Below are 56,071 nucleotides of genomic sequence, written 5' to 3' on the forward strand. Positions count from 1 at the left end.
GCGGGTAGCGGCGGCCGGACTCGGCGGTCAGGCCGACGGTTTCGAGGAGCTCGGCCGCGCGGGCGCGTGCCTTGCGGCGGCCGTGGCCCAGCAGCAGCGGGACCGTGGCGATGTTGTCGAGCACCGTGCGGTGCGGGAAGAGGCCCGACTGCTGGATGACGTACCCGATGGAGCGGCGCAGTTCGGCCGCGTCCTGCTCGGTGACGTCCTTGCCGCCGACCCGGATGGTGCCGGAGGTCGGTTCGACCATCCGGTTGACCATCCGCAGGGTGGTCGTCTTGCCGCAACCGGAGGATCCGACAAGGACGGTCACGCCGCCTTCCGGCATTTCCAGGGTGAGGTCGTGGACAGCTGTCGTGCCGTTGGGGAAACGCTTGTGGACCGCGTCGAACTGGATCATGAGTTGTCCCTTGCCCGGGCTGTATAACGTCATGCAGAGTTGTTCCTGGATGAATAGGTTGTCAACGCCTTGGTGTTAATCCGAGGTAACGGAGACCGAAGAGCAAGATCAGCTGTCCGATTTAGTGAGGGTTTGGGCTTTATGTCGTCTCGGATCGTGGACATGCCGCGCACTACGGGCTCCGCTCTCGTCGTCCTCGACGGGATCGGGCTCGGCGTCGCCGACGTCGTACGGCTCGCCGACGGGGCCGCGCGGCCGGTTCCCGGGAGCGAGGCGATGCGGCGCGTCGAGGGGTCCTGGGACGCCGCCCGGCTGATCGCCGCGACCGGCCGTGTCTACGGCCGCTCCACCGGAGTCGGCGCCAACCGGAACGAGGACGTGCCCACCGGCGCCGCCGCCGAGCACGGCCTGCGCCTGCTGCGCAGCCACGCCGGGGCCATCGGCGAGGAACTCCCCGCCAGGGAGGTTCGCGCGATGCTCGCGGTCCGTGCCAACCAACTGCTGGCCGGAGGCGCGGGCCTCAGGCCCACCGTCGTCACGGCCCTGTGCGAGGCGCTGGAGAGCGCCGCCCACCCGGTGGTGAACGAGTTCGGCTCGGTCGGCACCGGCGACATCGCCGCGCTGGCGCAGGCGGCGCTGGCGCTCGCGGGGGAGCATCCCTGGCGCGGGGCCGGTGCGCCCGAGCCGCAGCCGCTCGACAACAACGACGCGCTGGCCTTCATCAGCAGCAACGCCCTCACCCTCGGCCAGTCCGCCCTCGCCCTGCACGAACTGCGCGGCCTGCTGGAGGCCACCCAGGTCGTCGGCGCCCTCTCCCTGCTCGCCGTCGACGGCTCCCACGAGGCCTACGCCGCCCCCGTGCACGCCGCCCGCCCACACCGCGGCTCCAGCGAAGTCGCCCGCCGCATGCGGGAGTTGATCGGCGCGGCCGACCGGCCCACCCCGCCGCTCGGCCGGATCCAGGACCCGTACGGTTTCCGCTGCCTGCCCCAGATCCACGGTCCGGCGCACGACGCCGCCGACGCCCTGGAAGAGGTCATCGCCATCGAGATCAACGCGGCCGCGGAGAACCCGCTGATCTGCCCCGAGGACCTGGCCGCCTACCACCACGGCGGCTTCTACCAGGCCCAGCTCGCCCTCGCCCTGGACCACTTCCGGCTGGCCCTGACCCAGGTGGCCCGGCTGTCGACGTCCCGCCTGTCCAGCCTGAACGAGCCCGTCTTCACCCGGCTGCGGCCCTTCCTCGCCGACCCCGAACCCGCCTCCTCCGGCGTGATGATCCTGGAGTACGCCGCCGGAGCCGCCCTCGGCGACCTGCGGTCCTTCTCCGCCCCCGCCTCCCTCGGCCACGCTGTACTCTCCCGAGGCGTCGAGGAACAGGCCAGCTTCGCCTCGCTCGCCGCACGCCAGACACTGCGTGTGTGCCGTGCGTACCGTCTCGTCGTCGGCTGCGAACTCGTCGCCGCCGTACGGGCGCTGCGCCAGCGCGGTCACGTGCCGGACCCGGATCTGCCGGTGGGCCGCGCGCTGGAACTCGCCGTGTCGGTACTCGACGAGGACCCGGCCGACCGCCCGCTCACGCACGACGTGACGGCGGCGGCCGCACTGCTCGACCGGTTCACGGAGATCTGGAGGGGGAGCGAGGCATGAGCGAGTCATGAGCGAGTCATGAGGACGAACGGGAACTCGGGTGTGGTGGGTGGGGGCTCGGGCGTGTCGGGTGGGGCTCGGGTGCGGCGGACGGGAGTGTGACCGTGGCGGAGAGGAACGGCGTTGTGGCGGACGGGGGTGGCGGTGTGGCGGAGAGGAACGGCGTTGTGGCGGACGGGGGTGGCGGTGTGGCGGAGAGGAACGGCGTTGTGGCGGACGGGGATGGCGGCGTGCCGGAAAGGAACGGCGCCGTGGCGGACGGGAGCGGTGGCGTGCCGGACAGTCCCGCCGCGCGGCTGCAGGCGCTGTTCGAGGGGCACCGGCTGACGCCGACCCAGCGGCGCATCGCGCACAGCATGGTGCGCCGCGCCGCCGACGTGCCGTTCCTGTCCAGCGTGGAACTGGCCGAGCTGGCCGGGGTCAGTCAGCCGTCCGTCACCCGCTTCGCGGTCGCGCTCGGGTTCGACGGCTACCCGGCCCTGCGCAGGCACCTGCGCGAGGTCGCGCCCGCCGAACCGGCCGGGGACACGGCCTCGTACAACGAATACCAGCAGGCCGTCGAGGCGGAGATCGAGAACCTGCGGCACCTGGCGGAGGTGCTGGCCGACCCGCGGCCGGTGCGGCGGGCGGGGCGGCTGCTCGCGGCCTCACGCCCTCTCCCGGTGCTCGGGCTGCGTGCCGCGGCCTCGCAGGCGTACGGCTTCGCGTACTTCGCGGCGAAGGTCCATCCGGACGTACGGCTGCTCAACGAGGGCGGCACGATGATCCACGACCGGATCGACGCCGCCGTACGGGCGGGCGCCTCAGCGCTGCTGTGCTTCGCGCTGCCCCGGCACCCGCGCGAGGTCGTGGACACGCTCGCCTACGCGAAGGAGGCCGGGCTGACGGTGGTCACCGTCGCGGACTCGGCCTTCGCGCCGGTCGCCAAGGTCTCCGACCTCCTGCTGCCCGCCGCCGTCGGCACCGGCCTCGCCTTCGACACCGCCTGCGCGCCGATGCTGCTGGGCCGGGTCCTGCTGGAGGCGATGTGCGACGACCTGCCCGACGCACAGGCCCGGCTGGAGGAGTTCGACGCGAGGGCGACGGCCCGGAGCCTGTTCGTCGAATGAGGTGGGTTCGTCGAGTGAGGCGCGGGTCGTCGAATGAGGTGGGTTCGTCGAATGAGGCGCGGGTCGTCGGGTGAGGCGGGTTCGTCGGGTGAGGCGTGGGTCGTCGGGTGAGGCGGGTTTATCGGGTGAGGTCACCCGGCCCGACAAGAGCCATCCGAAACGCCCTAGGGCCTGCGTTTCCGGGTCGCGGCGAACACGATGCCGATCCCCGTGGCTCCGTACAGGACGAACAGCGCGCCCTCGCGCCCCAGGCTCCGGCGCTTCACTTCCTGGGCGAACTTCAGTTGCTCGTACGTGCTCATGCCGGTCGAGCGGCCGGTGGCGGTGTCGTAGGAGAGCGCGCAGCGGTCGCCCTCGCGCATGTGCCCCGGGGAACTCTCGCCGTCCGCGTGCAACTGGAGCCCTGGGCAGTCAGGGACGCCGTAGGCCGCGCCGGCTCTCAACAGCGACAAGGCTCCCCACAGCAGCGGCAACAGGAACAGCACGAGTAACACGGGTCGGAATCTCATCGAGTCACCCTAGTGAGGGGCCCGACGGCTGGTCGCCCCCTCCCAATCAGCACAGCACAGCGATTTCAGGTGAAACGGCGGGGACCGTCAACGAGCGGCGACGTCAAGGGCCTTGGCCAGCAGGGCACGGGAGTGCGCCCGGGCCGCGGGGTCCGCGACGATGTCCTGGACCATCACCTCGTCGACGCCGGTGGCCTTGGTCATCTGCTCCAGCTGATCCCGTACGGTCTCCGGGCTGCCGGCGATCTGGCGGGGCCAGCGGCCGTCGGTGATGACGATGGGGGTGTCCTTCTGTTCCTGGCCGAGTTCCCGCTCGGCCTCCTCGACCGTGGGAACCTGGGCCGCGGTCCCTTGGCGGGCCAGGCGGGCCATCAGGGCGGTCCTGGACCAGTTCGGCCGCCGCGCCTCGGCGTCGGTGTCGGCGACCACGGTGCTGACGGAGAGGATGCCGCGTCCTCCTTGAGTGAGTTGCCGACTGCTAGGTGCGGTCGTCCGGCTCGCGGTATCCGTGGGCGACGAGCGCCCGCAGCCGGTCGACCGATTCCCCGGTGGTGCCGGTGCCCTTGATCCAGGCGAGCGAGCAGGCTGCGAGGAACAGGTCGTAGCCCGTCACCGACGGGCGTACGTACCCTGTGCGCTGTGCGGCTCGCACGTACTCGTCGGTCGTGGCGATGAGTTCGTCACAGGGGACGGTGAGCGGATTGTCCGGGTCCTGCGCCCGGGTTGCCGCCATGAGGGGTTCCGGCAGTCCGCTGTAGGCGCTGAGGTAGTCCTCCATCGCCCGCAGCCACTGCGTCAGCGCCGTGCCGGCGTCGTCGATGCCGGCGATGTCCGCCCGGCGGGTCACCAGTTCCTCGGTGCGGGACTGGAGTACGGCCGACAGCAGGGCCTCACGGGTGGGGAAGTGCCGGTACAGCGTTCCCGGCCCGACGCCCGCCTCCTTGGCGACCGCCTCCAGTGACGTGCCGACCCCGTCCCGAAGGAAGTGGCGCTGGGCCGCTTCCAGGAGGGCCGCGCGATTGCGCTGGACGTCGGCGCGGGGCTTGCGCCCCTGTTGCTCCCTGGCGTTCATACGCTCTCCCGCATCTCTTCCCGTAAGGTGGCCGATCGAAAACGGAGGCTATCTCCGAATTGCCTCAACGGTAAACCGGAGGCATCCTCCGGCCAAATCGGCACTCGACGCTGCGATCTTTGCGCGCGCTATTCGGCTCAATGAAGCTTTCCGATCACATCTGCTCCGTGATGCGGTCAAGGATGTGGCCCTGGCCAGGGTGCTCGGCAACGGGGCCACGGCCGGAACGTGGGGCGCCGCCCCGGCCGGCGTCATCGTCATCCTGGCCGTGCTGCTCGACAGCGCTTGCGCCGGCCGGTGCCGCTGCCGCGGGGATGGCGTGGTCGACGAGGACGGCTGCGATGGCGGCGGCGGTGGTGAACGCTTCGGTGTTGAGGACTCGGCTGCGGGCCGAGGCGCCGTCCAGGAGCAGCGCCAGTTGCTCGCCGAGCTGTTCGGGGTTGGTGGCGCCGGCCTCGCGGGCGGTATCGGTGAGCCGGGCGGCGAAGCCTTTTTTGTAGGTGCGGGCCTGTACGCGTGCCGGGTGGCCCGGGTCGGGAATTTCGACGGCCGCCGCGATGAATGGGCACAGGGGTGAGTGCACGTCGAACGCGGCGAGGAGTCGTTCGCGAGGTGTGAGGTCGGTGCGGTCGAACACTTCGGGCAGGATGTCGGGATCGAATCGCCGTAGGCATTCGGCGATCAGCTCGTCCTTGCCCGTGAAGTGCTGGTAAAGCGTGCGCTTGGACACCTCAGCCACCGCGCAGAGCTGGTCCATGCCGGTGCAGTTGATGCCTTGATCGCGGAACAGTTGTTGTGACGCGCTGAGGATGCGCTCTCGTGCCCCCCTGCCGCGGCGCAGGCCTCGCGGCCCCTTCTCCATCTCTGTCACACGCCCAGCGTAGCCCACTTGGGTACCGCTCGGTGTGCATAGCTTGCATCCCGCGCGACTGATCGATACGTTAAGTACCCGGCTCGGTGTACATAACATCGGCACGGCATGTGAATGGAGTGGTCGTGGGAAAGCTCGATGGCAAGGTTGCGGTGATCACAGGCGCGACAAGTGGGATGGCGCTGGCCGGTGCGAAGTTGTTCGTTGATGAAGGAGCTCACGTCTTCATCTCGGGCCGGCGGAAGGACGTGCTGGACGAAGCCGTCAAGCTGATCGGCCGGAACGTGACCGGCGTGCAGGGCGATGCGGCCGACCTCGATGATCTGGACCGTTTGTTCGAGACGGTCAAGCAGGAAAAGGGCACGGTCGACGTGTTGTGGGCAAGTGCGGGGACGGGCGAGCAGGGCAGGCTCGGCGAGATCACCGAGGAGCAGTTCGATGCCGCCTTCTCGCTGAACGCGCGCGGCACGCTGTTCACGGTCCAGAAGGCGCTGCCGCTGTTCAACGATGGAGGCTCGATCGTCATGACCGGGTCAAACGCGTCGCTCCGGGGCTACCCCGATTGGAGTGTGTACGCAGCGAGCAAGGCCGTGCTGCCCGCCTACGCACGGGTGTGGGTGTCCGAGTTGAGGGACAGGAGGATCCGGGTGAACGTGCTGACCCCCGGCCAGGTCGCCACGCCGATTCTGGAGGAGGTGATGGACGAGCAGATGAAGGCGCAGTTCGAATCCGTGATCCCGCGGCGAGAGATGGGCCGCCCTGAAGAGATCGCGTCGGTCGCGTTGTTCCTCGCCTCGGACGACTCGAGCTACGTCAATGGCATGGAGCTGGTCGTCGACGGCGGCACCACAGTGATCTGAGCGCGTCGCTGGTGGTCGTCAGCGCCGCGCCGCGCAGGCCGGGCGCCGGCCCGGCGGGCAGCACCGCCGTCGTCAGCGCCACCGTGCACGGGTTCACCTTCGGTTATGGGTGGGCCGCGGGCGCCTTCTGGGCGGGTGCCGTCCTCTGCGGTGCCCTGATCCGCGGCGGTACCCGGCTCCACCACGAGGCCGGCCGGCCCGAGCCCGTCGACCAGGTCGTCAGCGGGCCGATCTGACACCTGGGCGCCGGGGAACCTTCGACACCCCGGCCCAGCACTCCAGCACGCCAGCACGACCCCCACGACCAACTGATCCATACACAACAAGGGAACACACGTCATGACCACCATCAGCATCATCGGCTCAGGCAACATGGCCACCGCCATCGGCACCCGGGCGGCGAAGCACGGCCACACCATCGAGCTCATGAGCCGCAACACCGCCAAGGCTCAGGCGGTCGCCGACCAGATCGGCAACGGAGCCACCGTCGGCACGTTCGGCGCAAGGCCGGCGGGTGACATCGTCATCGTGGCCGTCCTGTACACCAGCGCGGTTGACGTGGTCGCGCACTACGGCGATGCGCTGGCCGGCAAGATCCTCGTCGACATCACCAACCCGTTCAACGCCGACGTAAGTGGACTCGTGACCACCGCGGGCAACTCGGTGTCCCAGCAGATCGCCGCCGCCGCCCCCGAGGGCGCACACGTCGTGAAGGCATTCAATTCGATCTTCCGCGGCGTCCTTGCTGAAGACAAGCCCCTGGACGTGTTCTTCGCCGGCGACAGCGCCGAGGCGAAGGCACGTGTCGCGGCGTTTCTGGAGAGCTTGGACATGCGGGCCCGCGACGCGGGAGGGCTCGAGATGGCCCACGTCCTTGAATGGGCCGGCATCCTCCTGGTGGGCCTGGCACGCAACGGCGCCGGCTTCGACATCGCCTTGGGCGCCGAGGTCCTCTGAAGATTCTCTCCAGGAGAGAACATGGCCACGGTGGTATTCAGCAACCGGCTCCAGCCGGCGGACGGTAAGCGCGACGCTCTGATCGGCCTCCCACGCGAGTTCGCCGACTCGTTGAAGGCCGACTGACCGGTTGCCGGTTGCCTGGCGACGGCGGTCTTTCGCCGTTCCGGGCTCAAAAGGCCAGATCTTCGCCGGAGGTTGAAAACGGGCACTCAGACTCGTCTCACATTCGCCCGCTAATCTGCGCGACCAGAAAAACGTGCTGGGACGACGAGGAGGCGGAACGTGGCACGCGGAGATGGCAGAGCTCAAGGTCTGGCTCGGGTGGCGGTCGTCGTACGGGCCGGAGCCGCGCCCCTGTGGTGGCTCGGAGTGTTCGCGGCGGGCGTCGGCGTACTGGTGCCGGGCATCACGGGACGGCGGATCGGGGTACTGGCGGGGGCCGCGCTGTTCATCATCGCGGTCGTCGTGGTGGCCTGCCGCGGGCGTAAGCGGTACGTCGCACTCTCGCGCGGCGTCGTCCGCGCCGGGAGGCACGACGTGCTCCAGGACCGCGCGGTGAGCGTGCGCAACTGGCGTCGGGGGCACCGCTGGTGGCTGCTGCTCGCCTTCGCCGCCGCGCTGGGCAGCGCGTTCGCCGTGCCCGCCGCCGGGGGCATGCTGCTCGCCGGATGCGGCACCGGGCTGCGGCTGAAGGCCGCCTGGCTCGGGCGCCGCGAGCGGGCCGAGGACGCGCTGCTGTGGGTGCGGGTGGACTGGCTCGCCGTGAACGGCGGGCGTCCGGCCGGCAAGACGGTCAAGGCCTACCGCAGCACGGGCATCGCGGCGGGCGACGCGGCCCCGGGAGGAGCGCGCCGCCGCACCGCGGCCCTGGTCTAGCCCGCATGCCTTGGGGCCGGCCGGTCCGGCACCGTTTGTCGTAGCGGGTCGGTGGCGGTCAGATCTCCAGGTCTTCTTCGATCCTCTTCAGCTGGTGGCGGGCCATCGCCAGGTTGGCCCGCTTGACGTCCAGGACCAGGTAGAGGAACAGGCCGTTGCCGCCGCGGCCGCTGATCAGGCGGATCAGGTGGTACTGGTCGGACAGCGTGATCAGGATGTCCTCGATCTGGCCCTTGAGCCCGAGGTGTTCCATGGTGCGCAGCTTGGAGCGGACCACGTCGGTGTTGCCGGCGGCGGCGACATTGAGGTCGAAGCTCTTGCTGCCGCCCAGCGTGCCCAGCGCCATACCGCTGGTGTAGTCGACGAGCGCGACGCCGGTGGCGCCCTCGATGGAGGCGAGGGCCTCTTTGAGCGCGGTTTCGGTGTTGGCCATGACGGTCTCCCTCGGTTCAGCTTTCGGTTGTGGTGCGTGTTGTAGTGCGTGGGTTGGTGGTCGTGGCGCGCGGGGTGCGCGCGGTTCTGGCCCGGGCCGGGCCGGCTTTCGCGGCCGACCGGGGCTGTTTCGCGGGGGCCTTGGCCGGGGCGGGCGCCCGGGCCTCGACGAGTTCGCCGATGCGGGCCCCGGCGCGGCGGCCCTCCAGGTGGAGCCGGCCGACGGGGACGCGGTCCGGGGCGAGCAGCGTCAGCACGGCCGCGGGGCCCGCCGCGTACGTGGCCACGTAGCCGTGTCCGCCGCGGACGAGCAGCTCGCGGAAGTCCCCGTGCCCGGCCGCCTCCGCCAGCTGTACGGCGAGATCGCGGGCGGTCGTGGTGAGCGCGGCCACGCTCTCCGGGTCGATGCCGGGGGTGTCCTGGGCGAGGACGAGCCCGTCGAGGCCGACCGCGAGGGCGCCGGTGAGCTGGGGAACGCGGGCTCTGAGCCGGCGTAACTCCTCCAGTACTTCCTCCAGTACTTCGGGGGCCGCTGCCATCAGGTCTCTCCTCTCGGCGCGGGTCCGCTGTCGGTCAAAGGGCCTCCAGTGCATCCCTGAGCCTTCTCAACAACGTGATGTGGGGATCGGCGAACTCGGGTGGGGGTGGGGGTGGCGGTACGGGTGTCAGTGCCGGTGTCAGTGCCGGCACCGGCACCGGTGCGTATGTGGGCGTGGGCGTGGGCGTGGGCACAAGCGCGGGCACGAGTGTGGGTGTGGGTGTGGGTGTGGGTGTGAGTACGGGCATTTGCGCGGGCTCGGGGGCCGGTGCCGGGGCCGGCGGGCGGGGTGCGACCACACCGGCGGCCGCCAGGCGCCGCAGGTCCACCAGGGTGTGGAACGCCGGGCGGCCCAGGTCCCGGGCGATGTCCGCTGCCGTACGGACGTCGTCCAGGTGCGCCAGGACCGCCCGTTGGCGGGCGGTGGGCGTAGGGGGCGCGGGGCGGCGGGCGCGGACGAGGGGTGCCTGGTCGGTGGCCGGGTCGGGCCAGATGCGGTGCAGCAGCTCGCGGCGGCGCAGGGTCTCACGCTCCAGGGCGGCCACCGGCACGGGACATGGACAGCCGGGCCCGTCCTCGGTGGCGTAGCGGAAGCGGCCCGGGGTGCTGCTGGGCGCGAGGACGAAGTAGGCCGCGTCGTACAGCGCGACGAGCCGGCACAGGTCCAGGGCGCCCGCGGTGAGGTGCCCGCCGTCGACCAGGAGGTGGCCGGCGCGGTGCCGGTCGCCGGCCTCGGTCAGGGCCCGCCGCCAGATGCCGGCGTCGACCGTGCCGCGGGCCGTCAGCAGGACGTCCAGGCCGGGCGCGGCCGGACTCTCGGCGTGCACAGCCCGGCCCTGGACGAGGTGCAGCGTGCCGCGCTCGCGGATCAGGACACCGGTGGCCCGCTCAGCGGCAAGCCGGGTCAGCATCGGCGAGACACCGCCCCAGCCCCGGTCCCGGGCCGCCACCTTGTCCCGCACCGGCAGCCGGGGCGGTGGCGTGGTCTGTACGGCGGTCATCCCAGCACCAGCCGACCGGCCATCTCGCCCAGCCGGATGCGGGCCAGCGCGAGATTGCCCTCGGCGCGGGCCAGCCACAAATACAGGCACACGCTGCTGTCGAAGGACGTCGGCACGAACCGCAGCACGTGGTAGCTGTCCCGGTTGCTGATGATGAGGTCTTCGAGCGGCGGGACGGCGTCGTCCTCGCCGACGGCGTCGTGCCTGCCGCCCCCGTCGTCCTCGTCGCCCGCTGTGCTTTCGCCGCCCTCCGCACCGGCCCGACCGAAGCTGCCGGACGAGCCGGAGCTGCCGGACGAGCCGGAGCTGCCGGACGGACCGGAGCTGTCGGACGGACCAGAGCTGTCGGCGCTCCCGGTGCGGCCGTTGCTCTCGGGTGCGAAGGCGTGTTGCTCGGCGGCCAGCCGGGCGAGTTCCGCGGTTTCCACCGCGGCCGTCTCGTGGTCGCCGCCCGGGGACTCCCCGACGATGCCCAGGGCCAGTCCGCTCGTCCAGTCGACCAGTGCGGCGCCCCGGGCACCGGGCAGTCGCATGGCTTCCAGCAGGCACTCGTCGATTCCGGGCACCGTGATTCCCCTCCCGCCTGGGGTTCGGCTCAGTGATGCCGAAGCTACGCAACGTGTGCGCGAGGGGTGAGTCTTCTGGCATTTTCCAGTGGAACATGCGACGAATGACTAAGGTGGGTCAACTGACCTGATGCACAAGCCAGTTGATCAACAGATCCACCGACGTACGTCAACGGCGGTCAGGTGCGCGCAGGGTGGTGAGCGCGTTGGCGTGCGCCCCTCCCGATTCGGCCACGATCTCCTCGACGGTCTGCGCCTCGCGCACGGTCGAGAAGACGGCCCCTGAGGCCCCGTCCGGGGCGAAGCCGTAGATGCCGGGCCGGGCCAGGGAGTTGTACGCGTAGTGGTGCGCGAAGTAGTACGCGCCCGTGTCCAGCGCCGCCGCGTAGTCGCCCTGCGCCAGCAGCGGCAGCGGACACGCCTGGGCGAGCAGGTCGCCCGCGAAGCACGCCGGCCCGGCGACGTCCTGCACCACCTCGGGCCCCTCCTTCGGCCGCCCCTCGCCGTCGTACGCGGCGATCCTCAGCGGCCACGCCTCCGGCGCGTACACCGTCCGCGTCGCCACCTGCACGCCCGCGTGGGTCACCGCCACCGGCCGGCCGCCCGCGCTCTTGGCGTACTCGACCCGCGCCACCACCGTCCCGTGCTTGGCCAGCAGCGACCGCCCGAACTCCGTCACCAGCCCGTACCGCCCGTCGAACAGCCCCGGCACCGCATCCTTCAGCGCCCGCGCGTACTGCGCGTACGTCGGCGTCGTCGCGTCCGAGGCGAAGTTCACCGGCAGCCCGCCGCCGATGTCGATGGTGTCGATCTGCGGCCGTCCGATCCGCTGGTTGATCTTCTCCGCCAGCCGGTACGTCTCCGCCACGCCCTCGGCCATCAGGGTGAGCGGGACGCCCTGCGACCCGGTGTGCGCGTGCAGCCGGGACAACCAAGGGCGCTCGGCGTACGCCCGTACCACCCACTCGCGCGCCCCCTCGTCCCGCAGCGCCACCCCGAACTTCGAGGTCGCCGTGGAGGTGGAGAGGGCTTCGATGGACCCCGCCCCGACCTGCGGGTTCACCCGGATGCCGAGGGGGGAACGGCTGGGTGCGGACCGCATCAGCCCGTCGACGCGGTCCAGCTCCTGCGGATTGTCGACGTTGATCGCGATCCCGAGGGCCAGGGCCTCCCGCAGTTCGGCGGGTGTTTTGGCCGGCGAGTCGAGGACCGTCCGCCCCGGCGGCAGCCCCGCCGCCCGCGCCAGCGCCAGCTCGCCCGGGCTCGCCACCTCCGCGCCGATCCCTTCCTCGTGCAGCAGCCGCAGCACCGGCACCAACGGGGTCGCCTTCACCGCGAAGGCGTGCAGCACGGGCGTGCCGGGCGCGGTGACCTTGTCAAAGGCCGTCCGCAGCAGCGCTGCCGACTCCCGGATGCCGGTGACGTCGAGCAGGCCGACGATGGGGGAGCCGGGCCCCAGCAGCCCCTGCCCCACAGCCGCGCGGACCGCCTCGTCCCGACGGGCGACCCGCATCCCGTCGCCATCGGCCACCGCCTCGTTCCTGCGGGTGGCCCGCTCTCCGTCGCCGTTGCTCACCGCCTCGTTCCTGCGGGTGGCCCGCTCTCCGTCGCCGTTGCTCACCGCCTCGTTCCCGCGGGCGGTTCGCCCCCCGTCACCCTCGCGCACATGCCTCTCGTCGGCGTTGCTCACAACATCCCCCGTCGGGTCGGTGTCTGCGCCTGTACATCCAGCCAAACACCCAAGGAGCACCGATGCCGAAGCCCTCATGTATTGACTAGCTCTATTCAGAGCGTCAGGATGTGAATAAGAGAAGCAACAGTCCGCTAGGAGGCAGACCATGTCAGGACCCCGCCCCGTACGAGCGTCGCGCGGTACGGAACTGAGCGCCCTGGGATGGCAGCAGGAAGCCGCGCTGCGGATGCTGCAGAACAACCTCGATCCGGAGGTCGCCGAGCACCCCGACAAGCTCGTCGTCTACGGCGGCACGGGCAAGGCGGCCCGGGACTGGCGCTCCTTCGACGCGATGGTCCGCACGCTGCGAACCCTGAAGCAGGACGAGACGATGCTGGTCCAGTCCGGCCGGCCCGTCGGTGTCATGCAGACCCACGAGTGGGCCCCGCGCGTCCTCATCGCCAACTCCAACCTGGTCGGCGACTGGGCCAACTGGGAGGAGTTCCGCCGCCTGGAGGCTCTCGGCCTGACCATGTACGGTCAGATGACCGCCGGCTCCTGGATCTACATCGGCACCCAGGGCATCCTCCAGGGCACCTACGAGACCTTCGCCGCCGTCGCCGCCAAGAAGTTCGACGGCACCCTCGCCGGCACGATCACCCTCACCGCCGGCCTCGGCGGCATGGGCGGCGCCCAGCCGCTCGCCGTGACCATGAACGACGGCGTCGCGATCTGCATCGACTGCGACCCCCGTGCCATCGAACGCCGTATCGAGCACCGCTACCTCGACGTGAAGGCCGACTCCCTGGAGCACGCCCTCCAGCTCGCCGTCGAGGCCCGTGACGCCCGCCGCCCGCTCTCCATCGGCCTCCTGGGCAACGCGGCCGAGCTGCTCCCGCGCATGCTCGCCGAGGGCGCCCCCATCGACATCGTGACCGACCAGACCTCGGCCCACGACCCGCTGGCGTACCTCCCCGTGGGCGTCGACTTCGACGACATGGCGTCCTACGCGACCAAGGACCCGGCGGGCTTCACGACCCGCGCCCGCGAGTCCATGGCCCGGCACGTCGAGGCGATGGTCGGCTTCATGGACGCCGGCGCGGAGGTCTTCGACTACGGCAACTCGATCCGCGGCGAGGCCCAACTCGCCGGGTATGAGCGGGCGTTCGCCTTCCCCGGCTTCGTCCCCGCCTACATCCGCCCGCTCTTCTGCGAGGGCAAGGGCCCCTTCCGCTGGGCGGCGCTGTCGGGCGAGGCCTCCGACATCCACAAGACGGACAAGGCGATCCTCGACCTCTTCCCCGAGAACGAGTCCCTGCACCGCTGGATCAAGATGGCGGGGGAGCGGGTCCACTTCCAGGGCCTGCCCGCCCGGATCTGCTGGCTCGGCTACGGCGAGCGGGACAAGGCCGGCGAGCGGTTCAACGACATGGTCGCGAGCGGCGAACTGGCGGCACCGCTGGTGATCGGCCGCGACCACCTCGACTCCGGATCGGTTGCCTCCCCCTACCGAGAGACCGAAGCCATGCTCGACGGCTCCGACGCGATCGCCGACTGGCCGTTGCTGAACGCGATGGTGAACGTGGCGTCGGGTGCGTCGTGGGTGTCGATCCACCACGGAGGCGGAGTGGGCATGGGGCGGTCCATCCACGCCGGCCAGGTGACGGTGGCCGACGGTACGAAGCTGGCCGGCGAGAAGGTCCGCCGGGTGCTGACCAACGACCCGGGCATGGGCGTCATCCGGCACGTGGACGCCGGGTACGACATCGCGGAGACGGCCGCCGACGAGCGCGGCGTGCGGATTCCCATGCGCGAGGGTGACGACGCGTGACGGTGATCCAGGGCACCTCCTTCCACGAGATGTGGCGTGAGCTGCACCCCCTCGGCCGTCACCGTGACTCCGGCGGCTACCGCCGCTACGCCTGGACCGCCGCCGACACCGAATGCCGGGCCTGGTTCAAGGCACAGGCCGAGTCCCGTGGGCTGGCCTACGAGCTCGACCGGAACGGGAACCAGTGGGCCTGGCTCGGGAATCCCGCCGACGGGGACGCTGTCGTCACCGGGTCGCATCTCGACTCCGTGCCCGACGGCGGGGCCTTCGACGGGCCCCTCGGTGTCGTGTCCTCCTTCGCCGCCCTCGACGAACTGCGCGCGCGGGGCGTCACGTTCGCCAAGCCCCTCGCGCTCGTCAACTTCGGTGACGAGGAGGGCGCCCGGTTCGGGCTCGCCTGCGTCGGGTCCCGGCTCACCTCCGGTCAGCTCACCGTCGAGCAGGCGCACAAACTGACCGACGGGGACGGGGTGACCCTGCCGCGCGCCATGGAGGCCGCCGGACACGACCCCGACGCCCTCGGACCGGACCCGGAGCGACTCGACCGGATCGGTGCCTTCGTCGAACTGCACGTCGAGCAGGGACGGGCGCTCGACCTCAGCGGCGACCGGGTCGGCATCGCGAGCGCCATCTGGCCGCACGGGCGCTGGCGGTTCGACTTCGGCGGCGAGGCCAACCACGCGGGTACGACACGGCTCGTCGACCGGCGGGATCCCATGCTGCCGTACGCGGAGACCGTGCTCGCCGCCCGCCGCGAGGCCCAGCTCGCCGGTGCCGTCGCCACCTTCGGCAAGCTCGCCGTCGAGCCCAACGCCGTCAACGCCATCCCCTCCCTGGTACGCGGCTGGCTCGACTCCCGCGCCGCCGACCAGGAGTCCCTCGACACCGTGGTCGGCGGAATCGAGCAGGCGGCCCGCGCCTACGCCCAGGAACACGGCGTCGATCTCGACATCGTCCGCGAGTCCTTCACGCCGGTCGTCGAGTTCGACCACGCCCTGCGCGACGAACTCGCCCGCATCCTGGGCACGGACACCGACCTCACGGTCCCCGTCCTCGGCACGGGCGCCGGACACGACGCCGGGATCCTCTCCGGACGCATCCCGACCGCCATGCTGTTCGTACGCAACCCCACCGGCGTCTCGCACTCCCCGGCCGAGTCCGCCACCGAGGACGACTGCGTGGCCGGAGTGCTCGCACTCACCGACGTACTGGAAGGACTGGCCTGCAGGTGACGCCGACCGAGCAGACGCCGACCCAGCCGAACCGGCACACCCCGCCGGACCAGCGCACCCAGGCTGACCGGCACACCCAGCCGGGCCAGCGCACCCAACCGGACCGGCACACCCAGCCGCCGCGCACGTACTGGCTGGAGCACGCTTGGCTCGACACCCACGTCGAGCCGGGCGTGGTCCTGGACACGGCGGACGGCCGCATCACCGCAGTCCGGACCGACACCCCCGCCCCGCCCCCCGGCGCCGAGATCCTGCGCGGCCTCACCCTCCCCGGCCTCGCGAACGCGCACTCGCACGCCTTCCACCGCGCCCTGCGCTCCACCGTCCAGGTCGGCTCCGGCACCTTCTGGACCTGGCGCGAGCTCATGTACTCGTTCGCCGACCAGCTGACCCCCGAGACCTACCTCGGGCTCGCCCGGGCCGTGTATGCCGAGATGGCCCTGGCCGGCGTCACCGCCGTCGGCGAGTTCCACTACGTGCACCACGCCCCGGGCGGCACCCCCTACGCCGACCCGAACGCGATGGGTGAGGCCCTGATCCAGGCCGCCGCCGACGCCGGTGTCCGCATCACCCTCCTCGACACCGCCTACCTCTCCTCCGGCTTCGGACAGCCGCCCAACACCCACCAGCTCCGCTTCTCCGACGGCAGCGCGGACGCCTGGGCCGAACGCTGTTCAGTTCTCAAGGATCGGGATCACGCACGGATCGGCGCGGCGATCCACTCCGTACGGGCCGTGCCCGCGGGCCAGTTGGCGACCGTGGCACGGTGGGCCGAGCAGCGGCGGACCCCCCTCCACGTGCACCTGTCCGAGCAGACCGCCGAGAACGACGCCTGCCGTGCCACTCACGGGTGCACGCCCACCCAGCTCCTCGCCGACCACGGCGTCCTCGGGCCGCGCACCACGGGTGTCCACAACACGCACCTCACCGACGAGGACATCGCCCTGCTCGGCCGCTCCGGCACCGGCACCTGTATGTGCCCCACCACCGAGCGCGACCTCGCCGACGGCATCGGCCCGGCGGTGGCCCTCCAGCGGGCGGGCTCCCCGCTCTCCCTCGGCTCCGACAGCCACGCCGTCATCGACCTGCTCGAAGAGGCGCGCGCGATGGAGCTGAACGAGCGCCTACGCACCCGCACCCGCGGCCACTGGACCGCCGCCGCGCTGCTGCGAGCCGCCTCCGCCGACGGTCACGCCGCCCTCGGCTGGGACGATGCGGGCACCATCGAGCCCGGCGCGCTCGCCGACCTCACGACGATCGCGCTCGACTCCGTCAGGACAGCGGGGCCAGTGCCCAGACTCGGCGCCGAGACGGCCGTATTCGCGGCGACCGCGGCGGACGTACGGCACACGATCGTGGGCGGACGGCACGTCGTACGCGACGGGGCGCACACGCTCGTACCGGATGTGCCGCAGGCGCTGGCGGACGCCGTCGAAGCCCTGCGCTCCTGAAATCCACCGACGCCCGAGCCCGCCCCCACGAGGACACCATGAGCAGCAGCACTGTCATCACCAACATCGCCACGCTGGTCACCAACGACCCCTCCCTCGGTGACGGTTCCGCTCTCGGACTGATCCAGGACGCGGCCGTCGTCATCGACGGCGACCGCATCGTGTGGACCGGTGAATCAAGCAAAGCACCCGCCACTGACAATCGGGTCGACGCCGGCGGCCGGGCGGTCCTGCCCGGCTTCGTCGACTCGCACTCCCACCTGGTCTTCGCGGGCGACCGCACGCAGGAGTTCAACGCCCGGATGTCCGGGCGCCCGTACAGCGCGGGCGGCATCCGTACGACGGTCGCGGCGACCCGAGCGGCGACGGACGCCGAACTGGAGGCCAACCTCACCCGCTACCTCGCCGAAGCCCTCCGCCAGGGCACGACCACCTTCGAGACCAAGTCCGGCTACGGCCTGACCGTCGCCGACGAGGCCCGTGCCCTGCGCATCGCATCCGCCCACACCGACGAGGTCACCTACCTCGGCGCCCACATCGTCTCCCCCGACCACGCCGACGACCCCGCCGCGTACGTCGCCCTCGTCACCGGCGAGATGCTCGACGCCTGCGCCCCGTACGCCCGTTGGATCGACGTCTTCTGCGAGCACGGCGCCTTCGACGGCGACCAGGCGAGAGCGATCCTCTCCGCCGGCAAGGCGAAGGGGCTGCACCCGCGCATCCACGCCAACCAGCTGTCCTACGGCCCCGGTGTGCAGTTGGCTGTGGAGCTGGACGCGGCCAGCGCCGACCACTGCACCCACCTGACCGACGCGGACGTGGACGCCCTCGCGAGCGGCGCGACTGTCGCCACGCTGCTCCCCGGCGCCGAGTTCTCCACCCGCGCCCAGTGGCCGAACGCCCGCCGTCTCCTGGACGCCGGCGTCACGGTCGCCCTGTCCACCGACTGCAACCCGGGCTCGTCCTTCACCTCGTCCGTGCCGTTCTGCATCGCTCTCGCGGTACGGGACATGGGCATGACCCCGGACGAGGCGGTCTGGTCAGCCACGGCCGGCGGGGCGCGGGCGCTCCGCCGGGAGGACATCGGCCGCCTCACGCCGGGGGCGTACGCCGACCTGATCCTCCTCGACGCCCCGAGCCATGTGCACCTGGCCTACCGGCCGGGCGTGCCGCTGGTCAGCGGGGTGTGGAGGCGGGGAACAGGCCTGACTTCACGCCGCGTATGAGGTGGGCCAACGGGGCGGTGCTGGTGGTGAGTTCCGTGTCGGGGGTGTCGCTTTCGCGGAGGTGGAGGGTGGTGGGGGTGGCGGCGAGTTCGACGCAGGTGTTTCCTTCGCCGCCGTCCGAGAACGTGGACTTCTGCCAGCGCAGGGTGTGGTCCATGGCGTGCATCACAACTCCTTGGTCAATTGGTGGATGAAGTCCCGTGACGTCGTGGGTTCCAGAGACGCCTTCTCCACTTTACGGAAGAGTGTTCGGAGCCGTCTCAACTGCGGTTCGGCGTCGATGAACATGGTCCCGCCGGGGGTGTCGCGGAACCCGGTGTCCAGTTGGGGCAGCGGACCGCCCAGGTACATCATCGAGGCGCCGGCCCCGGCGAAGCCGTCCTGGTCGGTTGGGATGACCCGTACGGCGGCGTGCCCCTGCTCGATCTCGGCCAGGATGCGCCGAAGTTGAGAGAGGGATGCCTGGCGGTCGGCCACGCGGATACGTAGCGCGAACTCGTGGATGATCGTCTCGTACGGGGTCGGGTTGTCACCCTCGATGACGGCCCGCCTCCTCATCCGGTGCTCCACCCGGGGCGCTAGTTCGCTCTCGGTCAGTTCCGGACGCATGTACCTGAAAACCGCACGCGCGTACTCCGGGGTCTGGAGCAGTCCGGGAACATGCGTGATGACAACTTCCCGCAGAGATGCCGCATGGTGCTCCGCCTCGGCCACGTCCAGGTTCACCTGGGGCAGAACTCCTCGGTACTCGTCCCACCAGCCGCGTGTGCGCTCGGCTGCCATGGCCACGAGGGCGTCGATCAACTTCTCATCCTCGCAGGCGCAGTGAGCTGCCAACCGGCGTAGGCGTTCCTCGCCGATCCCCGAACTGCCGGCCTCGATCTGGCTCATGTGCGCCGAACTCGACCCGAGGAGTGCAGCCAGCTCCTTGGCCGATTTGCGGGCGGCTTCTCGCAGTTTGCGCAGCTCGGAGCCCAGGCGTACCTGTCGCGCGGTCGGCTGGTTCCGCATGGTCATCCGAATAACTGCCTCTCTGGGACTCCTCGTTCGGGTTCAGATTACGCGAGGCAGTTGCAAGGGTATGAATTTCTACCCTACCGTCAGTGACGCGACGTACACGCTGCGGAAGCGCACCACTCCGTCCTGCCATGACGGCTGCGGCAATGCCACCGTTCTCCGCCCTCCACCCACCAACCCCACCCCTGGAGCTGACGCATGCCCGAAACCGAACCCTGGGAGTACTCCCTCTCCATCCCGCACGACCCCCGTGCCGTGACCGTCTGCCGCCGCACCCTCCGTCTGGTCCTCACCATGCACGGCCTGATCCGTCTCGCGGACACCGCCGAACTCCTGGCGACCGAGTTGATCGCCAACGCCGTACTCCACACGAAAGGCCCCGTGACCCTCCGTGTTCTCTGGTCGGCGGGCGTTCTGCGGATCGGCGCCTGGGACGCGAGCCCCGAGCCCCCTGAACCCCCGGGTGACCTGGCGAGCCTCACGGACGTGGAGGAGGGCAGGGGCCTCGCCCTGATTCAAGCCTGCGCCGACGTCTGGGGCTGGCAGCCGCTGTCGAGACACGGGAGTCGCGGCAAATTCGTGTGGTGTGACTTGGCTGCCGTGTAGCTCGTTGATCAGGTCGGACAGAAAGGAGAGCCGATGGTCGGCTCGTCACACGAGGCGCTGCACCGGATCTTCCAGAAGGATCCCGCGTTGCTGACCCGTGCCCTGCAGAGCGTCTTACGCATCCCCTTCCCCGAGCCGCGTGAGTTCGCCGCGATGAACGTGGACCTCACCGAGATCGAACCGGTCGAGCGACGTGTGGACACGTTGCTGCGGGCGGAGACCGACGACGGGGTCTACCTTCTCGTCGTCGAATCGCAGGGCCTGCCGGACGCGAGGAAACGCGGCAGTTGGCCGTACTACCTCAGCTACCTGCACGAGAAGTACCGCTGCGAACCGGTGCTGATCGTCATCACCCAGAACAGTGCGACGGCCCGCTGGGCGGCGGCGCCCATTCATCTCGGGGTGCGGGGGTGCCCGTCGCTGACGGTACGTCCGTTCGTCCTGGGGCCGGACAACGTGCCGGTGATCGTCGACGAGCGAGAGGCCGAACGGGACGTACCCCTTGCGGTGCTTTCGGCGATGACACATGGGCGGGGACCACACGCCGCCGCCATACTGGAAAACCTGGCCGCGGCCCTGCGGACCATCGACGCGGACAGTGCCGCGGTCTTCGTGCAGTTCGTCGACTCATGCCTGGGAGACCCCCGGGCCCAGCAGATGTGGAGGGACCTGATGACGGCGATCCAGTACTTCTGGCGGCACCCGCTGGCCGAGCAGGTGCGGGAGGAAGGACGGGAAGAGGGGCGTGCCTCGGGGACGGCGCAGGCGATCCTTCGCATTCTCCGGAATCGCCAGATCGACCTCCCCGATTCCGTCCGCGAGCGCATCCTCTCCTCCACCGACGTGGACGAACTCGAAACCTGGCTGGACCGTTCCCTCCAGGTCACCGACGCGGCGGGTCTGTTCGGTGAAGGTTTCTGAGCCGTGACAGGCATCCAGTACTTCTGGCGGCACCCGCTGGCCGAGCAGGTACGCGAGGAAGGCCGGGAGGAAGGCCGGGAAGAGGGGCGTGCTCAGGAGCGTGCGGCAGCCATCCTGCGCATTCTCCGGTCGCGCCGGATCGATGTCTCCGACTCCGTCCGTGACCGTGTTCTCTCCTCCACCGACATGGACGCGCTCGACACCTGGTTCGATCGCTCTTTCCAGGTCACCGAAGCGCAGGAACTCTTCGCCGAGGGATCCTGAGACGTACGGCCACGCAGCCAGGGGCGGCTCACACCGCCCCTGCCCGCCACCGCTGCCCCGCGCCCCCGCTCAGCGGGCGCAGCGCCAGGCCGCCGTCTCCGTCCGGCGTGAGCGCGGTGGCGGTGGCGGTGGCGATGTCCGGGCGGATCACGCCGCCGTCGTCCACGGTGAACCCGAGGTTGGTGCCGTTGCCGCTGTCCACCGCGTCGCACTACCGGATACCGACCCCCTTGGCCACGTCACCGCGGCTGTCGAGACAGAAGTCGGGCTCGGAGGACGACTGCACGACACCACGGCCGGCATCGGCGCGTCAGGCCTGGGAACAACTGCGACCCGGCCCACACCGGGCCGGGTCGCTCAGTCACCGTCGGCTGCGCGCTCGCCGTCACTCCTCGACGGTCAACCCCTTGCGCAGCTTCACCAGCGTCCGCGACAGCAGCCGGGACACGTGCATCTGGGAGATGCCGAGTTCCTCGCCGATCTCGGACTGGGTCATGCCCGCGACGAAGCGCAGGGACAGGATCGTGCGGTCCCGGGAGGGAAGTTCGGCGATCAGCGGCTTCAGGGACTCGACGTACTCGATGCCTTCGAGTCCGTGGTCCTCGTAGCCGATACGGTCCGCGAGGGCGCCCTCGGCGTCGTCCTCCTCCGGCTGGGCGTTCAGCGAGGAGGCGGTGTACGCGTTCGAGGCGGCCATGCCCTCGACGACCTCGTCCTTCGTGAGGCCGAGGCGCTCCGAGAGCTCGCCCACCGTCGGTGCGCGGTCGAGCTTCTGGGCCAGTTCGTCACCAGCCTTGGCCAGGTCGAGCCGGAGTTCCTGAAGCCGGCGTGGGACGCGCACGGACCAGGAGGTGTCGCGGAAGAAACGCTTGATCTCGCCGACGATGGTTGGCATCGCGAATGTGGGGAACTCCACTCCGCGGCTGAGTTCGAAGCGGTCGATCGCTTTGATCAGGCCGATGGTGCCGACCTGGATGATGTCCTCCATCGGCTCACTGCGGGAGCGGAAGCGGGAGGCGGCAAACTTGACCAGGGCGAGGTTGAGTTCGACGAGCGTGTTGCGGACGTACGAGTATGCGTGCGTGCCTTCTTCCAGGGATTCCAGCCGCGCGAAGAGGGTCTTGGACAGGGCCCGCGCGTCCACCGGCCCCACCTCGTCGTAAGGCGGGATCTCCGGAAGCCCGGCGAGTACGTCGTCCTGCGTGATGGGATCCAAGTGTTCCGGGGGGGATGTCGACGTCGCCTCATGGGCATGCGATGCGTCGAGCCGGGGTGACATGATGTCCTCCATCGTTCTCGGCATAAGGCTGCCGAAGCCAGTTCCGTGCACTGCGATGTGCGGCGCCTCCAAAGCCGGCCGTGTCGGGTACGTGTAGCTACTAGCCCTACCCGCTTTCCCGAGCTCACCGCAAGTACGTTCTGTTGGTATATGTCCGTTTGCGTGTGATTGTTCGGGTGTCGGAGAGTGTGGAGAAGGCGTAGTGTTCGGGGGCGTCATCAGCAGCCACGACGTCGGGAGAGAGAGACGCCATGGACCGCGGGACAGTCGGCAGCGCACAGTCCGGCCGACTTCTGGTGGAGGTGCGGGAAGAGGGCTCCAGTGCCGTCGTGACCCCGGCGGGTGAGTTGGATCACCACACCGCCGATCTGTTGCGAGAGCCCCTCGATGACTGCCTCGACAAAGGATTCAGTCGACTGGTGGTCGACTGCTCACGCCTGGAGTTCTGTGACTCCACCGGGCTGAACGTACTGCTGGGTGCGCGACTGAAGGCTGAAGCGGCCGGAGGTGGGGTGCATCTGGCGGCGATGCTGCCCGTGGTCGCACGCGTCTTCGAGATCACGGGGGCCGATGCTGTCTTCACTGTTCATGACACCTTGGCAGCGGCCCTGGCCGGCGAATCGGGCGAGTCCGGCTAGTCCGGCTAGTCCAGCTAGTCCGGCAAGTCCGGTTGAGTCGCCGGGTCGGGTCGGGGTGATGCTTCGCCCGTCCCTCTACGAACGGTGCTTTCCGGGCGTCTCGCCTTTCGTGTCGAAATGCAGGGGTGTTCGTCCGGCCGCGCCGGGCAGGAGGCATCCGTACCGACTGTGTGGGCACCCGATACTGACGGTGCGGGGATCCGATCGGTCGTACCGGCTGAATAGTGACGTTGAGTATCGTGAACTGGTGAATCGGTGAGGTGAAGCGCTGATGAGCATCACCCGGCCTAATCCGCCGGGCGACCGGGGTCCGGAGCCCAGCGGCGCTTCCGGGGCGTCCGAAGGGGGCGTGCCCGCGACCGGGACGTCCGGCGGGGGCGCGGCCGTGTCGTCAGGGGGGCGCCAGGTGCGCGAGATGAGCTTCGACGGGCAGAGCGGTGTCGTCCCACTCGCCCGCGACTTCACTCGCCAGGCGCTGTACGCGTGGGGCTGGCTGCCGTCCGCCTCCGCCGACCAGCGGGCCGCAGCCGAGGATGTCCTGCTCGTCGTCTCCGAGCTGGTCACCAACGCCTGCCTGCACGCCGAGGGGCCGGACGACCTGCGGATCTCCTGCGACAACAAGGTGATCCGGCTTGAGATCTCCGACAAGGGCACCGGCCAGCCGTCCCCGCGCACCCCGCACCGCGCCGGCAGCCCCGGCGGCCACGGCATGTTCATCGTGCAGCGGCTGTGCCTGGACTGGGGTGTGGTGCGCACCCCCGGAGCCACGGGCAAGACGGTGTGGGCCGAGCTCGGGGCACCCGCGTGAGCCCCGCAATGCGCCTTGCCGGTGACCCTGCCATGAGTCCCGTCATGAGTCCCTCCTGGAGCCGGACGACTTAACTCGGCGCCGCTGTTACTGGCGCATCTGACCTGCTGCCCCCCAGGGGGTTGACGGCCGAGGGCTGATCATGAGTCGCCGAGCCCTTGTCGAGCGTGGCGGCTGCGTCGTCGAGGCGGCGGGGCGTCACCCACGGTCCGAACCCGCTGCGTACCTCACGTCATCCGTGCCGGATCACCACAGATCCGGCGCTCCCTTTGTCTTCCCTCCTCTGGGCCCCGGGCGTACCTTGACGGCCGATCTGATGTGCCGTCAGGAACCGCCGATGGCAGGAACGCCTGCAGGAATGAGGGGACAGTGTCGAACCGGACGTACCAGAAACGGACCGCCGCGCTCGCGTCCGCCGCGGCCCTGGCCGGCTCGGCGGTCCTGATGGCCGCCCCCGCAGCCCATGCCGAGGTCGTCGACGTCAACTACCGGTGCGAGACACCGATCGGGGTCAAGACCGCCGTCTCGCCCATCGACATCACGGGCGTCAAGAGCGGCGCCGGCTACAAGCTCACCATGTCGTGGCAGAAGGGCGTCTCCTCCAGCCCGGTCGAACTGGGCAAGGGCGCGATGAACCCGAGCGCCACCATGAAGCTCGGCGGCGCCGACAGCGGGACGATGACCGCCACCGGGCCCGCCAACCAGGAGCCGATCCCCGCCAACACGCCCATCAAGGTCAGCGACCTGTCGGGGACGTACACCCCGAAGAAGAGCGGCAAGGTCACCTTCACGGCGGGCGTGCTCACCATCAAGGCTCTGGGTACGACGACCACCTGCACTCCGACGAACAGCCCGCGGCCGTCGCTGTCCCTGGACGTGAAGGCGGCGGGCGGCAGTTCCTCGGGAGGCACCGGGAGCAACGGCTCGGGCGGCGGCTCAGGTGGTGGCTCGGGCGGCGGCTCGGGCGGTGACTCCGGCGCCGCACTCCCGCAGACCGGTCCCGAGGACTCCGTCGTCGCCCTCGGCACGCTCGGCGGCACGGTGCTGCTCGCGGGCGCGGCCGGCGCACTGTGGTTGACCCGCAGGAACCAGGCGGCCCACCGCTGATGCGGCGGACCTGGCGGCATGAACCGGGTCGACGTCCGGCTGACGGTGATGGCCGGCGGCGAGGCGCGTGACACCGCCCTGGTGCCGGCCCGGTTCGTGGGCGGCGGAGCGCGTGACACCGCCCTCCTGCCGGCCCGGTCTTTCGCCCTTCAGGCGAAACCCCGTCCTCTGCCCTGCTCCGCAGGGGTTCGATTCCTCCCCGGTCTGAAAGCCGGGGCATCCTCCAAGGAGACCCGGTGAGCGGGAAGGTGCGGATTCCAGGGCTGGCGATGGTGCTCGCGCTGCTCCTGCTGCCTCTGTCGGCCGGGGTGGGTATCGCCGCGGCGGCCGACAAGCCGAGCGTGAAGCTGTCCACGTCGCAGGCGGGGACCGGGGGGTCGATCACCGTCACCGGCAGCGGGTGGCGGGAACGGGCGTTGCTGATGATCCTGGTCTGCGGGCAGGCCGTGCCGTCCCGGGGGGTGGTCGGCGGCACCAGTTCCTGCGCCAACGCGGACGGACGTGCCGTGACGACCGACGGAAAGGGCCGGTTCAGCCGGAAGCTGCCGGTGGCCGAGCCGCCGGTGCCGTGTCCGTGCGTGGTGCACGTGGCGACGGTGACCGGCGCGAAGGCCGAGGCCGACGCGGTCTTCCGGGTCGCCGGGCACGCCGTCGAGCCACTGCCCGCCGAACCGGCCGGCGGACGCCTGTCCGTCCTCACGGACCCCCGGCTCGACGGCTCCAACGGGCTGCTGACCTGGTTCGGGGCGCCGCCCGCCCGCACGCTCGTCCTCACGGTCGGCAACGTCGGCACCTCCGCCGTCAAGGACCCGGTCTTCCAGGTCGGCACCGCCCACGGCGTGTTCGCCCCGCAGTGGGAGGAACAGCAGTGGCGCGGCACCGTCCAGCCGGGCAGAAAGGCGCGGATCGAGCTGCCCGTCGAGCTCACGGGTGGCGCGCACGGCGACTACACCGTCTCCCTCACGTACGGCGGGAAGGTCCTCGCCGAGCAGCCCTGGGGTGTGGGACGGCCCTGGGGCGTGACCCTGTTCTGGATCCTGGTCTGCCTGGTCGTACCGGCCGCGGTGTTCCGGGTCGGCATGGCGGTGGTGGACCGGGTCAGGCCGCGCCGGTCGGGCGGGATCCGGCACCGGGGCGTCAGGTGGCCCGAACTCGCCCTGCGCCTGCCGGGGTCGAAGACCTCCAGTGCCCACGGCCGGGCGTACTCCTCCGCGGCGAACGCGGCGAACGCGGCGAACGCGGCGAACCCAGCGAATGCTTCGAACCTGCCGTGGTTCACCCCGGACGCAGATCCGGGCGCGGCCGGTCGACTCTCCGCACCGCACGACGACAGTCCGACGAGTCCTACGACTCCCACCAGGAAGGGACCCACGTGAGCGAACGACGGAGAGTCATACCGGCCGACCGGCGGAGAGTCATACCGGTCGGCAGACGGAGAGTCGTACCAGCCGGCAGGCGGAGAGGAGCGAGTGCGGCGGGTCTCGCGCTGGTGCTCGGCGGGGCCGGGGCTTTGCTGGGGGTGGCCGTGGGGCCCGCCCAGGCCGCGGAGGTGGCGTACGCGACGAAGTGCGTGCCGCCCGCCGGTATCGGGCTCGACCCGATCCAGGGCACCACCAAGGTGGAGATCACCGCACCGGCCACCGCGAAGGTGGGCGAGGAGGTGACGGTGGTCTGGAAGTTCGTGCAGGCCGCCTCGAAGAACCCCGACCTCATCGACCTGCCGGCGAACTCCGTACAGCCGTCGGGGACGTTGAAGGTGGCCGGGGCGCAGACCGCCGACGTGGCGATGCAGGGGCCTCGGGAGAACCCGGCGATCCCCAAGGGCGGGGCCATGACGTTGTCCGAGATGAAGGGCACCCTGAAGCCGACCGCGGCCGGGCAGCTGACGCTGACGCCGGACGCGTACGTCGTCAACGCCATGTCGACGGACACGAAGTGCTCGCCCACGGAGGCCGTGCAGTCGGCCGCGACCATCAAGGTGACGGCGGGGGAGGGGAGTCCACCGCCGAGCGGGACCCCCGACCCGACCGGCAGTACGACGCCGACACCCACCCCGACCCCGACGCACACGCCGACGGGGACACCGACCGCCTCGACCGGCGGGGGCGGTGGCACGGACACCGGTGGTTCCGGCGGCGGTGACGGACAGACCTTCACCGGCAAGGCCGTCCAGGTGCCGTACGCCTGCACGACGCCCATCGGCCACAAGGAAGCGACCTCGCCGGTGCAGATCAACGCCAAGAAGAACGGCGGGAGTTTCGATCTGACCGTGCGGTTCGAGAAGTCGGTGATGAACAGCCCGATCGACATTCCCAAGGGCGCGGTGAAGCCGTCGATGCAGGTGGTCCTGGGCGGCGCGGACAAGGGCATGGTGAATGTGGAGGGCCCGGTCAACGCGGCGCCCGTCAAGTCCGGCGCCCCGATCGAGATCCCGGACCTGACCGGCACCTACAAACCGGGGGCGAGCGGTGAGACGACGCTGTCGCCGGGTGTCCTGACGGTCATGGCCCTCGGCACGACCACGACGTGCACACCGACGACGTCACAGGTCTCGCTCACGCTGGACACGCGGCAGCAGGCCAGTGGGGCGTCCGGAGGCTCGGGTTCCACATCGGGCTCCGCGTCGGGTTCCGCGGGCGGCTCGTCCTCCAGTGGCGGCTCGTCCTCGACCGGCGGCTTGGCCGAGACCGGCGCGGAGAGCGACGGCGCACTGAAGGCTTTGGGTCTGGTGGCGGGCACGGCGGTGCTGCTGGGCGGCGCGGTGTTCACGTTCCTGCCGGGCCGCAGGGCACGGTAGCCGGCGTCAGCCGGCCTGGAGGATCGCACACCGAACGGAGGTCGTCGTACCCACGTGGGTACGACGACCTCCGTTCTGCTCAGCCCGGCCCGCAGGCCTCAGTGGACGTCGCCCATCAGCGTCTTCACCTTGCGCCGGTACATCCACACCGCGAACCCGGCGAGAGCGGCGAGGGCCGCCTCGCCGAACACCGCGGGGGTCCCGCTGAGGTCGATGCCCGCGACGGCCGGGTTGGACAGGAGACCGGTGACCGAGTCGCCCGCGGTGACCGCGAGGAACCACACGCCCATCATCTGGCTGGCGTACTTCGCCGGGGCCATCTTCGTCGTCACCGACAGGCCGACCGGGGAGAGGCACAGCTCACCGACGGTCTGGATGAAGTAGATGCCGACCAGCCACATCGGGCTGACCGTGGTGCCGTCCGCCGCCATGCCCAGCGGGACCAGGAAGAAGAAGAACGACACGCCGACCAGGACCAGCCCCATCGCGAACTTCACGATGGTGCTCGGCTCCCTGCCCTTCCGGTTCAGCCACACCCAGACGAAGGCGAACACCGGGGCCAGCGCCATGATGAACAGCGGGTTCAGCGACTGGTACCAGGAGGACGGGAAGTCGAACCCGAGCAGCGAGCCGGCGGCCTTGCCCTCGCCGAACGCCTGGACGGTGGACGCGCCCTGGTCGTAGATCATCCAGAACACGGCGGCCGCGACGAAGAACCAGATGTAGGCGGTCATCTTCGACTGCTCGGTGCCCGAGAGGTCCTTGTCCCGCTTGATGCGCAGCAGCACACCCGCCGGGACGATCAGACCGATGACCGTGAGCGGGATCATCGCCCAGTTCAGGGTGAAGTGGCCGGTGAAGCCGACGACGCCGTAGAAGACGGCCGCCACCATCACCCAGAGCAGACCCTTGCGCAGCCAGGCCGCCCGCTCCTCGGACGCCAGCGGCTTGGGGACGACGCTGCTCCGCGGGCTCAGGTTGCGGGTGCCGAGCAGGAACGCGGCGAGACCGATCGCCATACCGACCGCGGCCATGCCGAAGCCGATGTGCCAGTTGACCTCCTGGCCGACCGTGCCGATGGCCAGCGGGGCGAAGAAGGCGCCCGCGTTGATTCCCATGTAGAAGATCGTGAAGCCGCCGTCGCGGCGCGGGTCGTTCGGGCCGTCGTACAGGTGGCCCACCATCGTGGAGATGTTGGCCTTGAGCAGACCCGAACCGGCCGCCACCAGCGCCAGGCCCGCGAAGAACGGTGCCTGACCGCCGGGCAGTGCCAGCACGAGGTGGCCGGCCATGATGGTGACGGCGGCGATGGCCACCGTCTTGCGCGGGCCCCAGACGCGGTCACCGAGCCAGCCGCCGGGCATGGCGAGCAGGTACACCATCGCCGAATAGACGGAGACGATCACTGTGGTGGTGGCCACGTCCATGGCCAGACCGCCACCCATGCTGCCCTTGCCGGCACCGGGGCCGCCGGACAGCAGATAGACGGTGAGCAGGGCCTTCATGCCGTAGTAGGAGAATCGCTCCCACATTTCGGTCATGAAGAGAGTGGCCAGTCCGCGAGGGTGGCCGAAGAAGGTCCGCTCGGAACCGGGTGTGCCGGGAGTCGCCGAGTCCTTCGTCAGGCTGGACGCCATGGTCGATCCTTGCTGGGCTTGCTGGAGGCTTTCCTTTCGAGGCCGGTGGGTAACCGGCCCGCACACAGAAGAGACCTTCGGCGTCAATCCTCGCCAAAGGTCCCCGCGGTGCTACAGGCGTTCATTCACCATACGGCAGGACAGAAGCGGCAATCGAGGACTTGAGGCGCGAATCACAGGTAAGGAGGGAGCCGTACACACCCTTTCCAAGGTCTGCACGGGATCACACCCCACAGGCACAGGTTCACCCCCGTACGCCGAAAGGTAAGAAGGACCGGCTGGCGATCACACCCCAGCTCCTGGCCTGCGCGGACTACCATCACCTCATGACCCGTGTACTGCTCGCCGAGGACGACGCGTCCATTTCGGAGCCGCTGGCCCGCGCACTGCGCCGCGAAGGGTACGAGGTCGAGGTGCGTGAGGACGGACCCACCGCGCTCGACGCCGGAGCGCAGGGCGGCGTCGACCTGGTCGTGCTCGACCTGGGCCTGCCCGGCATGGACGGCCTCGAGGTGGCCCGCCGACTGCGTGCCGAAGGCCTCACCGTCCCGATCCTCATCCTCACCGCGCGCGCCGACGAGGTGGACACCGTCGTCGGCCTCGACGCGGGCGCCGACGACTACGTCACCAAGCCCTTCCGGCTCGCCGAACTGCTCGCCCGGGTCCGGGCCCTGCTCCGGCGCGGCGCCGCCGAACCGGCGCAGCCGCCGGCCACGCACGGGGTGCGGATCGACGTGGAGTCGCACCGCGCCTGGATGGGTGACGAGGAGCTCCAGCTCACCGCCAAGGAGTTCGACCTGCTGCGGGTACTGGTGCGCGACGCGGGGCGGGTCGTGACCCGCGACCAGCTGATGCGGGAGGTCTGGGACACCACATGGTGGTCGTCGACCAAGACGCTCGACATGCACATCTCGTGGCTGCGGAAGAAGCTCGGTGACGACGCGGCGAACCCCCGCTACATCGCCACGGTGCGGGGTGTCGGTTTCCGGTTCGAGAAGAGCTGAGCGAGTGCTGAGCAGGTGCTGAGAGCAGGTGCTGAGAGCAGGAGCTGAGCAGGAGCAGGAGCAGGAGCAGGAGCAGGAGCAGGAGCAGGAGCAGGCTGATTCCCACCCGTCCCGGCAGGCGTCCCACAGGTAAGAGGTCATGCGCCGTCGACTGATCCAGTCCACCCTCGCCGTGGTGCTCGTCGTCATCGCGGTGTTCGGGGTGTCCCTCGTCATCGTCGAGACCCGCACCATCTCCACCAGTGCCCAGGAGAAGGTGGACTCCGAGGCGCAGCGGCTGGCCAGCATCGTGGACAGCCGGCTGCTCGCCTCCGGGACCGTTGACGCGAGGGTGCTGCGGGGCCAGGTCGCGAAGGAACGGTACGCCGTCATCCGGATCCCCGGGGAGCCTGACATCGAGGTCGGCACCCGGCAGGTCGGTGACGTCATCCGGGGCGAGGCCGACGGCGAGGAGGGCGAGACCGTCCTCGTCGAGGAGCCCCGCTCCTCGGTGACCAAGGAGGTCGGCCGGACCCTGCTGATCATCGGGCTGGTGGCGCTGCTCGCGGTGATCGCCGCCGTACTGCTCGCGATCCGCCAGGCCAACCGGCTCGCCTCCCCGCTCACCGACCTCGCGGAGACCGCCGAACGCCTCGGCTCGGGCGACCCGCGCCCCCGGCACAAGCGGTACGGCGTCCCCGAGCTGGACCGGGTCGCCGACGTCCTGGACTCCTCCGCCGAGCGCATCGCCCGCATGCTCACCGCGGAACGCCGGCTCGCCGCCGACGCCTCCCACCAGCTCCGTACGCCGCTGACCGCGCTGTCCATGCGGCTGGAGGAGATCACCCTCACCGACGACCCGGACACGGTGAAGGAGGAGGCGAACGTGGCGCTGACCCAGGTGGAGCGCCTCACGGACGTGGTCGAGCGGCTGCTGACGAACTCCCGCGACCCGCGCACCGGCTCCGCCGTCACCTTCGAACTCGACGAGGTCATCCAGCAGCAGCTCGCCGAGTGGCGCCCCGCCTACCGCAGCGTCGGCCGGGCCATCGTCAGTTCCGGCAAGCGTCACCTGACGGCGGTCGGCACACCCGGGGCGGTCGCCCAGGTGCTGGCCGCGCTGATCGAGAACTCCCTCATGCACGGCGGCGGCACGGTGGCGCTGCGCACCCGCGTCACCGGCAACCAGGCGGTCATCGAGGTCACCGACGAGGGGCCCGGGGTGCCCGCCGACCTCGGGGCGCGGATCTTCGAGCGGGCGATCAGCGGCCGCAACTCCACGGGCATCGGCCTGGCGGTGGCCCGGGACCTCGCGGAGGCCGACGGGGGCCGCCTGGAGATGCTCCAGACCCAGCCGCCGGTGTTTGGCTTGTTCCTGTCGCGTACGGCGGGGAGGAAGCCGCTGGTGCCGGACGACGGACCGACGGTTCGCTGAGGGCCGGGGCAGGCACTGCGGCCCGCTCAACGGCAGGCGCTACGGCAGCCGTACGCACGCCCGACGGCACGCCCCGGACCCGCCCAACGGCAGGCGCTACGGCTGGGGCTGCTTCGTCCGGGGCTTCTTCACTTCCGTCGCCAGGAACGATTCCGCGCTCGCCACCGCTTCCTTGGCCGGCAGCGCCTTGAACACCCAGGTGCGGTACGACCAGAAACGGAACAGGGTCGCGACGCCGATGCCGACGAACTTGAAGATGTTGCTCTGCACCGGGCTGTCCCAGCCGAAGCCGTACGTCGCCGTGTAGAGCACACCGTTCTCGATCACCAGGCCGACCGCGCTGAACAGCAGGAACAGTGTGAGTTCCTTGGTGCGGCCGCTCTTGTCGCGGTCCCGGTAGGTGAAGTACCGGAAGCCGACATAGTTGAAAACGATGGACACGATGGTCGCGATGACACTCGCCCGCACGACCGGGAGGTCGGTCGAGTGCCGGACCAGGTTGAAGACGAGCAGGTTGACCAGCACCCCCGCGCCGCCCACCGCGCCGAACTTGACGGCCTCACGCAGGATCCGGTCGATCCGCTGCCGTGCCGCACTGCGCGGCGGCGCAGAGGCCCTCGAAGAACCACGTTCCATGGCTTTCCAGGCCCCCGTCTTGTAGGTTTCGTCAACCCAACCATGCTAACCACCCCCCGTTCGTGATCGCCTCTGGACCGCCTCACAGGTCGGCAAAGACCGATTTCGGGGACGGGAAACCGGCCACCATGACGCGGCCGATACCCTAGGGGCGTGACGTTCCCGGTAGTCGGCATGGTCGGCGGGGGCCAGCTCGCTCGTATGACACACGAGGCAGGCATCCCGCTCGGCATCAGGTTCAAGCTCCTCAGTGACACCCCCCAGGATTCCGCGGCGCAGGTCGTGAGCGATGTCGTCATCGGCGACTATCGCGACCTCGACACGCTGCGCGAGTTCGCGCGCGGGTGCGATGTGATCACCTTCGATCACGAACACGTACCCACCGAGCACCTCCGGGCGCTGGAGGCGGAGGGCATCCCCGTCCGCCCCGGCCCGGACGCGCTGGTGCACGCCCAGGACAAGGGCGTGATGCGGGCGCGGCTCGACGCGATCGGGGTGCCGTGCCCACGGCACCGGATCGTGAGCGACCCCCAGGACGTGGCGGCCTTCGCGGCGGAAGGCCTTCCCGGGGGATCCGGGGGCTCCGGGGGTTCAGATGGCTCCGGGGGTTCAGAGGGATCCGAGGGATCCGAGGGGGACGGCTTCCCGGTCGTCCTGAAGACCGTCCGCGGCGGTTACGACGGCAAGGGCGTGTGGGTCGTCAACAACGTGGCCGAGGCCGAGGAACCGTTCCGCGCGGGCGTTCCCGTCCTCGCCGAGGAGAAGGTCGACTTCGTCCGGGAGCTGGCCGCCAACGTCGTGCGCTCGCCTCACGGCCAGGCCGTCGCCTACCCGGTCGTCGAGTCCCAGCAGGTGAACGGCGTCTGCGACACGGTGATCGCGCCCGCCCCCGGCCTGGACCGGGCCCTGGCCCTGAAGGCCGAGGCGCTGGCCCTGACCATCGCCAAGGAACTGGACGTCGTCGGTCACCTCGCCGTCGAGCTGTTCCAGACGCCCGACGGCCGCATCCTCGTCAACGAACTCGCGATGCGCCCGCACAACTCGGGCCACTGGTCGATGGACGGCGCGATCACGTCCCAGTTCGCCAACCACGTCCGGGCCGTCCTCGACCTCCCGCTCGGCGACCCGCGACCGCGCGCGAAGTGGACGGTGATGGTCAACGTCCTCGGCGGCGACTACCCCGACATGTACTCCGCGTACCTGCACTGCATGGCCCGCGACCCCCAGCTGAAGATTCACATGTACGGCAAGGACGTGAAGCCCGGCCGCAAGGTGGGCCACGTCAACACCTACGGCGACGACCTGGACGACGTGCTGGAACGCGCCCGTCACGCCGCCGGCTACCTGAGAGGCACGATCACCGAATGAGCCCTGTTGTTGGCATCGTGATGGGTTCGGACTCCGACTGGCCCGTCATGGAGGCCGCCGCCCAGGCCCTCGACGAGTTCGAGATCGCGTACGAGGTGGACGTCGTCTCCGCGCACCGGATGCCGCGCGAGATGATCACGTACGGCGAGCGGGCGGCCGAGCGCGGGCTGAAGGCGATCATCGCGGGCGCGGGCGGCGCCGCCCACCTTCCGGGCATGCTCGCATCGGTCACGCCCCTCCCGGTGATCGGCGTGCCCGTCCCGCTGAAGCACCTCGACGGCATGGACTCGCTGCTGTCGATCGTGCAGATGCCGGCCGGGGTGCCGGTCGCCACGGTCTCCGTCGCCGGCGCCCGCAACGCGGGCCTGCTCGCGGTCCGCATCCTGGCGACGCACGACGAGGAACTCCTGGGCCGCATGCGGGAGTTCCAGCAGGACCTGAACGACCAGGCCGCCGAGAAGGGCAAACGGCTGCGCGCCAAGGCCGAGGGATCGGGCAACGGCTTCGGATTCGGCAAGTGACCGCCATGAACTCCGTGAACTCCGTGAACTCCGTGAGCTCGGTGGAGACAGCCCGGGAACTTCTGCGCGAGTTCCCGGTCGTCGACGGCCACAACGACCTCCCCTGGGCGCTGCGCGCACAGGTCCGCTACGACCTCGACGCCCGCGACATCGCCACCGCCCAGAACGCCCACCTGCACACCGACATCCCCCGGCTGCGCGCGGGCGGGGTCGGCGCGCAGTACTGGTCGGTCTACGTCCGCTCGGACCTGCCCGACCCGGTGCCGGCGACCCTGGAACAGATCGACTGCGTACGGCAGTTGCTGGCACGCTATCCGCAGGACCTGCGCGCCGCGCTGACCGCCGCCGACATGGAGGCCGCGCGCGCCGAGGGCCGTATCGCCTCCCTCATGGGCGCGGAGGGCGGCCACTCCATCGCCAACTCCCTGGGCACCCTGCGCGGCCTGTACACGCTCGGTGTGCGCTACATGACGCTCACTCACAACGACAACGTGAACTGGGCGGACTCGGCGACGGACGAGCCGGGCGTCGGCGGTCTGTCGGCCTTCGGCCGCGAGGTCGTACGGGAGATGAACCGGGAGGGCATGCTCGTCGACCTCTCGCACGTGGCGGCGACGACGATGCGGGACGCGCTGGACACCACGGTCGCGCCGGTGATCTTCTCCCACTCCTCCTCGCGGGCCGTCTGCGACCACCCGCGCAACATCCCGGACGACGTCCTGGAGCGGCTGGCCGGCAACGGCGGCATGGCGATGGTGACGTTCGTCCCGAAGTTCGTGCTCCAGGCGGCGGTCGACTGGACAGCCGAGGCCGACGACAACATGCGCACCCACGGCTTCCACCCCCTCGACACCACCGCCGAGGCGATGAAGGTCCACCGTGCCTTCGAAGAGCGGCACCCGCGCCCGGTCGCCACGGTGGCCACGGTCGCCGACCACCTGGACCACATGCGTGAGGTCGCCGGCATCGACCACCTCGGCATCGGCGGCGACTACGACGGCACGGCCTTCACCCCCGACGGTCTCGACGACGTCTCCGGCTACCCGAACCTGATCGCCGAACTGCTGGACCGCGGCTGGAACACGGCCGACCTGGCCAAGCTGACCTGGCAGAACGCGGTACGGGTGCTGGGTGCGGCCGAGGACGTGGCCCGGGACCTCCGGGCAACGCGCGGGCCGTCCAACGCGACGATCGAGTCGCTCGACGGCTGAGGTGCGGAAGGGCTCGGCGTCAGCCGCGCGTCATCGTGTAGCCGAGCCCGCGGACCGTCCGGATCAGCGACTGGTCCTGGTCGCGCAGCTTGCGGCGCAGATAGTAGACGTACGTCTCCACGATCCCGGAGCGGAACGGTGCCCCCCAGACCCGCTCCAGGATCTGCCTCTTCGTGACCACCTGGCCGGCGTTGTCCAGGAGATAGCGCAGCAGTTCGAGCTCCCGTGACGACAGCTCCACGCGGCTGCCGTCCCGCCAGACCGCGCGTCGGGCCATGTCCACCGTGAGGCTCCCGATGCGCAGCAGCCGGCTCTCGTCGGCCAGCTCCCGGGCCAATAACTCCTGAAGGTGTGCGAGCGCGTGCGCGAGGGTGAACGGTTTGGTGACGTGGCCGTCGGCCTCCGTCATCATCCGGCGCACCGCGGCCTCCGCCTCCGGGTCGTCCTGGCCGGAGAGGAACAGCACCGGCGCGTCCACTCCGGCGGCGCGCAGCCCGTCGTACGTCTCGACACCGTCGTCGTCCGGCAGGGCCAGGTCCAGGACAACGATGTCGGGCCGGGTGGAGCGGCCGACGGGTATCGCGAACCGGCCGCGGTTGGCCGCGTACACCTCGAAGCCCTGCTTGCTCAGCTCGGTGGTCAGGGGCCGGGTGCGGGGATCGGCGTCTATCACGAGGGCGCGGAGGGGGGTGGGTCTTTGGGGGGTCACGTACTTGAGGACGAAGATCCAGCCGTAAAGGTGCCCGATCGGTCCCCCGAACGCCCCGCCCACCAGGAAGGCGCCGCGGCTCCGTGCGACGGTGACGGTACTGCGAACAGGACGATCACGACGAGGACCGTGACGACCTTCACCCCGACAACCACCCCGACGACCACCCCGAGGACCACCCCGAGGACCGCGACCAGGCCGCGATGACGATCACGACGAGGACCGCGACGAGGACCGCGACGAGGACCGCGACGACGATCACGACGTCACGCACGCCGTATCGCCCCGTTTTCGCACTCACGCCGTATCTCACAACGTACGGAGCCCGCCATGGCAGACCTCCAGGACGAACTGCACCCCACCACCGAGGTCGGTGAGCTCGACGACCTGACGGAGGCCCTCCCCGCCCCCTTCGAGGAGCCGTACATCCCCGTCATCGACCCGGACGGCATGCCGATGGAGCGGGCCCGGGCCCTGCTGGCCGAACATCCCGTCGCCGACGGTTACAGCGGGCTCCCCTGGGCGCTGCGTCACCGGCCCTGGTACGACCTGGAGCTCGGCGAGGGCGCCGTCGACACGGACGTACCGCGGCTGCGTGAGGGCCATGTCGGCGCGCTGCTGTGGTCGCTGCACCTGCCGGAGAGCCTCGACGGCGACCTGGCCGTGGGCGCCACCCTGGAGCAGCTGGACCTGGTCAGGACGGTCGTCCGCGCGCACCCGGAGGGCCTGCGTCTGGCCTTCACCGCCGGCCAGACCACCGACGTCCGCAACTGCGGCCGGATCGCCGTACTGCTCGGCCCCGCCGGAGCCGCCGCCGTCGGCGACTCGCTCGGCATCCTGCGTTCCCTGCACGCCCTCGGTCTGCGCGTCCTCACCCTGTCCGGGGTGTCCTGGGCCGGCGAGGCCGGGCTGACAAGGTTCGGCGAGGAGATGCTGCGCGAGATGAACCGCCTCGGGGTGCTCGCGGACCTCTCCGGCGCCTCCGAGGAGACCATCCGACGGGCGCTGGCGGTGTCCAGGGCGCCGGTCCTGTGCACCCGCTCCGCCGCCCGCGCCCTGCGCCCCCATCCGGCCAACCTCCCCGACGACCTGCTCGCCGAGCTGGGCGCCGCGAAGGGGTTGTGCATGGTGCCGCTGACCGCCGAACAGACCGGCGCGACCGTCCGGGATGTCGCCGACCACCTCGACCGGGTCCGGACGATCGCGGGCCCGGAGTGCGTGGGCCTGTCCGGCACCTACGACGCCGGCACCGCCCACCCGCAGGAACTCGGTGACGCCTCCTGCTATCCGAACCTCGTCGCCGAACTGCTCAGGCGTGACTGGAGCGAGTCCGACCTCGCCCTGCTGACCTGGGGAAACGTCCAACGTGTGCTGCGCGGCGCCGACTTCACCGCCCGCGCCGCCCAGCAGCGCCGGGAACCGTCCACGGCGAGGATCGCGGAGCTGGACGGTTAGCTGCTTCTTACGCCGGGTTGATCGTCAGGTGGGGCTGATTCCCACGCGGGACTGATTCCCACGCCGGGTTGATTCCCACGTCGGTTGACCTCACGTCGGGCTGATCCACACGCCGTTCCGCACGCCGGTCCTTTGCTCACACCAGGTCGATCCGGCACAGGCAGAAGGGGTGCCCGGCCGGATCCGCGTAAACCCGGAAGGTCCGGGAGCGGTCCTCGACGTCCAGCGGTTTCGCACCCAGCGCCAGCACCTCCTTCTCGGCCGCGTCCAGGTCCGGCACGTCCAGATCCAGGTGGAACTGCTGCGAGCCGTCGGGCCCGGGCCACTTCGGCGGTACGTACTCGGGGGCGGCCTGGAAGGCCAGGGCCTGTCCGCCGGGCAGTTTGAGGTCCACCCACTCCCCTTGGTCCTCCACGGTGCCGCCGAGCACCTCGGCGTAGAACCGGGCGAGGGCCAGAGGATCGGGACAGTCCAGGACGACGACGCCCAGCTTGGCGAGCGACATGACTTCCTCCTCGAAGTCGCGGTTACCTGTAGGGCAGGTTAACCAACCACGGTTGCCGGCCTACGCCTCCTCCCTCCGGGGCGCCGAGGCCCGGGAACCGACCAGCAGCAGACACAGCACCGCGACTCCGGCGACGATGCCGGTCAGCACGAGCAGGGGGTCCAGGGGGCGGGCGGTCGAGGCGGTGGGCTGGGTCGCGGGCATCTGTGCCGCAGGCGGTCCCTGCGGCGGCGGGGACGTCTGCGGCGCGGCCGCCCCGGACGCGGCGGCGGGCGGCGACGAGGACGGCATGTCCATCGGCGGCGCCTTGCTGCTCGACGCGGTCCGGGTCGGCGTAGGCGCCGCCGCCCGGCCTCCTGTCGCAGAGCCGTCCGAGCTGCCGGAGGTGCCGGAGCTGCCGGAGCTGCCGGAGGAGCCGGAGGAGCCCGTGCCCGCGGTGTGTTCGTGCGTCGGTGGCGCCGGCGCCACCGGTGCCGCCGGGCGGACCGTGATCCCGGCCGTCATGTTCGGGTGGACGGTGCAGTAGTAGCCGTACGCCCCGGCCGTGGTGAACGTGAAGCTCCAGCTCTGTCCCTTGTTGAGCATGGGGGAGTGGATCGAGACCGGGCCGGAGGTGGTCTTCACGTCGTGCGGTGCCGTGTCCTGGTTGGTCCAGGTCACCGTGGAGCCGACGGGGACGGACAGGTTCGCGGGCGAGAAGGCGTACCCCTTCATCGTCACGCTGTACGCGGCCGAGGCCGCCGCCTGTCCGGTCGGCAGCAGCGGCAGGGCGAGGATCGCGAGGACGGCGGACACGGCGGCGCCACGGGCCATGCGCCATGCCGTCCGGGCCGCCCTCACACGAACTCCGCCGCGACGAGCAGCCGCAGCCGGGTGGCCGGCCTCCGCCACGGCAACCGGAACCCCGTGGCGCGCCGCAGTAGCCGGTACGGCAGCCGGGCCCGCCCCACGACGAGCAGCCGGTCGTCGGCCCGCTCGACCACCCGCAGTCGCAGCAACACGGGGAAGGCGACACCGTTCACGTCCAGGTCGGCGGTCACCTGGAGTCGGCCACGGGCCTCGTCGACCCGCTCGGAGATGAGGGCCGCTGTGAGGTATCGGCCGTCGAACTCGAAGCGGAACGAAGGGAGCCCGGCGTTGGAGGATGCCTGATCGGAGGATGCCTGAGAGGAGGCGTCCGGGGAGGAGTCGCAGGGGGACTCGGAGGGGGCCTTGGAGGGGGACTCGGACACCGTCTCGGAAAAGGTGCCGGCAGGGGAGTCGGGCCCCGTGCGGGCCCCTGCTCCGGAAGAGCGGTGGGGCACGGTGAGGGTCGCTCCGGTCAGGGCCACGCGGCGGCGCAGCGTCGGCAACGGCCCGTACCAGGCGGTGAGTTCGGTGAGCGAGCGGCCGGAAGCCACGGTGTACCGGCCGGGCCGGGGCCACCGGCGGTCGGCGTCGTCGCGCGACTCCGGTGGGGGAGGGACGGTGGGCAGGGTGACAGTCGTCATCCCGGTCTCCTTGGAAGGCGGTTCCCGATGCGTGGCGGTGGAGTGGAGAATGGACACGGGCGCCGCTCCGGCCGGCTGAGCCCCGGCCGGAGCGGCGTCCACCTGTGTCGCGGACCGCGTCAGCAGTTGTCGGTGATGTAGTCCGTGGTGGGCGTGAGCAGCTGCCCGGCCCAGACGGTGTGCATCTTCACGTAGCTGTCGACGTTCAGCAGGTCGGTGACCTGCTGTCCGAGCGACTCCTGCAGGTGTGCGCTGTTGACGTGGTTCAGCAGCACGCCGAGCGTGTCGTCGACCACCGAGCCGCCGCCTTCCACGGCCGGCTTGAGGATGCTCTCGACCCACACGGTGTGCATCTTGATGTACGAGTCGAGCGCGAGAGCGTCCTGCACCTGCTCGCCCGGCGACCGCTCCAGGTGCGCCGCGTAGAGGTGCTGGAGGATCGGCATCAGTACGTCCTGGGCGCTGGCGCACTGCTCGTCGTCACCGGAACCGCCGCCGGAACCGCCGCCGGAACCGCCTCCAGTGCCGCCGCCGGAACCGCCCCCGGTGCCGCCTGTGGCGGTCGGCATACCGGTCGGCATCCCCGTCGGAGTGGTGGTGGGCTTCCCGGTGGGCGTGGCCGTGGGGCCCGTCGTGGGCGTGCCCGTGGGAGCGGTCGTCGGCGTGGGCGCCGGCGTCGAACCGCCGCCGCCACCACCGCTGCTGCCACCGCCGCCTGCCGCGACGACCTTCACGGACGAGACCATGTCCGGGTGCACCGCGCAGTAGTACGCGTACGTCCCCGCCTTGGTGAAGGTGTACGACCACGAGTCACCCTGGTTCAGGGTCCCCGAGTCGAACTTGACCGGCGCCTTGGTGGTGGTGACCGTGTGCGGCACGCTGTCGTGGTTGGTCCACCGGACGGTCTGGCCGACCTCGACGACGAGTTGCTTCCCGTTGCCGAACTTGTTGCCCATGATGTCGACCTGGTAGTCCGCCTTGGCGGCAGCGGCGGGCCGTGCCTCGGCGGCAGCTGCTGCGGGCGCCTGAGCCGCGCCCGCGTTCTGCACCGAGTCGGACCCGGAACCCGAGACCGCGCTCAGCAGTCCGAGGCTGAGCACGGCGGCCACCGCCGCGCCGAGCCCGGCGACCAGCAGGCCCCGGTTCCCGGTGGGCGGCCTGCGCCGCCGGTCACCGGTTTCGTTGTTCTGCGTCACTACGACTCCTTTGTGCTTGGGGAGAGTTCAGCGGCCGGGGTCGGCCGTGACCAGCAGACTCGTCACGGCGAGCACGACGAGGACGAGCCCCGTCTCCGCCGCGACCGAGTAGCCGAAGGACCGCACGGTGGCGGCGTCGCCGCGCAGCAGCACGGCGAGATCGAGGCGGGTGCGCACCCACTGGCGGCTCGCGTACGCGGCGAGCAGGACGCACCCGAGAACTCCCGTCTTGAGCAGCAACAGCTGCCCGTACGAGGTGTGCAGCAGGGCACCGAAGGACCCGACCACCTGCCAGGCGAGCACCAGCCCGGCGCCGACGATCCCGGCGACGCTCACGGCCGCGAGCCGTGAGTAGCCCGGCACCACCGCCGCCAGCTCCCCGGCCCGCCGGCGCGGCAGCACGGCCAGCGTGAGCATGGCCAGTCCGCCGATCCACAGGGAGGCGCCGAGCAGATGGACGAAGTCGGCGACCGCGCCCCAAGTGGGCTCGCTGCCCTCGGAGTTGTGGCCGGTCATCCCGGTCGTCCGCAGCAGCCCGAAGGTCACCGCGAGGGCGCCCACCCGCCAGCCGGGGGAGCGGGAGGTGCGGGCCCCGCCCTGGAGCAGCGCGCCGAGCACCACGGCCGCCAGCACCCACAGCAGAACGCGCGCGGCGAGCACGACACCGGGTTCGGTGGTCAGTACGTCGGCGTACGTAGCCGGGCGCAGTGCGTCCCGGAAGCCGCCGAGCGTGGTGTACGCGCCCTGGAGGCCGATACTCGCGACCGTCGCCAGCAGTCCCGCCCCCCAGGCGAGCACGAGCAGGGCCCGGGCGCGAGGCTCGTCCGCGCCGCGCGGCCACAGCAGTACGAGGAAGCCGAGACCGCCCAGGAACAGGGCGAGCGCGAGATAGCCGGTCCAGCGGGCGGCGACGAGGCCCTTGCGCACCGAGGGGGACGGCGCGGGAGCGGGGGACGCGGCCTCGTCGCCGCCGGTCGTGGCGGCCTTTTCGGCCGGTGTGCCGATGCTGAGGGTGATCCGGCCGGAGGAGGCGTGTCCGTCCTCCTCGTCGACGACGGACCAGACGACGGCGAGATCACCGTGTTCCGGCGCGGCGAGCGCGACCCGCACGGCGCGGGTGCCGCCGGTCGCCGCCCGGGACACCGGCAGCCGGTCACCGTCCACCGTCAGCACCCGGACGTCGGTGACGCCGACGGGCTCGTCGAAGGTGAGCGTGAGGTGGCCCGGCGCCTTCTTGAGGCGAGCGCCGTCCTTGGGGGAGGAGGAGACCAGCTCGGTGTGGGCGGAGGCGGCCTGGGGCGCCCCGACCAGGGCGTAGAGGAGCGGGGTGAGGAGGAGCAGGAGCACGGTGCGGCCGAGGCGTCTCGTCACGGGGTCGCCTCCGGCTGGGGGGAGGCGCCTACGCCGAGCAGGCCGGTCAGCGAGACCGGGGCGAGCCCGACACAAGGGGAAGGCTGCGGCTCCGGCGTCTCGTCGTCCGTGCCGTCGAGCAGCCCGAACACGGGCTGGGTGAGCCCGCCGAGGAGCGGCTGTACGAGGGTGACCTCGCCGTCCTGGCAGGTGCCGTCGGCGGGGGTGGAGCCCGAGGGGGACGGGGTGGGCGTGGGAGACGGGGTGGGAGTGGGGGAGGGGGAGTTGGGGCCGGCGGGCGGGGAGGTCGGGTGGCCGCCGTGACCGGGCCCGCCGGACCCGGCGGCACCACCTGTGTCGCCGATGCCACCGATACCGCCCACCTGACCGCCGCTGCCGTACCCGGCGCCCGGGCCGATCCCGCCGTATCCGCCGTACCCGGGCAACTCACCGGTACCGACCGGGAACTGGCCCGCCCCGGCCCCCGGGACCTGCGTACCGGAGCCGCCCGGAGCAGTCGGCGCGGGGCTTCCCGGTGCCGAGGCGGCGGGCGGCGGTGTCGGGGGGACGGCTGCCTCTCCGGAGGCGGAGGGGGCGCCGATACCCGACGCGTAACCCAGCACGATCACCACGGCGCCGACAAGCGCCCCCGCCACCGCCTCGTCGCGGTGATCCCCTGGCCACTCCGCCCTACGGAACAAGGGCATGTTCTCTCCTGGCATGGTCGGGTCAATCCACATGAACGGTGTGGCGAATGACGACCAGTGGAGTGGAAGGGGGATTCCGCGTGGCTACGCGATGGTTAACCGATTGTTGCCTGGCTCTCTTTCATGGGGGGTCGACCTGTGAGAACGGTAGATTCCGCATACCGCTCGAATGGAATTCGAACTCGTGTTGATGATTGTGCGGACAGATTGCATGCGCCCTGGGGGGAGAGGGCTTCCGTGAAGGGGGTACCTGCCCGCGAGGGAGTTCGCCACCCGGACGGGACGACGAAAGCCGCACATGAAATCCCCGCAGACCGCATCGTCCCTTCACCAGGCCCGCGAGAATTACCGAAGCTCCCGAAAACCTGTCAGGAATTCACGGAACTCGATACCACGGACCGGCTCAGGCCTTCGGCCGGCCCATCGCCCGGTACGTCCAGCCGGCCTTCCGCCACAATTGCGGGTCGAGGGCATTGCGCCCGTCCAGGATCAGCCGGGTCGCCGCGACCTCGCCGAGCGCCGCCGGGTCCAGCTCGCGGAACTCGCGCCACTCGGTGAGGTGGAGTACGGCGTCGGCGCCCCGTACGGCCTCGACCGCGGAGTCGGCGTACCCGAGCGTCGGGAAGATCCGGCGGGCGTTGTCCATGCCCTTCGGGTCGTACACCGTCACCTGGCCGCCCTGGAGGTGGATCTGCCCGGCGACATTGAGCGCGGGCGAGTCCCGGACGTCGTCCGAGTCGGGCTTGAAGGTGGCGCCGAGCACCGCGATCCGCTTGCCCAGGAAGGGCCCGCCGCCCAGCGACTGCCGGGCCAGCTCCACCATCTGCCCGCGCTGGCGCATGTTGATCGAGTCGATCTCGCGCAGGAAGGTCAGCGCCTGGTCGGCACCGAGTTCACCGGCGCGGGCCATGAAGGCGCGGATGTCCTTGGGCAGACACCCACCGCCGAAGCCGATCCCCGCCCGCAGGAACTTCCGGCCGATCCGGTCGTCGTACCCGATGGCCTCCGCCAGCTGGGCGACATCGCCGCCCGCCGCCTCGCACATCTCCGCCATCGCGTTGATGAAGGAGATCTTGGTCGCCAGGAAGGAGTTCGCGGAGGTCTTCACCAGCTCGGCGGTCGGGAAGTCCGTGACGACGAAGGGGGAGCCGGCGGCGATCGGGCTCGCGTACACCTCGCGCAGCAGCTGCTCGGCCCGCTCGCTGCGCACGCCCACCACGATCCGGTCCGGGTGCAGGGTGTCCTGGACCGCGAATCCCTCGCGCAGGAACTCCGGGTTCCAGGCCAGCTCGGCGTCCGCGCCTGCGGGGGAGTTCGCGGCCAGGTAGGCGGCGAGCCCGTCGGCGGACCCGACGGGCACGGTCGACTTGCCGACGACGAGCGCGGGCCCGGTCAGATGAGGGGCCAGCGAGGCGATCGCGGAATCGACGTACGACATGTCGCAGGCGTACTCGCCGTGCCGCTGAGGCGTGTTCACACACACGAAGTGGACATCGCCGAAGGCCGCCACCTCCGCGAAGTCCATGGTGAACCGCAGTCGGCCGCTCGACCCCTCGATCCCGGCGACGTGCTTGCGCAGCAGGTCCTCCAGACCGGGCTCGTACATGGGGACCTCGCCCCGCTGGAGCATCTCGATCTTCTCGGGGACGACGTCCAGCCCCAGCACCTCGAACCCGAGTTCGGTCATGGCCGCGGCGTGCGTGGCGCCGAGGTAGCCGGTACCGATCACGGTGATCTTGGGGCTCATGGGGTGCTCCTGGGGTACGGCGTGGGGGTGCGCCTGGGGGTGCGCCTGGGGGTACGTCCCTGGCGTGCGTGCTGCGCTGGAAGAGCATAGTCGGGGCATGGGAACGGCCCTCGACGGGCAACTTTTCCGTTGTCGCCAAGGTCACGTATCACTCGGCTGGGCGGGCCCTTAAAATTCGAGTTACTTAACGGTAATTAGCGTCAGTGCAGCAGCGTCTTTGGAGCGTGAGAGACCTTGGCCGGATCGGCTGACTTCGACCTGTACCGCCCGTCCGAGGAGCACGACATGCTCCGTGACGCGATCCGTGCACTGGCCGAGGCGAAGATCGCGCCGTACGCCGCCGCGGTCGACGAGGAGGCCCGCTTCCCCCGCGAGGCCCTGGACGCGCTGGTCGCCAACGACCTGCACGCGGTGCACGTACCGGAGGAGTACGGCGGCGGGGGCGCCGACGCACTGGCCACGGTGATCGTGATCGAGGAGGTCGCCCGCGTCTGCGCCTCCTCCTCCCTGATCCCGGCCGTGAACAAGCTGGGCTCCCTCCCGGTGATCCTCTCCGGCTCCGAGGACCTGAAGAAGAAGTACCTCGGCCCGCTGGCCAAGGGCGACGCGATGTTCTCGTACGCCCTGTCCGAGCCGGACGCGGGCTCCGACGCGGCCGGCATGAAGACGAAGGCGGTCCGCGACGGCGACAGTTACGTGCTGAACGGCGTCAAGCGCTGGATCACCAACGCCGGCGAGTCCGCGTACTACACGGTGATGGCGGTGACGGACCCGTCGAAGCGCTCGAAGGGCATCTCGGCGTTCGTCGTGGAGAAGTCGGACGACGGCGTCTCCTTCGGCGCCCCGGAGAAGAAGCTCGGCATCAAGGGCTCCCCGACCCGCGAGGTCTACCTCGACAACGTTCGCATCCCCGCCGACCGCATGATCGGCGCGGAGGGCACGGGCTTCGCCACGGCGATGAAGACCCTGGACCACACCCGCATCACCATCGCCGCCCAGGCCCTCGGCATCGCCCAGGGCGCCCTCGACTACGCCAAGGGCTACGTCAAGGAGCGCAAGCAGTTCGGCAAGGCGATCGCCGAGTTCCAGGGCATCCAGTTCATGCTGGCCGACATGGCCATGAAGATCGAGGCGGCCCGTCAGCTCACGTACGCGGCGGCGGCGAAGTCCGAGCGCGGCGACAGCGACCTCACCTTCCAGGGTGCGGCCGCCAAGTGCTTCGCCTCGGACGTGGCGATGGAGGTCACCACCGACGCGGTCCAGCTCCTGGGCGGCTACGGCTACACGCGGGACTACCCGGTCGAGCGCATGATGCGCGACGCCAAAATCACACAAATATACGAAGGCACGAACCAGGTCCAGCGGATCGTGATGGCGAGGAACCTGCCGTAGGCTCCGCCAACTGTTTGTCGTCGCCCTCCGCCTGACCTTGAGGCGGAGGGCGACGTGCGTATGCCGTGCGGCGCTGTCACTCTGCGCGGGTCAAGCGATCACGGTTGACGGAACAGGAAACCGCGTGACCCGCGTTTCGCCGCGCGGTTGCACCCTCCCCGGAATCCCTCCGTCCGCCCCATGGCGGACGCGCGCCCACAGGCGTAGGACGGAAGTGCGGGATCCGCTCCCGCGGTTCCCGGTGCCGAAGGAGGAACCATGCAACCCACCACGACGGAACTCAGCAAGGAGATGCAGGACTGCATCGAGGCGTGCATGGCGTGTCACAGCGCATGCGAGGAGACGATGAGCTCCTGTATGCAGAAGGGCGGTCAGGCGCAGATGCAGGTCATGGGCGCGCTGATCGACTGTTCCGAGATGACCCGCATGTGCTCGGACATGATGATGCGCCGCTCCCCGATGTCGGCCGACATGTGCGACATGTGCGCCAAGGCTTGCGACATGTGCGCCGAGGCCTGCATGTCGATGCCCGACGACCCCCGGATGATGTCCTGCGCTGAGGCCTGTCGCCGCTGCGCGCAGACCTGCCGTGCGATGGCGGGCGCCACGATGTGATGACCCGGTCCGCCGGCCCAAGGGCACCCTGCCGGGTGCCCTTGTCGGCGAAGGGCCGGCCGGGTCACTGACCCGAGACCGTGACCGTCTCGTCGTTGTTCAGCTGCTCGACCAGGGTCTTCACTTTGGCCTTGTCCCAGACGAGGTTGCCGCCCGTGGAGCCGGAGATCGGCATGTTCATCGACTTGCCGTCGCCGCCGTTGACGCCCTTCATCGCCCAGAACATCTTGCCGAGGTCGTACAGGCCCATGTCCTTGTCGACTATCAGCGAGTCCAGGCCCGCGCCCATCGTCGGGTAGAGCTTGAACGGGTTCAGGATCGTGCCCGGGGTTGCGACCTGGCTGGCGAGCGCGTTGAGGAACTTCTGCTGGTTCTTCGTACGGTCCAGGTCGGAGCCTGCCAGCGCGTACCGGGTACGGACGAAGGCGAGGGACTGCTCACCGTTCAGGGTCTGCTTGCCCGCCGTGAAGTCGGCGCCGGACTTGGTGTCCTTCATGCCGCCCTTCGGGATGTCGATCTCGACCCCGCCGACCGCGTCCACGATGTTCGCGAAGCCGGCGAAGCCGATCTCGACGTAGTGATCGATGTGCAGGCCGGTGTTGTACTCGACCGTACGCACCAGCAGGGTCGGCCCGTCGATCGCGTACGCCGCGTTCAGCTTGTTCGCACCCAGCGAGGGCCGGACCTTGCCTGACTCGGAGCCGCGGAACTGGGGAATCGTGACGTTGGAGTCACGCGGCAGCGAGATCAGGGTGTCGCCGTTGCCGCCGGTGTGCAGGATCATCATCGAGTCCGTGCGCTTGCCCTCGGCGGAGCCGGTGTGCAGCTTCTTCTTGTCGTCGGCGGACATGCCCGCGCGGCTGTCGGAGCCGACGATCAGGTAGTTCGTGCCCTCGCCCGTCTCGGGCCGGTCGATGACCTTGGACAGGTCGACCTCGCGGTTCAGCTTGGAGTCGGCCCAGAAGTAGGTGGCGACGGTCGTCACGACCAGCAGGGTCGTCACGGTGATCGCCGTCCACTTGATCCGGCGGCGCCAGTTCGGCGCGGGCCGCGGACCACGGCCGCCGCCGGGGCCACCCGGACCGCCGCCGCCGTAGACCTGGCCGGTGTTGTAGCCGTCGTATCCGTTGCCGTTGCCGTAGGCGGAGTCGCCACCGCCGTTGACGTACGACGGCTGCTGCGGGACCCCGCCCGCGTACGGCGGGGCGGCCGGGCCGGGGCCGTACCCGTCCTGCCCGGGCTGCCCCGCCGGACCGCGGCGGACCTGCCGCATCACACGGGCGCTCTCGGGCTGTGCGCTCGCGCTGCCGCGTCCGTACCGGCTGCCGCGGTTCTCGTCGGACCATGCGTCGGGCCAATCATTCATGGGCCCAGTGTGCAGGGCTGGGGTATGGGCCTTACAAGGTTCGTCGGAAAATCAGAGCACCGCTGTTGCGAAGCTGACACAAAATATCGGCATGTCAGCCTGGCATAAGGGTGGGGCCATGACAGATCAGACCCCCGCAGCGGAATCGGGAACTCCGGATATCCCGGGCAAGCCGCCCCCGGCCTCCCGCACCACGCGGAGCCTCGAACGTCACGAGCATCCCGCGTCGTCCCCCCGCATCACCCCGAACTCCCCCTGATACCGGTTTTCGGCCTTCACCTTCCGCACCTGCCGGAAGTCCGCCCCGACGATCACCTTCAGTCTCGGCCCCTGCCCCTTCACCGCCCGCAGTTCGCTGCCCGGCAGGGCTGTCGCCAGCGACTTCGCCGAGCGGTCCCAGCGGGGGTCGTAGGCGACGACGGTCCGCTTCACGGTGCGGCGGCCGGCTGCGCTCACGGGCTGCCGGGTGGTACGGAACCCGGTGGCCGCCAGTGCCGCGTCCACGCGTCCGGCGAGGCCGTCCGTCCGGGTCCCGTTCTCCACCTGGACCCGGATCTGCTGCGGGGCCACCGCCACCCGCACGGCCCTGCTCTTCGGGCGGTGCGCGGCCAGCGGTTCGTCCTCGCGCAGGGCGCGGAAGAGCCGCTCGGACTTCTTCGGGTCCCACTTCAGCGTCGAGCCGACGCCCTTCACGGCGTATCCCATCCGCCCGATCGGCACGGTCGTGAACTCCGAGGACGACGGGGAGAAGTTCCGCATCGCCCGGCCCAGGTCCAGCAGCTCCGCCGTGCCGAAGCCCTTGTCGGCGCGTACGGAGCCCAGGACGGCCCGGGTCGCGTCCCGGAACCTCATCGGGTTCAGCAGGATCCCGGAGGACGTCGCCCGCTCGATCAGCGCGGCCAGGAAACGCTGCTGGCGCTGCATCCGGCCCAGGTCGGAGGCGCCGTCGACGTGCCGGGCGCGGACGTACTGGAGGGCCGGGCCGCCGCGCAGGGTGTGCGTGCCGGGCGGCAGGTTCAGGCCGGTGTACGTGTCCTTCAGTGGCACGGCGGTGCAGATCCGTACCCCGCCGAGCACGTCCACCGTCTTCATGAAGCTGGTGAAGTCGACCTCCAGATAGTGGTCGACCTTCACATGGGTCATGTTCTCGACCGTGCGCACGGTGAGGTTCGGTCCGCCCTCCGCATACGCCGCGTTGAGCTTGAGGGGGTGGCCGCCGTGCCGTCGCCCGGTGGTCCGGTCGGTGTGCTCGGGCGTCATGGCGTACGAGTCGCGCGGCAGGCTTACCACGCTCGCCCGCTCCCGGTCCTCCGCGATGTGCACGATCATGATCGTGTCGGTGCAGCGGCAGGGAGCGCCGCCGAGCCGGTACGCGCGCCGCTCGGCCCTGCTGATGTGGTCGCGGCCGTCGGTGCCGACCAACAGGACGTTCATCCCGTGACCGGCCAGGGGCCGGTTCTTCATGTCCTTGAAGGGGTCGACCCGGGTGATGTCCGCGTCGAGGCTCGTGACCACCGCGTGGCCGATCCCGGCGGAGGCGAGCACGGCGACGGAGAGCGTGGTCACCGCCCGCATGGCCCAGCGCGGTTTCTTCCGCCGTACGGGCGGCCGTCGGCGGCGCTGGGGAGGACGGGCGGCGGGGGAGCGGCGGGGCGGCGTGGGCATGGAAGGACACCTCCGCTGGGACCGGTCCGGCGGATCGGTCCGACTCGGATGGGGGGCCGTACGTGGGATCGTGAGCACCGTAGGCCCATACGATCTGCGACCCCGGGCACCAGCCGGGCGGCGCGCAACGGTGTCCCCCGTTCGCGGTAACGTGATCCCCCTATGAACGCCAATCCCGACGTGCAGCTCCCCGCCGTATCTGTGATCATGCCCGTCCTCGACGAGGAGCGGCATCTGCGCGGAGCCGTCCAAGCGATCCTCGCGCAGGAGTACGCCGGCGAGATGGAGGTCGTGATCGCCCTCGGTCCGTCCACGGACCGCACGGACGAGATCGCCGCCGAGCTCGTACGGGAAGACCCGCGCGTCCACACCGTCCCGAACCCCACGGGCCGTACGCCCGCCGCGCTGAACGCCGCGATCAAGGCATCCCGCCATCCGATCGTCGTCCGTGTCGACGGCCACGGCATCCTCTCGCCGAACTACATCGCGACCGCCGTACGGCTCCTGGCGGAGACCGGCGCGCAGAACGTCGGCGGCATCATGCACGCCGAGGGCGAGAACGACTGGGAGCAGGCGGTCGCCGCCGCCATGACCTCGAAGATCGGGGTCGGCAACGCGGTCTTCCACACCGGGGGCGCCGCCGGGCAGGCGGAGACCGTCTACCTCGGCGTGTTCCGGCGCGAGGCGCTGGAGCAACAGGGCGGCTACAACGAGGAGTTCATCCGCGCCCAGGACTGGGAGCTCAACTTCCGGATCCGTGAGGCAGGCGGCCTGATCTGGTTCTCGCCGGAGCTGAGGGTGTCGTACCGGCCGCGGCCGAGCGTGCGCGCCCTCGCCAAGCAGTACAAGGACTACGGCCGCTGGCGGCACGTCGTCGCCCGCTACCACGAGGGCTCCATCAACCTGCGCTACCTCGCTCCGCCGACCGCGGTGTGCGCGATCGCGGCCGGGATCGTGGTCGGCGCGGCGCTCACCCCGTGGGGCTTCGTGATCCCCGGCGGCTATCTCGCGGCGATCGTCCTCGGGTCCCTTCCCGCGGGCAAGGGGCTGCCGCTGAAGGCCCGGCTGCAGATCCCCGTGGCCCTCGCCACCATGCACATGTCCTGGGGCTGGGGCTTCCTGACCAGCCCGAAGTCGCTGGCGAGGAAGGTCATCGCCTCACGGCGCCCGGCGGTCCACGCGGACGCCACCGCCGGCTGACGAGAAGCCACGAGAGCCGGGGGCGACCTCACACCACGGCCGCCCCCGCCCCGCTCACCGGCTCAGCTCGCGCACTGCACCTTGTCCGCCGTGGACTTGTCCACGTCCGGCGCCTTCACCGAAGCGGCGTCGAGCTTGATGCCCGCGCCCTTGAAGTCCTCGCCGAGGACCAGGGTCATCGTGGGCAGTCCCTGGGCGTTGGGCACGCTTTTGCCCGGCTTCATCGCGGCCCCGGACAGGCCCATGACGGCGGCCAACCGGCGTGCCTGGTCGGCCTGGTCGGGCGCGTACTCAAGGGTCGTCCTCGCCTGCGTGGCGTCGGCGTTGCCCGCGTTCTCGGACTTGCTCACGCCCGCCTCGGTCTGCAGCCACGCGAGTTGTTGGCCCGCGCTGCCCGGCGCGGCGCCGCCGTTGAAGACGCGCACCCGCACCTCGGAGGCGTCCGCCCGGGTGCCCTTGAGACGGGCGGCCACCGCGGCCTTCTCCTTCGCCTGCTGCTGCTTGACCTCGGTGAAGGACACATCGTTCTTGATCATCTGGAAGACCTGCGGTGCCGTCGCCTCGTTGACGACGACCGTCGCCCGGACCCTCTCGGCGGGGTTGTCCCGCACCGGGATCGTGGTGAAGCTGATGTTCTTCGGCGGGACCTGCTTGAGCTCCAGCGCGATGTCCTTCAGGCTGCCGACATTCCCTATGGCGGAGTCCACGGTCAGCGCGTTGGTCGCGGCCTCGGCCAGTTTCAGCAGCTTGGCCGGGCTGGTGAGGGTGTCGCCGGAGGACATCTTGCGCATCAGCGAGCCCAGGAACTGCTGCTGCACCTTGATCCGGTCCAGGTCGCCCTGGTTGCCGAAGCTGTGCCGGGTGCGCAGGAAGGCGAGGGCCTTCTCGCCCTCGACCGTGGACTCGCCCGCCGGCAGGACGAGCTTCGACTCCTTGTCGTCGACCGCCTTCGTCACGCACACGTCGACTCCGTCGACGGCCGTGGTCAGTGTCTTGACGGCGTTGAAGTCGGCCATCATGAAGTGGTCCACCGGGATACCGGTGTTCTCCGTCACCGTCCGCATGGTGCAGCCCGGGTCCCGGCCGTCCTCGCCGAGGCTTCTGTTGAACCGGACGCCCTGCTGCCCAGTGACGGTCGTCTCGGTGCCGTCGTCCTTTTTCGTCGGACAGTCCGGGATGTCCACGATCAGGTCGCGCGGGATGCTCAGCGCGGTCGCGTTCGAGCGGTCCTTGGCCACGTGCAAGAGGATCGTGGTGTCGGCGTGGCCGACACTGCCGGCATCGCCGTAGCCCTCGTTGCCCTCGCCGGTGCGCTTGTCGGTGCCGATGACGAGGATGTTGAAGGCCTCGTCCTTCTTGAAGCTGCCGGCGCCCGCGTCACCGACGTCGGTCGTCTTGACGTTGCCCTCCAGATGCTGGAGGTAGAAGTAGCCGGCGCCCGCGGCGGTGACCATGACGAACGCCATCGTGCCGCCGGTCCACAGCAGGACCTTCTTCGCCTTCGACTGCTTCGGGACCGGCCGACGTCCGCGCCGCCCCGGCAGCGGCTCCGCGGGCCCGCCGGGCCGTCTGCGCGGGGACGGGACGTCACGCCCGGGCGCCGCCGTACGCCGGCCGGCCGCGCCCGCTGCCCGCGACTTGGGCACCGCCGACTGCGGTGCGGAAGGGCTCAGTCGCAGTTCGTACTCGCCGGTCTTCGGGTTTAACACCCACTGGTCTGCGGGGTCGATGTTCTCCGACCGCCCACGGCCTTGCGTGTCCACCGTTGTCGGAATCCTCCGTCTGGGCCAGATCTCGTGGCCGGGGATCACCCTGGACCGCTCACATTATCCGCACACTTCGGCGGCGAGTGAGCTTTCCTGAGGATCGAGAGGCGGCTGAAGGGAGTTGAGAGGCGGCTGAAAGGAGTTGAAGGGCGGCCGAAGAGGGTCGAGGGGCGGCCGAGACCGGCTACCAGCGGTACGGCTGGTACACATCCATGCACTTGTCGGTGTCCGCCCCGTTGATGGCGTCGGAGTTGCCGGGCAGGTCCCCGGCCTTGGGCGCCGACCGCTTCGGATACGTCGTGCCCGTACGCCAGTCGGCGCCGACGACGACCGTGACGCCGGACACGTCCGTCGACTTCTTCACCGAACTCTCAGGAATCCCGAGGGACTCGGCGACCGCCTGGGCGTCGCTCTCCAGTTCGGCACTCGGATAGCGCACGACGGTCCGCTCCTCGGACGTTGTCGCCGAGGAGTCCGGGGCCGCCTTGGTGAAGCCCTCGCCGACGAGCGCCTGGGCGAGGGCGCGCGCGCGTCCGGAGACGGGGCCGAGCGTGGAGGTGCGGGTGGCGTTCTGCACCAGGACACCGATCCGGTCCTTCGCCGCGGCGGATTCCTCGGTCTTTCCGTCGGTTTTTCCGTCGGTTTTCCCGTCGGTCTTTCCGTCGCCCTTCCCGGTGCCCGCGGTCTGCGTCGCCTCCGACGCCGAGCCCTTGTCGTCGAAGGGCACGTCGTCGCGGATCATCTCCCACATCTTCTCGGCGTCCGCACCGGCGGGCACCAGATGGTCGGAGTTCTGGGGGTCCGGCACCGTCGGCATCGTCGTCATGGTGATGCGGTCCGTGGGCACCGTCTTGAGCTGCATACCGAGGTCGTACAGCTTCTTCACCGTGCCGATCTCCTCGGAGACGGTCAGGGACTTGGTGGCCGCCTCGGCCAGGTTCATCAGACGGCCGGTGTCGGTGAAGACGTTCTGGTCCTTCAGCGTGCGGATCATCGAGTTCATGTACATGTGCTGGGCGCGCGCCCGCAGCGGGTCACTGCCCCAGGCGTGCCGGGTACGCAGCCACTGCAGCGCCTGTTCGCCCTGCACCTTCTTCGTGCCGGCCGTCATCTTCAGTCCGGAGCCGCCGGGCACGCCGGGCAGCGGGTGGTCCCACACGTTCTGGTTCACACAGACCCCGACGCCGCCGATGGCATCGGCCATGCTCACCACGCCCGCGAAGTCGATCGTCATCCAGTGGTCGATGTAGATCCCGGTGATGCTCTCCCAGGTGGTCAACGTGCAGCCGGCGCCGCCGCGGGCCAGCGTCTCGTTGATGATCTTGTTGGTCGCCGCGTACTTCTCGCCGTTTTCCGGGTTCTCGCACCTGGGGATGTCGACCCGGGTGTCGCGCGGGATGCTGATCACCGCGGCGCTCTTGCGGTCCGCCGACAGGTGGATGAGCATCTGCACGTCGGCCAGCGGCGGACTGCCGACGCTCTCCCGGTGCCCGCCGAGCTTCAGGTTCGCGGCGGAGTTACGGCTGTCGGAGCCGATCAGCAGGATGTTCACCGGCGTCTGGCCGGCGGCGTTCGGCTCGGCCCGGTGGGCCTTGGAGTCACCGCTGCTGCGCGCGCCCTTCTGGATGTTGCCGTTGAGGTGCTCGTAGTACAGGTATCCGGCGCCGGCCGTGCCCAGTATCAGCACCGCGAGTGTCGTCGCCGACCAGCGCATCATCCGGCGCTTCCGCCCGGGCCCCTGCAGGCTGCTCCGCCCGGGCTTCTGCCGGACGCTCCGCCCGTGGCCGGCCCCCGTGCGGCGTCTGCCGGAGCCGTCCCCACCGCCCGCCTCGCCGCCGGACCGTTCCCCGCGCCGATCTGCCCCGCTGCCCTCGCGGTGGCCGTCCTCCGGTCCCGCGCCGTCCTGCCCGACGTCAGGCCGGGTCCCCTCCCCGTGCACACTGCTGCGCGTCATCTCCCCTGTCTCCCCACCCTCGCACCATCGAACGGGCCTGTTGTACGTCCCCTTAGACGTACAACAGGCCCGTCAGGTCACTTGGCGCACTCGACCTTGTCAGCCGTGGACTTCTGGATCCCCTCCGGCGCCTTCGTCGGCGTGGTGAGCGATACGCCGGCGCCCTTGAAGTCCTTGCCCAGGGTCAGCGTCATCGTGGGCAGACCCTGGGAGTTGGTGACGCTCTTGCCCGGCTTCAACGCCGATCCGGACAACCCCATGATGTCCGCGAGCCGACGGGCCTGGTCGGCCTGGTCGGGAGCGTACTCAAGGGTGGTCCGGCTCAGCTCCGCGGGCGCGTTGCCGCCGTTCTCGGACTTCAGCACGCCCTCTTCGTTCTGCAGGTACCCGAGCTGCGCCTGCGCGCTGCCGGCCTGGGCGCCGCCGTTGAGGACGCGTACCCGCACCTGGGAGGCGTCCGCCTTGGTGCCCTTCAGGCGGGCGGCCACCGTGGCCGCCTCCTTCTTCTGCTGGGCCTTGACCGCGGTGAACGACACATCGTTCTTGATCATGTCGAAGACCTGAGGCGCCGACGCCGGGTTGACCACGACGGTCGCCTTGACCTTCTCCGCCGGGTTGTCGATCACCGGAACCGTGGTGAACGTCAGATTCTTGATGTCGAGCTTGCCGAGCTCCAGACCGAGGTCCTTCAACTTGTTGATGCTGTCCAGCTGGGAGTCGACGGTCAGCGCCTTCGTGCCCGCCTCCGCCAGCTTGATCATCTTGGCCGGGCTGGTCAGCGTGTCGTTGGACTTCAGCTTCCGCATCAGAGCACTCAGGAACTGCTGCTGCAGCCCGATCCGGCTCAGGTCACCGCCGAACCCGACCGCGTGCCGGGTGCGTACGAAGGCGAGCGCCGCCTCGCCCGAGATGTGCTGGGTGCCCTTCTTCAGGTCCAGATGCGAGTCCGGGTCCTTGAGGTCCTTGGCCAGACAGACGTCGACCCCGCCGACCGCCGTGGTCAGCGTCTTGACCGCGTTGAAGTCGGCGACCATGAAGTCGTCCGGGGTGATCCCGGTCAGCTCGGTCACGGTCCGCATGGTGCAGCTGGGTGTCCGGTCGTCCTGACCGAGGCTGGTGTTGAAGCGGACACCGGTGGTGCCGGAGATGACCTTGGTCGTGCCGTCCTGCTGCGTGGTCGGGCAGTCCGGGATGTCCGTGATCAGGTCACGGGGGATGCTGAGCGCGGTCGCGTTCGTCCGGTCCTTGGAGACGTGCAGCAGGATCGTGGTATCGGCGTGGCCGACGCTGCCGGCGTCGCCGTAGCCCTCGTTGCCGGAACCGGTGCGCTTGTCCGTGCCGATCAACAGGATGTTGATCGCCTTGTCCTTGTCGAAGCCGCCGGTGCTCGCGCCGTCGTCGGCGACGGAATTGATGTTGCCGTTGAGGTGCTCGATGTAGAGGTACCCGGCGCCCGCGGCGGCGACCATG

General features: G+C 70.3%; 57 protein-coding genes and 1 pseudogene (2 of these 58 only partly in view). 28 read left to right on the plus strand and 30 right to left on the minus strand.

The annotated features are described in order from the left end of the window. Window positions 1–400 carry the start of an ATP-binding cassette domain-containing protein gene (locus tag M2271_RS29045; RefSeq protein ID WP_280890401.1) on the minus strand. It extends 635 nt beyond the left edge of the window, so the window shows 400 of its 1,035 coding nt (coding positions 1–400); its start codon is at window positions 398–400; its stop codon lies off the left edge, out of view. Window positions 401–541: 141 nt separating this feature from the next. Here M2271_RS29045 and M2271_RS29050 point away from each other — a divergent pair, with 141 nt between their 5' ends. Continuing rightward, window positions 542–2,050, plus strand: coding sequence for an aromatic amino acid ammonia-lyase (locus M2271_RS29050; RefSeq protein WP_280890325.1), 1,509 nt, complete (start codon window positions 542–544; stop codon window positions 2,048–2,050). A gap of 251 nt (window positions 2,051–2,301) precedes the next feature. After that, a complete protein-coding gene (locus M2271_RS29055) occupies window positions 2,302–3,159 on the plus strand; it encodes a MurR/RpiR family transcriptional regulator (protein WP_280890326.1) in 858 nt (285 codons plus the stop codon). A gap of 164 nt (window positions 3,160–3,323) precedes the next feature. Here M2271_RS29055 and M2271_RS29060 read toward each other — a convergent pair whose 3' ends face one another. The 4 genes from M2271_RS29060 to M2271_RS29075 form a co-directional block, all read right to left on the minus strand. After that, window positions 3,324–3,668: a hypothetical protein gene (locus M2271_RS29060; protein WP_280890327.1), complete on the minus strand. Its 345-nt coding sequence runs from the start codon at window positions 3,666–3,668 to the stop codon at window positions 3,324–3,326. 87 nt (window positions 3,669–3,755) lie between these two features. Beyond that, window positions 3,756–4,097, minus strand: coding sequence for a hypothetical protein (locus M2271_RS29065; protein WP_280890328.1), 342 nt, complete (start codon window positions 4,095–4,097; stop codon window positions 3,756–3,758). A 49-nt stretch (window positions 4,098–4,146) separates the two neighbouring features. Then, window positions 4,147–4,740 (minus strand): TetR/AcrR family transcriptional regulator, encoded by a 594-nt coding sequence (locus M2271_RS29070; RefSeq protein ID WP_280890329.1) that lies wholly within the window; start codon window positions 4,738–4,740, stop codon window positions 4,147–4,149. A gap of 154 nt (window positions 4,741–4,894) precedes the next feature. After that, on the minus strand, window positions 4,895–5,602 hold the full coding sequence (locus M2271_RS29075) for a helix-turn-helix domain-containing protein (protein ID WP_280890402.1): 708 nt from the start codon (window positions 5,600–5,602) through the stop codon (window positions 4,895–4,897). A 134-nt stretch (window positions 5,603–5,736) separates the two neighbouring features. Between M2271_RS29075 and M2271_RS29080 the strand changes: the two genes are divergently transcribed. The 4 genes from M2271_RS29080 to M2271_RS29095 all read left to right on the plus strand — a co-directional run bounded on the left by M2271_RS29080 (window position 5,737) and on the right by M2271_RS29095 (window position 8,307). Next, complete coding sequence (locus tag M2271_RS29080) at window positions 5,737–6,471, plus strand: SDR family oxidoreductase (protein WP_280890330.1); 735 nt, start codon at window positions 5,737–5,739, stop codon at window positions 6,469–6,471. 11 nt (window positions 6,472–6,482) lie between these two features. Then, window positions 6,483–6,707, plus strand: a complete 225-nt coding sequence (locus M2271_RS29085) for a hypothetical protein (RefSeq protein WP_280890331.1) — start codon at window positions 6,483–6,485, stop codon at window positions 6,705–6,707. A gap of 103 nt (window positions 6,708–6,810) precedes the next feature. Next, on the plus strand, window positions 6,811–7,428 hold the full coding sequence (locus tag M2271_RS29090) for an NAD(P)-binding domain-containing protein (RefSeq protein WP_280890333.1): 618 nt from the start codon (window positions 6,811–6,813) through the stop codon (window positions 7,426–7,428). A 285-nt stretch (window positions 7,429–7,713) separates the two neighbouring features. Further along, the gene (locus M2271_RS29095) at window positions 7,714–8,307 is read left to right on the plus strand and encodes a hypothetical protein (protein WP_280890334.1); all 594 of its coding nucleotides are present in this window, start codon (window positions 7,714–7,716) and stop codon (window positions 8,305–8,307) included. 58 nt (window positions 8,308–8,365) lie between these two features. Here M2271_RS29095 and M2271_RS29100 read toward each other — a convergent pair whose 3' ends face one another. The 5 genes and pseudogenes from M2271_RS29100 to M2271_RS29120 all read right to left on the minus strand — a co-directional run bounded on the left by M2271_RS29100 (window position 8,366) and on the right by M2271_RS29120 (window position 12,357). After that, window positions 8,366–8,740: a hypothetical protein gene (locus tag M2271_RS29100; RefSeq protein ID WP_280890335.1), complete on the minus strand. Its 375-nt coding sequence runs from the start codon at window positions 8,738–8,740 to the stop codon at window positions 8,366–8,368. 16 nt (window positions 8,741–8,756) lie between these two features. After that, window positions 8,757–9,278, minus strand: a complete 522-nt coding sequence (locus M2271_RS29105) for a roadblock/LC7 domain-containing protein (RefSeq protein WP_280890337.1) — start codon at window positions 9,276–9,278, stop codon at window positions 8,757–8,759. Window positions 9,279–9,312: 34 nt separating this feature from the next. Next, window positions 9,313–10,278 carry a hypothetical protein gene (locus tag M2271_RS29110; RefSeq protein ID WP_280890338.1) on the minus strand — a complete coding sequence of 322 codons (966 nt, stop codon included), beginning with the start codon at window positions 10,276–10,278 and terminating at the stop codon, window positions 9,313–9,315. Between the two features lie 371 nt (window positions 10,279–10,649). Next, window positions 10,650–10,844 (minus strand): annotated as a pseudogene (locus M2271_RS29115) (hypothetical protein); the annotation flags it as partial. Window positions 10,845–11,013: 169 nt separating this feature from the next. Continuing rightward, a complete protein-coding gene (locus M2271_RS29120; RefSeq protein ID WP_280890403.1) occupies window positions 11,014–12,357 on the minus strand; it encodes a diaminopimelate decarboxylase in 1,344 nt (447 codons plus the stop codon). A 325-nt stretch (window positions 12,358–12,682) separates the two neighbouring features. Between M2271_RS29120 and hutU the strand changes: the two genes are divergently transcribed. The 4 genes from hutU (at window position 12,683) to hutI (ending at window position 18,256) form a co-directional block, all read left to right on the plus strand. Then, window positions 12,683–14,347 (plus strand): urocanate hydratase, encoded by a 1,665-nt coding sequence (gene hutU, locus M2271_RS29125; RefSeq protein WP_280890339.1) that lies wholly within the window; start codon window positions 12,683–12,685, stop codon window positions 14,345–14,347. Then, entirely contained in the window at window positions 14,344–15,579 is a 1,236-nt protein-coding gene (locus M2271_RS29130; RefSeq protein ID WP_280890340.1) for an allantoate amidohydrolase, read from the plus strand. Before hutU ends, M2271_RS29130 begins: the two co-directional genes overlap by 4 nt. Window positions 15,580–15,713: 134 nt before the next feature. Then, window positions 15,714–17,030, plus strand: coding sequence for a formimidoylglutamate deiminase (locus M2271_RS29135; RefSeq protein WP_280890404.1), 1,317 nt, complete (start codon window positions 15,714–15,716; stop codon window positions 17,028–17,030). Window positions 17,031–17,068: 38 nt separating this feature from the next. Continuing rightward, window positions 17,069–18,256 carry an imidazolonepropionase gene (hutI, locus tag M2271_RS29140; protein ID WP_280890341.1) on the plus strand — a complete coding sequence of 396 codons (1,188 nt, stop codon included), beginning with the start codon at window positions 17,069–17,071 and terminating at the stop codon, window positions 18,254–18,256. Here hutI and M2271_RS29145 read toward each other — a convergent pair. Together M2271_RS29145 and M2271_RS29150 are read right to left on the minus strand one after the other, a co-directional pair. Continuing rightward, window positions 18,207–18,413, minus strand: coding sequence for a DUF397 domain-containing protein (locus tag M2271_RS29145; protein WP_280890405.1), 207 nt, complete (start codon window positions 18,411–18,413; stop codon window positions 18,207–18,209). The genes hutI and M2271_RS29145 overlap by 50 nt on opposite strands. Before the next feature lie 8 nt (window positions 18,414–18,421). Beyond that, on the minus strand, window positions 18,422–19,273 hold the full coding sequence (locus M2271_RS29150) for a helix-turn-helix transcriptional regulator (protein ID WP_280890343.1): 852 nt from the start codon (window positions 19,271–19,273) through the stop codon (window positions 18,422–18,424). A 198-nt stretch (window positions 19,274–19,471) separates the two neighbouring features. On the opposite strand from M2271_RS29150, the gene M2271_RS29155 reads away from it, so the two are divergent. Genes M2271_RS29155 through M2271_RS29165 form a run of 3 tightly spaced genes read left to right on the plus strand, consistent with a single transcriptional unit; the run spans window position 19,472 to window position 21,064 of the window. Next, entirely contained in the window at window positions 19,472–19,879 is a 408-nt protein-coding gene (locus M2271_RS29155) for an ATP-binding protein (protein ID WP_280890344.1), read from the plus strand. Window positions 19,880–19,912: 33 nt separating this feature from the next. Next, entirely contained in the window at window positions 19,913–20,800 is an 888-nt protein-coding gene (locus M2271_RS29160; RefSeq protein WP_280890345.1) for a hypothetical protein, read from the plus strand. A 3-nt stretch (window positions 20,801–20,803) separates the two neighbouring features. Further along, complete coding sequence (locus M2271_RS29165) at window positions 20,804–21,064, plus strand: hypothetical protein (protein WP_280890346.1); 261 nt, start codon at window positions 20,804–20,806, stop codon at window positions 21,062–21,064. Between the two features lie 28 nt (window positions 21,065–21,092). Here the strand turns inward: M2271_RS29165 and M2271_RS42595 are convergent, their stop codons facing one another. Then, a complete protein-coding gene (locus M2271_RS42595; RefSeq protein ID WP_348539198.1) occupies window positions 21,093–21,266 on the minus strand; it encodes a hypothetical protein in 174 nt (57 codons plus the stop codon). 183 nt (window positions 21,267–21,449) lie between these two features. Beyond that, the gene (locus tag M2271_RS29175) at window positions 21,450–22,355 is read right to left on the minus strand and encodes an RNA polymerase sigma factor SigF (protein ID WP_280890347.1); all 906 of its coding nucleotides are present in this window, start codon (window positions 22,353–22,355) and stop codon (window positions 21,450–21,452) included. 239 nt (window positions 22,356–22,594) lie between these two features. On the opposite strand from M2271_RS29175, the gene M2271_RS29180 reads away from it, so the two are divergent. The 6 genes from M2271_RS29180 (at window position 22,595) to M2271_RS29205 (ending at window position 27,693) form a co-directional block, all read left to right on the plus strand. Beyond that, window positions 22,595–22,981, plus strand: coding sequence for an STAS domain-containing protein (locus M2271_RS29180; protein ID WP_280890348.1), 387 nt, complete (start codon window positions 22,595–22,597; stop codon window positions 22,979–22,981). A gap of 271 nt (window positions 22,982–23,252) precedes the next feature. Next, window positions 23,253–23,789 carry an ATP-binding protein gene (locus tag M2271_RS29185; protein WP_280890349.1) on the plus strand — a complete coding sequence of 179 codons (537 nt, stop codon included), beginning with the start codon at window positions 23,253–23,255 and terminating at the stop codon, window positions 23,787–23,789. Between the two features lie 369 nt (window positions 23,790–24,158). Continuing rightward, window positions 24,159–24,896, plus strand: a complete 738-nt coding sequence (locus M2271_RS29190; protein WP_280890351.1) for an LPXTG cell wall anchor domain-containing protein — start codon at window positions 24,159–24,161, stop codon at window positions 24,894–24,896. Window positions 24,897–24,914: 18 nt separating this feature from the next. After that, a complete protein-coding gene (locus M2271_RS29195) occupies window positions 24,915–25,136 on the plus strand; it encodes a hypothetical protein (protein WP_280890352.1) in 222 nt (73 codons plus the stop codon). Next, window positions 25,133–26,272 carry a hypothetical protein gene (locus M2271_RS29200; protein ID WP_280890353.1) on the plus strand — a complete coding sequence of 380 codons (1,140 nt, stop codon included), beginning with the start codon at window positions 25,133–25,135 and terminating at the stop codon, window positions 26,270–26,272. Before M2271_RS29195 ends, M2271_RS29200 begins: the two co-directional genes overlap by 4 nt. A gap of 113 nt (window positions 26,273–26,385) precedes the next feature. Next, on the plus strand, window positions 26,386–27,693 hold the full coding sequence (locus tag M2271_RS29205) for a hypothetical protein (RefSeq protein ID WP_280890355.1): 1,308 nt from the start codon (window positions 26,386–26,388) through the stop codon (window positions 27,691–27,693). Window positions 27,694–27,791: 98 nt separating this feature from the next. Here the strand turns inward: M2271_RS29205 and M2271_RS29210 are convergent, their stop codons facing one another. Continuing rightward, window positions 27,792–29,330, minus strand: coding sequence for an oligopeptide:H+ symporter (locus M2271_RS29210; RefSeq protein WP_280890356.1), 1,539 nt, complete (start codon window positions 29,328–29,330; stop codon window positions 27,792–27,794). A gap of 326 nt (window positions 29,331–29,656) precedes the next feature. Here M2271_RS29210 and M2271_RS29215 point away from each other — a divergent pair, with 326 nt between their 5' ends. Next, window positions 29,657–30,334, plus strand: coding sequence for a response regulator transcription factor (locus tag M2271_RS29215; RefSeq protein ID WP_280890357.1), 678 nt, complete (start codon window positions 29,657–29,659; stop codon window positions 30,332–30,334). A 139-nt stretch (window positions 30,335–30,473) separates the two neighbouring features. Continuing rightward, a complete protein-coding gene (locus tag M2271_RS29220) occupies window positions 30,474–31,748 on the plus strand; it encodes an ATP-binding protein (protein WP_280890358.1) in 1,275 nt (424 codons plus the stop codon). Window positions 31,749–31,844: 96 nt separating this feature from the next. On the opposite strand, the gene M2271_RS29225 is transcribed toward M2271_RS29220, so the two are convergent. Then, window positions 31,845–32,384 carry a GtrA family protein gene (locus M2271_RS29225; protein ID WP_280890359.1) on the minus strand — a complete coding sequence of 180 codons (540 nt, stop codon included), beginning with the start codon at window positions 32,382–32,384 and terminating at the stop codon, window positions 31,845–31,847. Window positions 32,385–32,537: 153 nt separating this feature from the next. On the opposite strand from M2271_RS29225, the gene M2271_RS29230 reads away from it, so the two are divergent. From M2271_RS29230 to M2271_RS29240, 3 genes are read left to right on the plus strand one after another with little or no spacing between them, the layout of a single operon-like run. Then, window positions 32,538–33,752: a 5-(carboxyamino)imidazole ribonucleotide synthase gene (locus M2271_RS29230; protein WP_280890360.1), complete on the plus strand. Its 1,215-nt coding sequence runs from the start codon at window positions 32,538–32,540 to the stop codon at window positions 33,750–33,752. Then, a complete protein-coding gene (gene purE, locus M2271_RS29235; protein ID WP_280890361.1) occupies window positions 33,749–34,273 on the plus strand; it encodes a 5-(carboxyamino)imidazole ribonucleotide mutase in 525 nt (174 codons plus the stop codon). The genes M2271_RS29230 and purE overlap by 4 nt, the downstream gene beginning before the upstream one ends. A 5-nt stretch (window positions 34,274–34,278) precedes the next feature. Beyond that, window positions 34,279–35,484, plus strand: a complete 1,206-nt coding sequence (locus M2271_RS29240; RefSeq protein WP_280890406.1) for a dipeptidase — start codon at window positions 34,279–34,281, stop codon at window positions 35,482–35,484. 19 nt (window positions 35,485–35,503) lie between these two features. Here the strand turns inward: M2271_RS29240 and M2271_RS29245 are convergent, their stop codons facing one another. Both M2271_RS29245 and M2271_RS29250 read right to left on the minus strand, forming a co-directional pair. Next, window positions 35,504–36,193, minus strand: coding sequence for a response regulator transcription factor (locus tag M2271_RS29245; protein ID WP_280890362.1), 690 nt, complete (start codon window positions 36,191–36,193; stop codon window positions 35,504–35,506). A gap of 139 nt (window positions 36,194–36,332) precedes the next feature. Then, on the minus strand, window positions 36,333–36,467 hold the full coding sequence (locus M2271_RS29250) for a hypothetical protein (protein ID WP_280890363.1): 135 nt from the start codon (window positions 36,465–36,467) through the stop codon (window positions 36,333–36,335). A 56-nt stretch (window positions 36,468–36,523) separates the two neighbouring features. On the opposite strand from M2271_RS29250, the gene M2271_RS29255 reads away from it, so the two are divergent. Further along, on the plus strand, window positions 36,524–37,648 hold the full coding sequence (locus M2271_RS29255; RefSeq protein ID WP_280890364.1) for a dipeptidase: 1,125 nt from the start codon (window positions 36,524–36,526) through the stop codon (window positions 37,646–37,648). A 136-nt stretch (window positions 37,649–37,784) separates the two neighbouring features. On the opposite strand, the gene M2271_RS29260 is transcribed toward M2271_RS29255, so the two are convergent. The 7 genes from M2271_RS29260 to M2271_RS29290 all read right to left on the minus strand — a co-directional run bounded on the left by M2271_RS29260 (window position 37,785) and on the right by M2271_RS29290 (window position 44,643). Beyond that, window positions 37,785–38,153, minus strand: a complete 369-nt coding sequence (locus M2271_RS29260; RefSeq protein ID WP_280890365.1) for a VOC family protein — start codon at window positions 38,151–38,153, stop codon at window positions 37,785–37,787. A 60-nt stretch (window positions 38,154–38,213) separates the two neighbouring features. After that, window positions 38,214–38,966, minus strand: a complete 753-nt coding sequence (locus M2271_RS29265) for a cupredoxin family copper-binding protein (RefSeq protein WP_280890366.1) — start codon at window positions 38,964–38,966, stop codon at window positions 38,214–38,216. Between the two features lie 23 nt (window positions 38,967–38,989). Continuing rightward, window positions 38,990–39,643 (minus strand): hypothetical protein, encoded by a 654-nt coding sequence (locus M2271_RS29270; protein ID WP_280890367.1) that lies wholly within the window; start codon window positions 39,641–39,643, stop codon window positions 38,990–38,992. Between the two features lie 119 nt (window positions 39,644–39,762). Beyond that, window positions 39,763–40,839 carry a cupredoxin family copper-binding protein gene (locus M2271_RS29275; protein ID WP_280890368.1) on the minus strand — a complete coding sequence of 359 codons (1,077 nt, stop codon included), beginning with the start codon at window positions 40,837–40,839 and terminating at the stop codon, window positions 39,763–39,765. Window positions 40,840–40,866: 27 nt separating this feature from the next. Continuing rightward, complete coding sequence (locus tag M2271_RS29280) at window positions 40,867–42,210, minus strand: copper resistance protein CopC (RefSeq protein ID WP_280890369.1); 1,344 nt, start codon at window positions 42,208–42,210, stop codon at window positions 40,867–40,869. Next, on the minus strand, window positions 42,207–42,896 hold the full coding sequence (locus tag M2271_RS29285) for a hypothetical protein (RefSeq protein ID WP_280890370.1): 690 nt from the start codon (window positions 42,894–42,896) through the stop codon (window positions 42,207–42,209). The genes M2271_RS29280 and M2271_RS29285 overlap by 4 nt, the downstream gene beginning before the upstream one ends. Before the next feature lie 403 nt (window positions 42,897–43,299). Further along, window positions 43,300–44,643, minus strand: a complete 1,344-nt coding sequence (locus M2271_RS29290; RefSeq protein ID WP_280890371.1) for a UDP-glucose/GDP-mannose dehydrogenase family protein — start codon at window positions 44,641–44,643, stop codon at window positions 43,300–43,302. 234 nt (window positions 44,644–44,877) lie between these two features. On the opposite strand from M2271_RS29290, the gene M2271_RS29295 reads away from it, so the two are divergent. After that, window positions 44,878–46,035 (plus strand): acyl-CoA dehydrogenase family protein, encoded by a 1,158-nt coding sequence (locus tag M2271_RS29295; RefSeq protein ID WP_280890372.1) that lies wholly within the window; start codon window positions 44,878–44,880, stop codon window positions 46,033–46,035. Between the two features lie 258 nt (window positions 46,036–46,293). Next, entirely contained in the window at window positions 46,294–46,650 is a 357-nt protein-coding gene (locus M2271_RS29300; RefSeq protein WP_280890373.1) for a four-helix bundle copper-binding protein, read from the plus strand. Between the two features lie 64 nt (window positions 46,651–46,714). On the opposite strand, the gene M2271_RS29305 is transcribed toward M2271_RS29300, so the two are convergent. After that, window positions 46,715–48,016 (minus strand): LCP family protein, encoded by a 1,302-nt coding sequence (locus M2271_RS29305; protein WP_280890374.1) that lies wholly within the window; start codon window positions 48,014–48,016, stop codon window positions 46,715–46,717. 210 nt (window positions 48,017–48,226) lie between these two features. Beyond that, complete coding sequence (locus M2271_RS29310) at window positions 48,227–49,681, minus strand: LCP family protein (protein ID WP_280890375.1); 1,455 nt, start codon at window positions 49,679–49,681, stop codon at window positions 48,227–48,229. A gap of 162 nt (window positions 49,682–49,843) precedes the next feature. Here M2271_RS29310 and M2271_RS29315 point away from each other — a divergent pair, with 162 nt between their 5' ends. Beyond that, a complete protein-coding gene (locus M2271_RS29315) occupies window positions 49,844–50,881 on the plus strand; it encodes a glycosyltransferase family 2 protein (protein WP_280890376.1) in 1,038 nt (345 codons plus the stop codon). A 62-nt stretch (window positions 50,882–50,943) separates the two neighbouring features. Here M2271_RS29315 and M2271_RS29320 read toward each other — a convergent pair whose 3' ends face one another. The 3 genes from M2271_RS29320 to M2271_RS29330 all read right to left on the minus strand — a co-directional run. Next, window positions 50,944–52,644, minus strand: a complete 1,701-nt coding sequence (locus M2271_RS29320; protein ID WP_280890377.1) for an LCP family protein — start codon at window positions 52,642–52,644, stop codon at window positions 50,944–50,946. 187 nt (window positions 52,645–52,831) lie between these two features. Beyond that, window positions 52,832–54,361 (minus strand): LCP family protein, encoded by a 1,530-nt coding sequence (locus M2271_RS29325; protein ID WP_280890407.1) that lies wholly within the window; start codon window positions 54,359–54,361, stop codon window positions 52,832–52,834. Window positions 54,362–54,678: 317 nt separating this feature from the next. Next, window positions 54,679–56,071 carry the 3' portion of an LCP family protein gene (locus M2271_RS29330; RefSeq protein ID WP_280890378.1) on the minus strand. It continues 380 nt past the right edge of the window, so only the last 1,393 of its 1,773 coding nucleotides appear in the window; the start codon falls outside the window, past its right edge; its stop codon occupies window positions 54,679–54,681.

It is taken from the genome of Streptomyces sp. LBL, from assembly GCF_029893585.1.
In the GTDB taxonomy this organism is placed as follows: Bacteria; Actinomycetota; Actinomycetes; order Streptomycetales; family Streptomycetaceae; genus Streptomyces.

Coding starts and splice junctions, on each gene's coding strand:
- M2271_RS29050 (WP_280890325.1), top strand. CDS start 542: ATGTCGTCTCGGATCGTGGACATGCCGCGCACTACGGGCTCCGCTCTC.
- M2271_RS29060 (WP_280890327.1), bottom strand. CDS start 3,668: ATGAGATTCCGACCCGTGTTACTCGTGCTGTTCCTGTTGCCGCTGCTG.
- M2271_RS29070 (WP_280890329.1), bottom strand. CDS start 4,740: ATGAACGCCAGGGAGCAACAGGGGCGCAAGCCCCGCGCCGACGTCCAG.
- M2271_RS29075 (WP_280890402.1), bottom strand. CDS start 5,602: ATGGAGAAGGGGCCGCGAGGCCTGCGCCGCGGCAGGGGGGCACGAGAG.
- M2271_RS29090 (WP_280890333.1), top strand. CDS start 6,811: ATGACCACCATCAGCATCATCGGCTCAGGCAACATGGCCACCGCCATC.
- M2271_RS29100 (WP_280890335.1), bottom strand. CDS start 8,740: ATGGCCAACACCGAAACCGCGCTCAAAGAGGCCCTCGCCTCCATCGAG.
- M2271_RS29105 (WP_280890337.1), bottom strand. CDS start 9,278: ATGGCAGCGGCCCCCGAAGTACTGGAGGAAGTACTGGAGGAGTTACGC.
- M2271_RS29110 (WP_280890338.1), bottom strand. CDS start 10,278: ATGACCGCCGTACAGACCACGCCACCGCCCCGGCTGCCGGTGCGGGAC.
- M2271_RS29120 (WP_280890403.1), bottom strand. CDS start 12,357: ATGCGGGTCGCCCGTCGGGACGAGGCGGTCCGCGCGGCTGTGGGGCAG.
- hutU (WP_280890339.1), top strand. CDS start 12,683: ATGTCAGGACCCCGCCCCGTACGAGCGTCGCGCGGTACGGAACTGAGC.
- hutI (WP_280890341.1), top strand. CDS start 17,069: ATGAGCAGCAGCACTGTCATCACCAACATCGCCACGCTGGTCACCAAC.
- M2271_RS29145 (WP_280890405.1), bottom strand. CDS start 18,413: ATGGACCACACCCTGCGCTGGCAGAAGTCCACGTTCTCGGACGGCGGC.
- M2271_RS29150 (WP_280890343.1), bottom strand. CDS start 19,273: ATGACCATGCGGAACCAGCCGACCGCGCGACAGGTACGCCTGGGCTCC.
- M2271_RS29155 (WP_280890344.1), top strand. CDS start 19,472: ATGCCCGAAACCGAACCCTGGGAGTACTCCCTCTCCATCCCGCACGAC.
- M2271_RS29160 (WP_280890345.1), top strand. CDS start 19,913: ATGGTCGGCTCGTCACACGAGGCGCTGCACCGGATCTTCCAGAAGGAT.
- M2271_RS29175 (WP_280890347.1), bottom strand. CDS start 22,355: ATGGAGGACATCATGTCACCCCGGCTCGACGCATCGCATGCCCATGAG.
- M2271_RS29180 (WP_280890348.1), top strand. CDS start 22,595: ATGGACCGCGGGACAGTCGGCAGCGCACAGTCCGGCCGACTTCTGGTG.
- M2271_RS29185 (WP_280890349.1), top strand. CDS start 23,253: ATGAGCATCACCCGGCCTAATCCGCCGGGCGACCGGGGTCCGGAGCCC.
- M2271_RS29195 (WP_280890352.1), top strand. CDS start 24,915: ATGAACCGGGTCGACGTCCGGCTGACGGTGATGGCCGGCGGCGAGGCG.
- M2271_RS29210 (WP_280890356.1), bottom strand. CDS start 29,330: ATGGCGTCCAGCCTGACGAAGGACTCGGCGACTCCCGGCACACCCGGT.
- M2271_RS29215 (WP_280890357.1), top strand. CDS start 29,657: ATGACCCGTGTACTGCTCGCCGAGGACGACGCGTCCATTTCGGAGCCG.
- M2271_RS29220 (WP_280890358.1), top strand. CDS start 30,474: ATGCGCCGTCGACTGATCCAGTCCACCCTCGCCGTGGTGCTCGTCGTC.
- M2271_RS29225 (WP_280890359.1), bottom strand. CDS start 32,384: ATGGAACGTGGTTCTTCGAGGGCCTCTGCGCCGCCGCGCAGTGCGGCA.
- purE (WP_280890361.1), top strand. CDS start 33,749: ATGAGCCCTGTTGTTGGCATCGTGATGGGTTCGGACTCCGACTGGCCC.
- M2271_RS29240 (WP_280890406.1), top strand. CDS start 34,279: ATGAACTCCGTGAACTCCGTGAACTCCGTGAGCTCGGTGGAGACAGCC.
- M2271_RS29255 (WP_280890364.1), top strand. CDS start 36,524: ATGGCAGACCTCCAGGACGAACTGCACCCCACCACCGAGGTCGGTGAG.
- M2271_RS29260 (WP_280890365.1), bottom strand. CDS start 38,153: ATGTCGCTCGCCAAGCTGGGCGTCGTCGTCCTGGACTGTCCCGATCCT.
- M2271_RS29265 (WP_280890366.1), bottom strand. CDS start 38,966: ATGGCCCGTGGCGCCGCCGTGTCCGCCGTCCTCGCGATCCTCGCCCTG.
- M2271_RS29270 (WP_280890367.1), bottom strand. CDS start 39,643: ATGACGACTGTCACCCTGCCCACCGTCCCTCCCCCACCGGAGTCGCGC.
- M2271_RS29285 (WP_280890370.1), bottom strand. CDS start 42,896: ATGCCCTTGTTCCGTAGGGCGGAGTGGCCAGGGGATCACCGCGACGAG.
- M2271_RS29290 (WP_280890371.1), bottom strand. CDS start 44,643: ATGAGCCCCAAGATCACCGTGATCGGTACCGGCTACCTCGGCGCCACG.
- M2271_RS29300 (WP_280890373.1), top strand. CDS start 46,294: ATGCAACCCACCACGACGGAACTCAGCAAGGAGATGCAGGACTGCATC.
- M2271_RS29305 (WP_280890374.1), bottom strand. CDS start 48,016: ATGAATGATTGGCCCGACGCATGGTCCGACGAGAACCGCGGCAGCCGG.
- M2271_RS29310 (WP_280890375.1), bottom strand. CDS start 49,681: ATGCCCACGCCGCCCCGCCGCTCCCCCGCCGCCCGTCCTCCCCAGCGC.
- M2271_RS29315 (WP_280890376.1), top strand. CDS start 49,844: ATGAACGCCAATCCCGACGTGCAGCTCCCCGCCGTATCTGTGATCATG.
- M2271_RS29325 (WP_280890407.1), bottom strand. CDS start 54,361: ATGCGCTGGTCGGCGACGACACTCGCGGTGCTGATACTGGGCACGGCC.